This window comes from Rhizobium arsenicireducens (assembly GCF_964021225.1).
Map to the genome: position 1 here is coordinate 1,021,787 of NZ_CAXHYK020000001.1, position 54,538 is coordinate 1,076,324.

Genomic DNA, 54,538 nt, shown 5'->3' on the forward strand with positions numbered 1-54,538 from the left:
TTGCGGAAGGAATCGAGCGAGATGACGGAACCGGGCTTCTTCTCCTCGTCGCCGGTCTTCGGCTCAGGCTGATCCACGCTTCGCTCGCCGTTCGATACCGGGTAGGCGGTGATCTCGGCGCTTTCCTCGTTCTCTTCGGTCAACGGCACGTCGAATTCGAGTTCGAAGTTGACGGATGGATCGTAGAAGCCGCGGATGGCGTTGAACGGGATGACCAGCTTTTCCGGCGTGTCGGAGAAGGACAGGCCGATCTCGAACTGGCTGTCGGTGACCTTGAGGTCCCAGAACTGGTGCTGGACCACGATGGTCATCTGCTCGGCATACTTGGCTTTCAGGTGTTGCGAGATGCGCACGCCCGGCGCGCCGGTCAGGAAGGTGATGAAGAAGTGGTGGTCACCTGGAAGACGGCCGGTGGCTGCGACTTCGGTCAAAACCTTGCGGATGACACCGCGCAGGGCGTCCTGAGCCAGAATGTCGTAGCGAATATGGTCGTTCTCCATATGATCCTGTCTTTCTTTTACTTGGCGTTTTCGCGCGGCTATATGCCACGACGCCGCATCCGGGGAAAGCCCCCGTCACCCGAGTCATGACAAAGCATATTACACGATTTGAAAAGAGGAAGGTAGGCAAAGGAGGGAAGGTGAAGGCTTCTGTTGCCAGGTGCCTTCGGACCCCGCCTCAAGGGGCTAACCTTGAGGGCTTAGTTCGGATTTCCCGCACCGCCATTAGGCAGCGAGAGCATAACCCTTAGCGTTGTTGTCGTTTGCAACTACACTTGTGACCCGATAACGGCGGTATCATGCCGAGCAAAAGTTCGATCTTTACACCCTTGTCGATCCTATTTCGCCCCCATCAAAAGCCGGTCTTCAGGAACCGACCGGTTTTTGGTGGAGGCGCCGGGTACCGCCCCCGGGTCCAATAGGCTTATTACATCGACCGTTTATCGCCATAGCCGGAGCAAGCCCCGGCAAGACAGATATAGGTGGTTAGGGCGCCGATGAAAAGGGCAAACCACAAGGAAGTTTTCGTCAGCAGCGATTGACGAAGCCGACATAGTCGCGGCCGTTCTTCTCGTAGTACTTCAGGATGAAGCCGCGGGTCGCGCCGCCGTCCATCGGGATCTCGCAGCGAACGCCCCATCTGGTGTCGAAACAGGCGTTGACAATGATGCACTGGCCAGCCTTCACCTGGCCCACAACCTGGCTTTCGAGGCTGCGTTCGCGGCGGATGTTCATCAAGCCAGTAATCCGCACCTGGACCGGATGCGGTCCACGCGGAGCCACCGTGTCTTCGGGGCGCACGCATCTGCCGGTGTCCTCGCGGAGGTAGCAGGGGTTGGCGCCGGTGTCCGGCGGCTGCATGGCATCGGTGCGTGGGCCGCGGGCGGGCCGCATGACGAGCAGCGAGCCGTCGGCGAGGCGGCCAGTCATGATGCCGCGCGCGGGAGAAAAGCTGGCGATCGGACGGCCGTCGATGCCGATTAGGGCAAAGCCATTGCGCTCGGGCGCCCAGCCGTTGACGAAGGCGAGCGGACCCATGCACAGGATAGAGCGGGCGGCGAAACGTCCGGCGAAGGTGTGGCTCTGCAGCTCGATCTGGCACTTGCCGACCGGCCCGCCGGCATCGACATTCCACGTGCCGACGAGGTGATGCGGCGCAGCAGACTGGGCGCGGACGGGAAGGGGGGTGTTCGTCATGGCGAGTGCCGTCAGCAGCGCCAGCATCAGTCGTTTGAATGCCATTTTCGCATGTGCCTCCGTTTGCCCGATCCACCGTCCGTGCCCAGCCCCTTTCATCGCCGGATTCCGGGCGAAATTCAATTGGCGGTGGCGTATCTCCCGGGTTTTCCACCCGCGGAGCCAAGCGACTTGACGGCTGCGACCGCTTCTCACATTCTGCTGATCAAGCGGGCGCGCATGAGACGCCCGCGCCAAGCGAGAGGAAGAAAGCCATGACCGACTATTTCGCAGACGTGAAGCATTACGACGCGGGGGCAGACGAGGCGGTGGTCAACAAGATCGTGCGTCACCTCGGAATTGCCCTGCGCAACCGCGATTCGTCGCTCGTGGCCGCGTCCGATCCGGATGAACTCGCCCGCGTCAAGGAAAAGTGGTGTGGCAAGAAGCTCGGTGTGACCGGTCCGGCGGTCGACAAGGCGGTCGATACGGTTTGCACCATCATGGCGAAGGACAACAGCAAGTCGCGCGTGACCTTCTACTACCTTGTTGCCAAGGAACTCGGCAAGCTCGAGGAACTCTGACGCGAGCTTGGATAAACCGCTCGACCGGCTTGGTTCGGAGGGCCGCGGGCGCTAAAGTTGCCGTCGAACAGGAATCGGCGGCAACACCATGAAGCAGTATCTCGACCTCTTGCGCCATGTGATGGAGACGGGCTCCGACCGGGGCGACCGCACCGGCACCGGCACGCGCTCGGTGTTCGGCTACCAGATGCGCTTCGATCTCTCGCAAGGTTTTCCGGTCACCACGACCAAGAAGCTCCACCTGCGCTCGATCATCCACGAGCTCTTGTGGTTCCTGAAGGGCGATACCAATATCGCCTATCTCACGGAAAACGGCGTGACGATCTGGGATGAATGGGCCGACGAGAACGGCGACCTCGGGCCGGTCTATGGCGCACAGTGGCGTTCCTGGCCGGACGGCAAGGGCGGCCATATCGACCAGATCGCCAATCTGGTCGAGAGCATCACCAGGAACCCGAACTCGCGCCGGCATATCGTCTCCGCCTGGAACCCGGCCGAAGTCGACGAAATGGCGCTGCCGCCGTGTCATTGCCTGTTCCAGTTCTATGTCGCCGACGGAAAACTGTCCTGCCAGCTCTACCAGCGCTCGGCCGACATCTTCCTCGGCGTGCCCTTCAACATCGCTTCCTATGCGCTGCTGACGATGATGGTGGCACAGGTGACGGGCCTGAAGCCGGGCGACTTCGTCCATACGCTGGGTGACGCCCATCTCTACGCCAACCATTTCGAGCAAGCGAAGCTACAGCTTTCGCGCACGCCGAAGACGCTGCCGACCATGCGGCTCAATCCGCAGGTCCGCGACCTGTTTGCCTTTCAATTCGAAGACTTTAGCCTTGAAGGCTATGAGGCTGATTCAAGCATCAAGGCGCCAATCGCCGTCTAACTGCGGGCGGCGGGCTTGGAAGGACAGTGCATGGGCAATCCCAAGATCATCATCGTCGTCGCCATGGCCGAGAATGGCGTGATCGGCCGCGACGGCGACATGCCGTGGAGGCTGTCGACCGACCTCAAGCGGTTCAAGGCGCTGACGCTCGGCAAGCCGCTGGTGATGGGGCGCAAGACATTTGAGTCGGTGGGCGGCAAGCCCTTGCCCGGACGTCCGCATGTGATCGTCAGCCGCGGTCCGGCGATCGAGATGCCGGGCGTGGAGACCCTCAGCAGCCTGGAAGAGGCACTTGCCAGGGCCAAGGAGATCGCCATCGCCTCGGGTGTCGACGTCGTGTGCGTGGCCGGCGGCGGTGAGGTCTATCGCCAGGCACTGCCGCTCGCGGACGAACTGCATGTCACGCATGTCGAAGCCGAAGTCGATGGTGATACTTTGTTTCCGGCGATCGACCCGGCGGTGTTCGAGATGATCGAGGAAATGGCGGTGCCGGCCGGCGAAAAGGATAATTATCCGACGCGCTACGCCGTTTATCGCCGACGATGGGCGGCATAACGCACTATTTCTCATCACTCGCGAAGAAGTTAAGTGCTTTCCGTTGAAAGCAAGGATGCCGATCCCTATAACGGGACTAACGTCCGCGCGGGGCCGATAGGCAGCCGCGTAGGGATCGGGAGCGACAACAAGCTAAGAGGTATGAATGCCCTGGAGCAATCAGAACGGCGGCGGCGGCCCATGGGGCGGCGGTGGCGGCGGTAACAATCAGGGCCCCTGGGGGCAGGGGCCGAACCGGCCGCGTGGCGGCGGCGGCAATACGCCTCCGGATCTTGAAGATCTGATCCGGCGTGGCCAAGACCGGCTGAAGAACATCGTGCCCGGTGGCTTCAACGGTGGCGTGATCGTCATCCTGGCGCTGGTGCTTGTCGCATTCTGGATGGTTCAAGCGATCTATACCGTTCAGCCGGACGAACGCGGCGTGGAACTGCGCTTCGGCAAGCCGAAGGAAGAAATCTCCATGCCTGGCCTGCACTTCCATGCCTGGCCGCTGGAGACCGTCGAGATCACCAAGGTGACCGAACAGCAGCAGAACATCGGCGCCAAGGCTTCGACCTCGTCGAGCGCTGGCCTGATGCTGTCCGGCGACCAGAATATCGTCAACGTCCAGTTCTCGGTCCTCTACACCGTTAGCGACCCGAAATCCTTCCTGTTCAATATCGAGGTTCCGCAGGTGACCTTGCAGCAGGTCGCCGAGAGCGCCATGCGCGAAGTCGTCGGCCGTCGTCCGGCCCAGGACATTTTCCGCGACGCTCGTCAGCAGATCGCTGCCGACGTCAAGGCGATCATGCAGGGAACGATGGACAGCTACGGTTCCGGCATTTCGATCAATGCGGTGGCGATCGAAGACGCGGCTCCGCCGCGCGAGGTCGCTGACGCCTTCGACGAAGTCCAGCGCGCCGAGCAGGACGAGGACCGCTTTGTCGAGGAAGCCAATAAATATTCCAACCAGCAACTTGGTCAGGCACGTGGTCAGGCCGCACAGATCCGAGAAGAGGCGGCCGCTTATAAGGACCGCGTCGTCAAGGAAGCCGAGGGTGAGGCGCAGCGCTTCGTCGATATTCACGAGGAATATAGCAAGGCACCGGATGTCACCCGCAAGCGCCTCTATCTCGAAACCATGGAGCAGGTTCTGAAAAGCTCGAACAAGGTTATCCTGGGCGATCAGCAACAGGGCGTTGTGCCTTATCTGCCGCTCAACGAACTCGGCCGCATGGGCCAGACCCAAACTCAGGGAGGCAATTGATCATGTCCAATCGTCTCGCTTATGTCCTGATCGGACTCGCCGCCCTGTTGCTGCTGGTCTATTCGTCGGTCTTTGTCGTCAATGAGCGCCAGCAGGCCGTCGTGGTGCGCTTCGGTCAGATCAAGGCCGTCCACTCCGAGCCGGGCCTTTACTTCAAGTTGCCGTTTGCTTTCGCCGACGCCGATCGGGTTCAATATGTTCCGGACCAGGCCCTGCGCTTCGACCTCGACAATATCCGTGTCCAGGTCTCGGGCGGCAAGTTCTACGAGGTTGATGCCTTCGTGGTCTACAAGATCACCAATCCCCGCCGCTTCCGCGAAACGGTTTCGGGCGACCGGGATTCGGCCGAAGCGCGTCTGCGCACCCGTCTCGACGCGTCTCTGCGTCGTGTCTACGGTCTGCGTGGTTTCGAGGCGGCGCTGTCGGATGCGCGTGCATCGATGATGCAGGAAGTTCGTGACGACCTCCGGGTCGACGCCGAATCGCTCGGCATCACCATTTCCGACGTGCGCATTCGCCGGACCGACCTCACCCAGGAAGTCTCGCAGCAGACCTTCGAGCGCATGAAGGCCGAACGTCTGGCCGAAGCCGAACTGATCCGCGCCCGCGGTAACGAAGAGGGCCAGCGCCGCCGCGCCATCGCCGACCGCCAGGTCGTCGAGCTGCAGGCGGGTGCGCAGCGCGATTCGGAAATCCTGCGTGGTCAGGGTGACGCCGAACGCAACCGGGTCTTCGCCGAAGCCTTTGGTCGCGACGAGGCTTTCTTCGAGTTCTATCGCTCGATGCAGGCTTATGGCGGGGCGCTGGGCGGCACCGGAACGACCATGGTGCTGTCGCCGGATACCGACTTCTTCCGCTTCTTCAACCAGGCGCAGGGCGGAATTCCCGCTTCACCGGCGGTTCCTGCTGCGCCGGCGGCTCCGGCCGCAGACGCCGCGCCGGCCGTCGGCAACTGACGTCGGCCATGGCGGATCTGCTCGCAGGTTTTGCCTTATTCCTGATTATCGAGGGGCTGGTCTATGCACTGGCCCCTCGATTTCTTGTCCAGATGGCGCGCCTGCTCCCGACAATTCCACCGGAGCACTTGCGGCTCGCTGGCCTGATCTCCGTGACCTGCGGCGTCGGGCTCGTCTGGCTGGTGCGTGGCTAGCCCCGGCAGGCGGCTGCTCCGCTGAAATTGATTTCCCCTTTCATCTTTCCGCCTTATGCTTCGGCCAAAAAAGACGCCTGTTCGCGAGAGGAAGACCGCATGACCCGGACCGCCGCCAAGTCCCGCACGCTCATCCCGGCCCTGTTGCTCGGTACGGCCCTGGCCTTCGGTTCGCTCGGTTCGACACCTCCCGCCCTTGCCCAGGGTCCGGAATCGGTTGCCGACCTGGCACAAGGTCTGCTGGGGGCGGTCGTCAACATCTCCACTTCGCAGAGCGTCAAGGAAGAGGGCGAAGGGCCAGTGCAGCAGGTGCCGGAGGGCTCGCCGTTCCAGGAACTGTTCGAAGACTTCTTCAAGAACCGCGGCAAAGAGGGCGGCAACAACAGGGTCAATTCGCTCGGTTCCGGCTTCGTCATCGATCCGAGCGGCTTCATCGTCACCAATAACCACGTGATCGAAGGCGCCGACGACATCGAGGCCGTCTTCCCGGACGGTTCGAAACTCAAGGCCAAGCTGATCGGTACCGACACGAAGACCGACCTTTCGGTTCTCAAGGTCGAGCCTCCGTCTCCGCTAACCGCCGTAAAGTTCGGCGATTCGCGCAAGATGCGGATCGGCGACTGGGTCATGGCGATCGGAAATCCGTTCGGGCTTGGTGGTTCGGTGACCGTCGGCATCATCTCGGCCAGCGGCCGCAACATCAACGCCGGCCCCTACGACAATTTCATCCAGACCGATGCCGCGATCAACAAGGGCAATTCGGGCGGCCCGCTGTTCAACATGAACGGCGAGGTGATCGGCATCAACACGGCGATCATCTCGCCCAGCGGCGGCTCGATCGGCATCGGCTTCGCGGTGCCGACCGAACTTGCCGAGAACGTCATCAAGCAGTTGATCGAGTTCGGCGAGACCCGGCGCGGCTGGCTCGGTGTGCGTATCCAGCCGGTTTCCGACGAAGTGGCGACAAGTCTCAAGATCGGCAAGGCGCGCGGCGCATTGGTAAGCGGACTCGTCAAGGGCGGTCCGGTCGAGAACGGCCCGATCAGGGTCGGCGACGTGATCATCGGCTTTGATGGCAAGAGCGTGGATGACACACGTGACCTGGTGCGGATCGTCGCCGAGAGCGCGGTCGGTGCCGAGGTTGAAGTGGTGGTCCTGCGCGACGGCCAGGAACAGAAGATGAGCGTTGAGCTCGGACGGCTGGAAGACGAGAAGGCGGCCGAGGTGGCTGTGGCGCCGGAGGACAGCGTCCTGCCGCCGGGGGAAGGCGAGGGAGAGGGCGAGGAAACGGTGCCGGGTGACGAGGGCGAGCAGCAATCGCCGGGCGTACAGGGTGAGCCTTTGCCAGCGATTCTCGGAGCGATCGGCATCGAACTCGGCCCGCTCGACGATGCGGCGCGCAAGACCTATTCGATCGCCGAGAGCGTCGAGGGCGTGGTGATCACCGCCGTCGAGCCGGGGTCTGCTGCGGCGGAAAAGGGGCTGGAGCCAGGTCAGGTCATTGTCGAGGTGGCACAGGAATTCGTCGAGACGCCGGAAGCGGCTGCGGAGACGCTCGGCGCCTTGAAGAGCGAGGGTCGGCGCAATGCCTATGTGATGATTTCCGACGCCAAGGGCAATCTGCGCCACGTCGCCATTCCGCTGGAATAGGGCTGCAACCTGCACATGATCTGTACTCCGTTCAGTCCGGCCGGCTGATCCGGTAAAGCACATGCCGCTTCAGATGCGGATGGCTGTCGGGTACGCGCGGATGGTCGAAGTCTCCGTCCGCGTCGCGGTGCATGCCAATCCGCTCCATGACCGCCGTCGAACGCCTGTTGGCTTCAACCGCGAAGGCAACGATTTCGGACAAGCCCTTGGCCTTGAATCCGAATTGGACGAGAGCGCCTGCCGCTTCGGTGATATAGCCATTGCCCCAGAAGCGGGTCGCCAGACGCCAGCCGATCTCCATCGTCTCCTCCGGCAGGACCGGGAACAGTCCCGCCTTCGACAGGCCACAGAAGCCGATCGGCTCGGCGTCCTGCTTCAATTCCAGGGCATAGAGGCCGAGCCCGGTCTCCTCGATCATGGCGCGGGCGCGCTGCATGAGGCCATCGGCTTCCTCGGCTGAGCGGCGAAACGGAAAGAACTCCATCACCTTCGCGTCGCGGTTGATCTCGCGAAAGAGGTCGCGATCGTCGTCCCGCCAGTTGCGCAGGATCAGACGTGGCGTTTCGAGGATCAGTCCCATGGCTGCTTACCGTTGCTGCTCAGGGCGTAACGAAATCGGTCTTGCGGTAGCCCTGGAGGTAGAGCAGGGCGGTCAGGTCGCCGTGGTCGATGCGGATCTTTGCCTGGGCGGCGACCGAGGGCTTGGCATGAAGGGCGACGCCGGAGCCGGCAAGCTCCAGCATGCCGAGATCATTCGCGCCGTCGCCGACGGCAATCGCCTCGTGAGTGCCGATGCCGAGGCGGGCGGAGATGTCGACCAGTGCATCGACCTTGGCCTGCTTGCCGAGGATCGGCTCGGCCACTTCGCCGGTCAGGATGCCGTCCTTTTCCAGAAGAATGTTGGCGCGATTTTCGTGGAACCCGAGGCGGGCGGAGATCGGTGCGGTAAAGACGGTGAAGCCGCCGGAGACGAGCGCGGTGTAATGTCCCTTGGCCTTCATCGTGGCGATCAGTTCGAGGCCGCCGGGGGTCAGCGTGATGCGCTTTTCGATCACCTCGTCGACAACCTTGATCGGCAGGCCCTTCAGCAGCGCGACCCGTTCGCGCAGCGCCGGCTCGAAAGCGATCTCGCCGTTCATGGCGCGGGCGGTGATCAGCGACACCTTTTCCTTGAGGCCGACTTCGGCCGCCAGTTCGTCGATGCATTCCTGGCCGATCATGGTCGAATCCATGTCGGCGATCAGGAATTTCTTGCGCCGCGTGTCGGCGTCCTGCACGGCGACGTCGATCTTCCGATCGCCGATCAGCGCGCGAAGCTGCGCTTCGGCGGCACTTTCGTCCGTCCCGTCCTTCAGCACGATGTCGCAGGCGATTCCGTCGGCAAGCCAGTAGAGACCGGAGGCCGCGAGGCTTTCGGCGGCGCGCTCGGCAAGCGCCGGCTCAAGGATCGGATTTGACGGATTGGCGAGAAGCGTGGCAACGAAGGCCATGATGGAAAACCCTGAAAACGATATCGACGCGATCCTGATAACCGGGCCGACCGCCAGCGGCAAGTCCGCCTTGGCGCTGGAACTGGCAAAGCGGCACGGCGGCCAGGTGATCAATGCCGACAGCATGCAGGTCTATGATACGCTGAGGGTGCTGACCGCGCGTCCGTCGGAAGAGGAGATGGAGGGCGTGCCGCATCATCTCTACGGCCATGTGCCGGCGGGTGCTGCCTATTCGACCGGCGACTGGCTGCGGGAAGTGGCGGCGCTGGTCGCGGATCTCAAGGCAAAGGGCGCGCTGCCGGTGATCGTCGGCGGCACCGGGCTCTATTTCAAGGCGCTGACCGGCGGCCTCGACGAAATGCCGGCCATTCCGGCCGAGATCCGCACGCACCTGCGTGAGCGACTGATCGCGGAGGGGCCGGAGGCGCTTTACCGGGAGCTCGAAAGCCGCGATCCGGCCATGGCCGCGCGGCTCGGCCGCCAGGATGGACAACGCATCGTGCGGGCGCTGGAAGTGCTGCAGGCGACCGGCCGGTCGATTGCCGCGTTCCAGGGGCAGGGCGGGCCGGTGATCGTCGATCCCGAGCGGGCGAAGAAGATCGTCAAGCTGCCAGACCGCAAGCTCTTGCATGAGCGGATCAACCGCCGCTTCGCGCGGATGTTCGACGACGGCGCGGTCGCGGAGGTCGAGGCGCTGCTCAAGCTTGGGCTTTCGCCGGAGATGCCGGCGATGAAGGCGATCGGCGTTTCGCAGATCGCCGCCCTGCTGCGGGGCGAGATGACGCCGGATCAGGTCGTCGAGACGGCCTCGGCCGCCACTCGGCAATATGCCAAGCGGCAGATGACGTGGTTCCGCAACCAGATGGACGAGAGCTGGGAGAGGATCGGCTGAGCTTGTCGCTCAATCCTTCCGGTAAAGGCTCGACAATGGCTTCTTCAGGATGCTTTCGCGCAACGACGAGCCGGGTTCGCGCCGGATCGACGGGGCGGGTTCGCTCCGGTCCAGCGGCGGTTGCGGCTGGGGCCGGGCGGCATAAGGCTCCCGGACCGTCTCCGACGGATCCTCGAAGCGGCGGGCGTAGCGGGCGGGCTCCTCCGACAGTGCGGTGCGCGGCAGCATGTCCGGGCGGTAGGGTTCGATGGGCGGGGTATCAAGCCGCGGCCTGTCGAACTGGGCAACGTCGGGCTGTGGGGTGTCGAGCCGCGCATAGGGGCGCTGCAATGCCGGTTCCGGCGGGCGCTGGGCTGGTGGGACCGATTGCGGCGGCGGCGTCATCAGGGCCTGACGGATCTCCTCGAAGCTCGCATCGCGGCCGAGATTGGGCAAGGGCTCGCTCTCGGGCGCTGCCGCTCTCGGTAGCTCGTCGGCAAATCCGCCCGGCGAGTATTCGTCCGTTTCGTCCTCAGTGCCGGACTGCCCTGCGTCGAAGCTCTGCTGGAAGGCGGAAATGTCGGGGCCGGAAATGGCACGCATGCGGCTGACGATGGTGCGAAGGTCGACCGTGTCGGGGCTGTCCTCGGAGACCTTGGCGGTGACGCCGTTCGCCTTCGGCAGGTGGCTTTCGTCGACGCGCGAAAAGCGCATGCGCATCGGCACGGCAATGGCCTCGCCGAAGGCGATCGCTTCGCCATTGCCGATCGAGGAGATGAAGCTGGTGGTGGAGATCGACGAATCGGGAATGGCCGAGCGGATGATCTCCTGGTCGCGGTCGTTGGCAAGGCGCATGGCAAAGAGCGTCGAGCACTGCGACAGGATCGTCTGGTCGAGTTCGCCGGGACGCTGGGTGATGATGCCGAGCGATACGCCGTATTTACGACCTTCCTTGGCGATGCGGGCGATGGCCTGGCGGGTCGGGAAGAAGCCGAGATTGGGATCGGCGGGTACGTAGCGGTGGGCTTCCTCGCAGACGACCAGCATGTGGATCGCGCCGTTCGACCAGAGCGCCAGCTCGAAGGCCATGCGGCAGAGAACGGAAGCGACGGAATTGACCACTTCCGACGGAATGCCGGCGAGCTGGAAGGTCGCGATCGGCCGATCGTCTCCCGGGATGCGGAAGATATGGGCGATCGTCTCCATGATCGTGTCGCTGATCGTGTTGTTGGAGAACATGAAATGATAACGCGGGTCGTTGATCGCCGCCATGACGCGCATCTTCAAGGAGCGCAGCATGGGCTTTTCGCCGCGTCCCTCGAGCCGGCCGATGCGCTCGTCGATCAGCGCCAGAAGATCGGCGATGCGGTAGGGCACCGGTGTATCGGCGGTCATCGAACTCTTGTCGCCGGAGCGGCGCATCAGCGCGCTCTCGTTGCCGCGGAAGGCCCGCTTGGCCTCCGGCATCAGGTCGCGCAGGATGTCGAGTTCTTCGGCGACCGGCGGGCGGCCGCGGAACAGGACTTCGGCGAATTCCTCGAGCCGCATCAGCCAGAAGGGCAGGTCCAGCGTATCGGTGTCGATGACGACGGCGTGTTCGGGGAAGGCGGCGGCGAATTCGTTGTGCGGGTCGAGGATCAGCACGCGCAGCTTGGGGTCGCTCTCGATCGCCTTGCGCAGCAGGAGCGAGACGGCGGTCGACTTGCCCACCCCGGTCGAGCCGACCACGGCGAAGTGCTTCGACAGCATGGAGGGGACGTGGATCGTCGCGTCGATCGACTCGTCTTGAGTGAGCTTGCCGATGACGGCGGTGTCGCCCTTGCGGGTGTCGTAGATGCGCAGCAGGTCGGCGGCGCGGATGCGATGGGCAATGGCGCCGAGATAAGGATAGCGCGAGATGCCGGTCGAGAAGAACTCGCCGCCGTCGTCGCCGACATGCACTTCGCCGAGCAGTTCGACCTCGATGAGGAAGGTGTTGTCCTCGCCTTCGCCCCAGTTCTTGGTTCCTGTCTGCATGGAATAGGCGAGCGCCACGACGCGGTTCTTGCCGACGGTAATCGAGATCAGCCGGCCAACCGACCAGAGTTCGGTCAGATCCGTGCCGCCGTCCTCGGCTATTGCCGCGATCGTTGCGCGCGAACCGTTGCAGGCGACGACGCGGCCGAGGAAACGGTTTCCCCGCGCCAGCTGGTCGCGGCGATCCTGCTCTCCGGCCTGGCCGGACGTGTGGAGATCATGATTGCGCAAAGGCTACTCCCTGGTCCGGGCGCAGTATAGTGTCGCAGGCTTTAACAGCGCGTATAGTTCTCACCTGAAATCTGCCAGCAGCGGACACCGGGACGGCGTTTCGCCGCAAGTTTTTGGCCGGCTGTGCGTTGACGCATGTTCCATTTGTGTCTATCAATCTGAACATGAACATTTCACAGATCCTTATTGTGGTGGGAAAGCGCATGGGCAGGGTGGTGTAACCACCCGGCGACAGCCACCCATGCGCTACAGACGGGCTCCTCAAGGGGGCCTTTTTTTATGGCCGAAACCGGGGTAGCAACTCCATCCAGGGCAATCCAGCAAGACAGAATGAGACGGGAAGAGGCATGACGGGCAAAGACAATCAGATGACGGGCGCCGAGATCGTCCTCAAGGCGCTGAAGGATAACGGCGTCGAGCATATTTTCGGCTATCCGGGCGGGGCCGTATTGCCGATCTATGACGAGATCTTCCAGCAGGAGGAGATCCAGCATATTCTCGTGCGCCACGAACAGGGTGCCGGCCACGCGGCCGAAGGCTATGCCCGCTCCACCGGCAAGGTCGGCGTCATGCTGGTGACCTCCGGGCCGGGCGCCACCAATGCGGTGACGCCGCTGCAGGACGCCCTGATGGACAGCGTTCCGCTGGTCTGCATCTCGGGCCAGGTTCCGACTTCGCTGATCGGTTCCGATGCCTTCCAGGAATGCGACACCGTCGGCATCACCCGGCCGTGCACCAAGCACAACTGGCTGGTCAAGGACGTCAACGATCTGGCCCGCATCATCCACGAGGCCTTCCGCATCGCCCAGTCCGGCCGTCCCGGACCGGTGCTGGTCGACGTGCCGAAGGACGTGCAGTTTGCCACCGGCACCTATACGCCGCCGGAAAACCATGCGATCCAGAAGAGCTACCAGCCGCAGGTCCAGGGCGATATCAACGCCATCCGCGCCGCCGTCGAACTGATGGCCAATGCGCGCCGGCCGATCATTTATTCGGGTGGCGGCGTCGTCAATTCCGGGCCGGAAGCCTCCAAGCTGTTGCGCGAACTCGTCGAACTCACCGACTTCCCGATCACCTCGACGCTGATGGGGCTCGGCTCCTATCCAGCCTCGGGCAAGAACTGGCTCGGCATGCTCGGCATGCACGGGTCCTACGAGGCCAACATGGCGATGCATGACTGCGACGTCATGGTCTGCATCGGCGCGCGCTTCGACGACCGCATCACCGGCCGCCTCAACGCGTTCTCGCCGAACTCGAAGAAGATCCACATCGATATCGATCCGTCGTCGATCCACAAGAACGTCCGGGTCGACGTTCCGATCACTGGCGATGTCGGCCGCGTGCTGGAAGACATGGTCCGCCTGTGGCGTGCCCTGCCAAAGAAGCCCGAGGCCGGCCAGACGGCAGAGTGGAAGGCGAGCGTCGAAAAGTGGCGGGCGCGCAATTCCTTTGCCTATACGCCGTCGAAGGACGTCATCATGCCGCAATATGCCATCGAGCGGCTGTCGGCGCTGACGCAGGGCCGCGACACATACATCACCACGGAAGTCGGCCAGCATCAGATGTGGGCGGCGCAGTATTTCGGCTTCGAACAGCCGAACCGCTGGATGACTTCGGGTGGTCTCGGCACTATGGGCTACGGCCTCCCGGCGGCGATCGGCGTGCAGATCGCCCATCCGGAAAGCCTCGTCATCGACATTGCCGGCGATGCTTCGATCCAGATGTGCATCCAGGAAATGTCTTGCGCCGTGCAGTACGAGGCGCCGGTCAAGATCTTCATCCTCAACAACCAGTACATGGGCATGGTGCGCCAGTGGCAGCAGCTCTTGCACGGCAACCGTCTGTCGCACTCCTATACCGAAGCGCTACCGGACTTCGTCAAGCTCGCCGATGCTTACGGCGCGGTCGGCCTGCGCTGCGAGAAGCCGGACGATCTCGATGACGCGATCCTCGAGATGATCAATGTCAAGAAGCCGGTGATCTTCGACTGCCGCGTCGCCAACCTTGCCAACTGCTTCCCGATGATCCCGTCGGGCAAGGCCCACAACGAAATGCTGCTCCCGGACGAGGCGACCGACGAGGCGGTGGCGAACGCCATCGACGCCAAGGGCCGCCAGCTGGTTTGACGATTGAAATAGGAACAGAGACATGAACGCACATCAGCAGCCCACCGGTTCGGCCTATTTCATCGCCAAGGAAACCGCCGCCGTCGAAAACCATACGCTCTCGATCCTGGTCGACAACGAACCGGGCGTTCTCGCCCGGGTGATCGGCCTGTTCTCCGGTCGCGGCTACAACATCGAAAGCCTCACGGTCTCGGAAACTGAACACGAGGCGCATCTGTCGCGCATCACCGTGGTGACGCGCGGCACGCCGAGCGTGCTCGAGCAGATCAAGGCGCAGCTCGAGCGGATCATCCCGGTTCACCGGGTGGTGGATCTGACGGTGCGCGCCCGCGATCTCGGCCAGGAGCGGCCGGTCGAGCGCGAAGTGGCGCTGGTCAAGGTGGCCGGCACCGGCGAGACCCGCGCCGAGACGCTGCGCCTGGCCGACGCCTTCCAGGCCAAGGTCATCGACGCGACCGTCGAGCACTTCATCTTCGAGATCACCGGCAAGTCGTCGAAGATCGACCAGTTCGTGGCGATCATGAAGCCGCTGGGTCTCAACGAAATCTGCCGCACCGGGATTGCCGCGATGAACCGTGGCCCGCAGGGCATGTGATCGTCCGCACGGTCGAACAAGACGGCAACGGGCGCTTATGAGGCGCCCGTTTGCGTTCGTCGGTCAGCGATGCATGGATGCCGGCGGGACGGCTGTGCGCTAGAACATCGACATCTGGGCCGGTGCCGGCTTGGCTTTTGCCTCGCCGGTTTCAGCCTCGGCATTTTCGGTTTCGATCTCTGCAACCTTGCGGGGTTTCGCATTAGCGGTGCCGACGGGCCTGGCGGGCTTTGTCTTCGCCGGCGGCGGCGTTTCCGAACCGGCTGCGCCAAGCTCCTCGACGAAACCGACAAGCACCTTGTCCAGCGTATCGCGCATCAGGGCATAGTGGACGAACTGGCCACGCTTTTCGCGGCTGATCAGGCCGGCGGTTTCGAGGATGGAGAGGTGCTGGGAGACGGATGGTTTTGCCATCTCGAAGCGCGAGGAAATCTCGCCGGCGGTGAGGCCGGAGGCGGCGAGATGCTGGAGGATCGCGCGGCGCGGCGCGGCGGCCAGCGCCTGGAAAACCTGCTGTATGCGACGTTCGTCGAGGCTGGCGGCTGCGCCCTTCTTCGTCTGCTTTTTCAAGCCTGCGCTCCTGTCGGGTTCCTCTTTGGTGGGGTTTCTATAATTAGGAAACTACCGAAATGTCCAGCCTGTAGCCGGCCTCTTGGTATTTAGGTTCTCAGCTCATTGGCTTCATGGCGAGTGGACGATCTTTAAGGGCATAAGTTTACAGCATGTCGAGCGCCATCTTGCGCGCCGGAGGTGGGAAGGCGGCGTCGAGGACGGCCCAATCCTCGTCGGAGATATCGAGGTCTACTGCGTCGCGGTTTTCGCGCACGCGCCGGAGGTTTGCACTCTTCGGAATGGCGATCACGCCCTCGCGTTCCAGCAGGAAGGCGAGGGCCACCTGGGCGGGGGTGGCCTGATAGGCCTTGGCGATGTGGATGAGTTGGGGATGGTGGACGAGCCGGCCCTGCTCGATCGGCGAATAGGCCATGACCGGGACGCCGCGCGCCTGGCACCAGGGAAGGAGATCGTGTTCGATGCCGCGCCGCGACAGATTGTAGAGCACCTGGTTGGCAGCGCAATTCACGCCATCGGGCAGGGAGAACAGTTCCTCCATGTCGGCGGTGTCGAAATTGGAGACGCCCCAGGCGCCGATCTTGCCGGCGGCTTTCAGCTCTTCGAAGGCGGCGATCGTTTCGGCCAGCGGGTGTTCGCCGCGCCAGTGCAGCAGGTAGAGGTCGATGCGGTCGGTGCCGAGTCGATGAAGGCTGGCCTCGCAGGCGGCGATCGTGCCTTGCCGGCTGGCGTTCCATGGATAGACCTTGCTCACCAGGAAGACCTCGTCGCGGCGGTCTTCCAGCGCCTTGCCGACGATGAGTTCCGCTCCGCCTTCGCCATACATCTCCGCGGTGTCGATGAGCGTCATGCCGAGGTCTATGCCGAGCCGCAGGCTGTCGATCTCGTCGCGGGCGCGAGCCTTCGTCTCGCCCATCTGCCAAGTGCCGAGGCCAAGCGCCGGGATCTGGATACCAGAGGGCAGGGTCACGGTCGGGATCGGGTCGTGCATCGGGTTTCTCAACTCCTTCTATTTCGCCAGCTTAGCCAAGCGTCGCACGGTTTCAATCCTTGGCCGATTGCATCGGTGACAAATCGACGGTGGCGGGACGCCGCGTCCGAGACTATCGTGCCGCGGGTTCTACGGGAGACTTTTCTTGGATACCGCGACATTGACCGCGCTCATGACCTTCGCCTTCGCCACCTCGATCACACCGGGGCCGAACAATATGATGCTGTTTGCCTCAGGCGTGAACTTCGGTTTTCGCCGGACGATCCCGCATATGCTGGGCATCGGAGCGGGTTTCCTGTCGCTGCTGATTGGCGTGGGCCTCGGCCTGGGTGCGCTGCTGGCGACCGTGCCCATTCTCTATACGGGGCTCAAGATCGCCGGCGGGCTCTATCTTCTCTACATCGCCTGGAAGATCGGTTCGTCGCGGACGCTGGGCGAGGGGACTTCGAGCGGCCAGCCAATGACGTTCCTCGGGGCTGCGGCCTTCCAGTGGGTCAACCCGAAAGCCTGGGTGATGGCGGTGACCGCAATGGCGGTCTATGTCGATGAGCGGAGCTACCTCTGGAGCGTCTTCATCGTCGGTGTGGTCTTTGCCGCGGTCAACCTGCCGAGTGTTTCCACCTGGGCCGGCTTCGGTTCGGTCCTGCGCGAATGGCTCTCCGTGCCGGTGCGGCTCAAGTGGTTCAACATCACCATGGCCGTGCTCCTCGTCGCCAGCCTCTGGCCGATGCTGCGCTGAGGCCCAAAGCCCCGCGACGTCGAAGAGATAACGGCACGCCGAGATCTTGGCTGGCTTGCTGATCTCCATCACATTTCATTCAGGTCACGAGAAATCGCCCGGTTCGGTTTGTTTCGTGGTCCATCTTTGGCTAGGTTCCGGCGTGATGATCTCCATCAGAGAGCGCAACGGCAAGAGAGGCCAATGACGATGACATCAGAAGCAGAACGCACTCCATCGCAAGACTGGCACGCCATCGAGGCCAGGGAGGTTTTGGATGCGCTCCAGTCATCGGCCGGCGGCCTCAGCGCCGAAGAAGCCACAGCACGCCTTTTACGATACGGCCATAACAGGTTGCCGGAACCGCCGCGACCCAGTGCGCTGCGTCGCTTCCTGCTGCAATTCCACAACCTGCTGATCTATGTGCTTATTGGCGCCGCCGTCATCACGCTCGCGCTCGGCCATTTTATCGATACAGCCGTCATTCTCGCCGTCGTCATCGTCAACGCTGTTATCGGCTACATGCAGGAGGGCAAGGCGGAGCAGGCAATGGCGGCCATCCGCAGCATGCTCGCACCGCATGCCTCGGTGCTGCGCGACGGCGCGCGGCGCGAGGTCGTCGGCGAGGAGATCGTGCCGGGCGACGTTGTCCTGATCGAAGCGGGAGACAAGGTGCCCGCTGATCTTCGACTGCTGTCGGCCCATGCGCTTTCGATACAGGAGGCCATACTGACCGGAGAATCGGTTCCGGTGGAAAAACGCAGCCACCCTGTGGCGGTCGATGCCTCGCTCGGCGACCGGTTGTCGCTGGCCTATTCAGGAACGCTGGTGACCGGTGGTCAGGGTAGAGGCGTCGTCATCGCGACGGGCCAGGGAACCGAGATCGGGCGGATCAGCGGCATGTTGTCCGATGTCGAGGAACTGACGACGCCATTGGTGAGCCAGATGGACGCCTTCGCGAGATGGCTGACGGTTCTGATCCTCATCATTGCGGCCCTATTGCTCGTGTTTGGCTATTTTGTCGAGCATCTCGAGTTTGGCGATACATTCATGGCCGTCGTCGGGCTTGCGGTTGCCGCGATCCCGGAAGGTCTGCCTGCGGTTCTGACCATTACCCTTGCGATCGGCGTGCAGGCCATGGCGCGGCGCAATGCCATTGTCCGGCGCCTTCCGGCGATCGAGACAATCGGTGCCGTGTCGGTCATCTGCACCGACAAGACCGGTACCTTGACCCGCAACGAAATGATGGTCGCATCGGCGGTGGCTGCTGCCGGCGAGTACACCGTCGAGGGAACGGGCTATGAGCCCAGTGGCGCCATCACAAGGGATGGCAAGGACGCGGCCGGGGAGCAGGACCTGCTGTCCGAACTGGCGCTGTCGTGTGCCTTGTGCAATGACGCGCATATCCGCAAACATGATGGCCTATGGGCGGTGGAAGGCGACCCCATGGAGGGCGCACTTCTGGCCTTCGCGGGCAAATTGGGCAAGAGCCAGGAAAACGGCCTGTCCGGCTGGACGCGGATCGATACGATCCCCTTCGATTCCCGCAGTCGGTTCATGGCAGTGCTTTGCCGCGAGGACACCGGCAGGGTCATCGCTTTCGTCAAAGGTGCGCCGGAGCGCATGCTGGAGATGGCGGCGAACCAACGACGGGCCGACGGCGGCGAGGAGCCGGTGGATCTTCCGTTCTGGCGGCAAAAGGTGGACCAGGTGGCTGCAAGAGGCCAGAGGGTGCTTGCGCTTGGAACGGTGGAGCTTGATGCCGATGATACCGTCCTCGGCTACGAAAGCGTCGACGGCAGGCTGACGCTTCTTGGCATGGTCGGCATGATCGATCCGCCGCGGGCGGAAGTGATCGAGGCAATCGAAGAATGCCGGCTGGCCGGTATCCAGGTCAAGATGATCACCGGCGATCACGCCGCGACTGCTTCCGCGATCGGGCGGCAGATCGGTCTCGACAATCCGGACGAGGTGCTGACGGGCGCCGACCTCGAGCAGATGGACGACCGCGACCTCGAGGGCGCGGTCAGGTCGTGCAACATCTTCGCCCGCACCAGTCCGGAGCACAAGTTGCGGCTGGTCATGGCGCTGCAGGCGCAGGACAAGATCGTCGCCATGACGGGCGACGGGGTCAATGATGCACCGGCGCTCAAACGTGCGGATGCTGGCATAGCCATGGGCCTGAAGGGAAGCGAGGCTGCCAAGGAAGCGGCGGAACTCGTTCTGGCCGATGACAATTTCGCCTCGATCGTCGCCGCCGTGCGCGAGGGGCGGACCGTCTATGACAATATCAAGAAGGTTATCAGTTGGACCCTTCCGACCAATGGCGGTGAGGCCGCCACGATCATAGTGGCGCTCGTGTTTGGTTTCACCTTGCCGGTAACTCCGGTGCAGATCCTGTGGATCAACCTGATCACGGCAGTCACGCTGGGTATTGCCCTGGCGTTCGAGCCGACGGAGGAGGACACCATGCGGCGACCGCCGCGGCCGCGGGGCGATGCCATTCTATCCGGCGACCTGGTCTGGCGCGTTATCCTGGTCTCCATCCTGTTTCTTGCGGGTGTATTCGGCATTTTCACCTACGCACAGGACCGTGGGTATTCGCTCGAGCTGTCCAGGACGATGGCCGTCAATACGTTTGTGGTGATGGAAATCTTCAATCTGTTCTTCATCCGCAACCTCTATGGCACATCGCTGACCTGGAAGGCCGTGCGTGGAACAAAGGTGGTGTGGCTGACCGTGGGGCTTGTGACGATCGGCCAGTTTGCCATCACCTACCTGCCGCCATTGCAGCGGGTTTTCGCGACCGAGGCGGTTCCGTTCTTCGATGGCCTGGTGATCATCGGTATTGGCGTCGCCCTGTTCGCCATTATTGAAACGGAGAAGCAGTTGCGCCTGATCGTCAAGAACCGGTTGGTACCCGAGAGGTAGGGAACCGTACTCCCCGTGCAATTCGTTGCTGCGGGGTTTTATCGGTTGCTTCTGTTCGCCGAATCCTGACAAGACCAGAGGATGCAGTTCGCACCCCAGCAGGACGAAGCCCTGAAAGCCGTTGCAAAGTGGCTGAAGGAGGGCAAGCAGCCGGTCTTTCGCCTGTTCGGCTATGCCGGCACGGGCAAGACGACGCTTGCCCGGCATTTTGCCGAACATGTCGATGGAGACGTGCTGTTTGCCGCCTTCACCGGCAAGGCTGCACAGGTGCTGCGCTCGCGCGGCGCGAGCAATGCCCGGACCATTCACTCTCTGATCTACCGTCCGCGCGGCGAGGAAGCCGTGGAGGACGAGGAAACCGGCAAGACATCGATCGCGCCGATGTTCTCCATCAACCGGCAGAGCCCGCTCGCCAAGGCCGCGCTGATTGTCATCGACGAATGTTCGATGGTCGATGAACAGTTGGGTAGGGATCTGATGAGCTTCGGCACGCCGATCCTGGTGCTTGGCGATCCCGGCCAGTTGCCGCCGGTCTCCGGGGGCGGCTTTTTCACCGATCAGGAGCCTGACTATCTGCTCACCGACATTCATCGCCAGGCCCGCGACAATCCGATCATCCAGCTTGCCATGCACGTACGCGAGGGCAAGGAAATCATGTATGGGGACTACGGAACCGCCAAGGTGATCTCGAAGAACGAGGTGACGCAGGAGCTGGTTCTCGGCGCCGATCAGGTGCTCGTGGGCACCAACAAGACGCGGCGACGCTACAACAAGCGGCTGCGCGAGCTGAAGGGATTCACCGTCGATTACCCGCAGGCCGGCGACAAGCTGGTGTGCCTGAGGAACGACCAGGTAAAGGGGCTGCTCAACGGCTCGCTGTGGCAGGTGATGACTTCGTCGCGCGAGACTGTAAAACCCGGCATCAACCTGCTGATCAAGCCGGAAGACGACGACATGGATCGCGGGGCGGCCAAGATCAAGTTGCTCAAGGCGGCCTTCGAAGAAGTCGACGCTGAGATCCCGTGGGCGACCCGCAAGCGTTACGACGAATTCGACTATGGCTATGCGCTGACCGTGCACAAGGCTCAGGGTTCGCAGTGGAACGACGTCGTGATGTTCGACGAGAGCTGGGCGTTTCGCGATACGCGCGAGCGGTGGCTCTATACGGCGGTGACCCGCGCGGCAGAGACGCTCACCATCGTCAGGTGAGCGTCTGCCGTGGCCTTTACTGTTTCACCATGGCAAGGGTCATGACGACGTCGCGCTCGCCCTTGCCAGAGGCTGTGGCAATGTCGACCAGCGACTTGCCGGTCTCAGCCGCGGTGAAGCCCTTTTCCTTAAGCGTGGCGATCAAGGATTCTTCCGACTGGCCCAGGAGCGGGGCTATCTGGGCCGGCGTGCCCTTGGTCACGAGCTGGATCATCGCGACCTGCGGATTGGTGCCGGTTGCCGTGCCGGTGATGGCCGGCCAGGCGAAGACGAGGCCGGCGACAAGCGAGACACCGAGCGCGATCGCCATCGGCAGCCGCTTGAAATAGGAGAGGAACGGGCGCCAGTTTTTCCAGATGTGAAGGACGAATGGCAGGATGAGCACCATGCTCAGCCATTCGTGCATGCTGTGAAAGGCGGCGGAGCCGAAGTGGAAGAAGAGCGCGACGCCGGAGACGAGCGAGACCATGAAGAGGCCGGTCGTCAAAGGGGTAGCGTAACGGGCGAGGTAGGCAGGCATGGGAGTGACCCTTGATTTGTTTAGTACACGTCCCAATTAGTCCGCCGACGCTTGCGTGTCCCGTTAAATCCTTGTCATGTTTGACGAATTTCAATTTTCACGAGGCGACGACGCCGAACAGGACCGCCTTGGCGACAGCCTGAAAGCGGTTATTGGCCTCAAGCTTGCTTATGATCGTCGCCTCAAGCGCCGAGATTTGCGAGCTGGTCAGCTTCAGGGTACGTGCGACACGCAGCGGCGCATAGCCTTCGGCCATCAATTCGAGGCAGCGGTGCTCGAGGTCGGTCAATGAGAACGTGTCGCGCGCGACCGTGGGCGCGGACTGTCCATCGATAACGTCGTGCGACAGGAGGGAGGCCAGTTGCTGCAGTTGGCGGTGGATCGCCGAGAGACCTGCCGTTAGCTCGCGCTTGCGGGCAAGAAGCGCTTCTTCGAAAATTTCGTTGGCCTCGGCTTTGGATTGGGCGGATCTCAGCGAATCCATCAGGTCCTGGATGCCCGCGACTGGCATTCCGACCTCGCGGCAGGCGTTGATCAGTGCCATGCGGGCAATGTCCCTGCGGCCGTAGACGCGCATCAGGCCGATGCGTCTGGCGGAGATCAGGCCCTTTTCCTCGTAAAAATGAAGGGTGCGGTGGGTGACGCCGAAGATCTCGGCCATGTCGGCGATGGGGACCGGTTCTTCAGGGATGTCGCGGGGCAGGGGGATGTCGGGTAGGTATATGGCATCGGCTGGTGTGCCGTCGGCCCGGTGACTGTCGACCTGCAGATATTCCGATCCGTCCGCCATGACCTCCCCCGTCCAGCGTTGCATCAAGTCTGCGATATTCGAGGATCCCCATATGTGCGGAGACCGGTTTGGCGCATCCTCCCAGACGCCATGCCGCTCAACCTGTTTCAGGTTGGGCTGCAACAGATTTGTGAAATTCAGAGTAGTCGGCTTGATCCGGTTTGGCAAACGCGATTGTCGAGCCGAGGGAGCCTGAGGAATGCCCGGCGGAAAGCGCGGCGCATCGATCGCAAGAGGCCGTCAAGGCCACAGAGGGATGGTTCGCAAGACAAGTCGGAGAGGGAGCGCGGTCCATCCATCAGTTTCCTCAATGAAAGCATGTGTGATTCTCGTTGGCCTTCCTCTTCGCGATCGCCTAAATGGTGATCGGACGAATGCCACCCCTCATGGATACTGCCGTATGCCCGCCAAGCTCTCCGTCAACCTCAACGCCATTGCCATGCTGCGCAACCGCCGGGATTTGCCCTGGCCGGACGTCGCCCATCTCGGTCGCATCGCGCTCGAAGCCGGCGCGAGTGGTCTGACGGTGCATCCGCGTCCCGATCAGCGGCATATCCGGTTTTCCGACCTTCCCGTCCTGCGGGCGCTGATCGACGACGCGTTTCCGCAAGCCGAATTCAATATCGAGGGCTATCCGACCGAGGAATTCCTGGCGCTGTGCGAGGCGACCGAGCCGGAGCAGGTGACGCTGGTGCCCGACGATCCGAGCCAGGCGACCTCGGACCATGGCTGGGACTTCGCCAGGAACCGGTCGTTCCTGACCGAAGTCGTCTCGCGGCTGAAGGGCAGGGGCATGCGCGTTTCGCTGTTTGCCGACGGCGACGGCAATGCCGAGGCGGTGAAACAGGCGCGCGAGACGGGCGCCGACCGGATCGAGCTTTACACCGGCCCCTATGGCGGCAGTTACGACAATCCGGACAAGGCAGCCGAAGAGATCGACCGTCTCGGCCGCACGGCCGATGCGGCGCTGGCCGTTGGTCTTGCCGTCAATGCCGGCCATGACCTGACGGTCGCCAATCTTCCGGCCCTCATCAAGCGCATTCCGAAGCTGGCCGAGGTGTCGATTGGCCACGGCCTGACGGCCGATGCGCTGGAGTTCGGCATGGCGGAAACGGTACGCCGTTTTCGCCATGCCTGCGGCCAGACGATCTGACGGCGGAAGGCGGTTCCGCGCGCAGGACGGTCCCGCCCGGGGGGCTCGTCAGCCGATGGCGGCCTTGTTGGCTTCGAGGAAGTCCTTCAGCGACACGCGCTTGACGCCCGACAGGGTCTCGGCGTCGGCCGTCGCCATGGCGATCTTGCCTTCGCGCGTATTGGCGTCGAAGGACACGAAGGTCGGGATGAAGGGCGCTGGCACGCCGGCGGCGGTCATGCCTTGCGCAAGCTCAGCATCGGTCAGGTTGACGACGGTGAGCGGCTTGCCCGTCACGTCGCGCACCAGCGCGGCGATTTCTTCCGTCGTATAGGTCTTCTCTCCGGTCAGCGTGTAGATCGCGTTGCCTTCTGCCGGTTTGGCGAGGCCTGCGGCAATGGCGCGGGCAATGTCTTCGCGGGCGATGTGGGCGATTCGGCCATTGCCGGCCGAGGTGTACCAATGGCCGCTGGCGAGCGCCTGCGGCAGGCTCATGAACAGGTTCTCCATGTACCAGCCGTTGCGGAAGATGGTGTAGGCGAGGCCGGAAGCCTTGATCGCCTGTTCCGTTCCGAGATGATCGCCCTTGAAGGTGATCTCCGAATCGTCCGGCTGCGGCATCGAGGTGTAGAAGATGCGCCCGACCCCTGCGGTCTTGGCGGCCTCGACGGCGGCGCTGTGCTGCACGAGGCGCTTGCCCGGCGTGCCGAGTTCGTCGGTGGAGACGATCAGAAGGCGGTCGATACCGGAAAACGCGACTTCGAGCGAGGCCTTGTCGTCGAAATCGACGCGGCGCGTTTCCAAGCCGAGGGCCGCCAGGTCGGCGAGCTTGGCGGTGTCGCGGCTGCCGGCGACGATGTCTGACGGGCTAAGCTTCTGGCTTTCGATCAGGTGCTTGATGATTAGATGGCCGAGATGGCCGGCGGCGCCGGTGACGAGGATCTTGCTCATGGTCTTTCCTTTGGCAATGGCGGCAGGTGCTGCCGAACGAATAGCTGCTCTCAAAATGAGAGTTACGCTAAAATGGAGATTGACGAGCGCTTGTAAAGAAGGCAGTTTTTGGTGCCCACCTTACCGATAGGGAACCGCCATGACCGTCGCCATCACCCGTTTCGAAGAAAAGATCGCCGGATACGGGGGTGACGGACCCAAGCTGGAGAACTGCCCGGTGCGCACGGTGATCGATCACATCGGCGGCAAATGGTCGACGCTGATCCTGCTGGCGCTTTCGGAAAAGCCCTATCGTTTCGGTGAACTCCGGCGGCTGGTGCCGGACATTTCGCAGCGCATGCTGACCCAGACTTTGCGCGATCTGGAGCGCGACGGCTATGCGCTGCGCACGGTGTTTCCGACCAAGCCGCCGAGCGTCGAGTATCGGCTGACGGATCTCGGGCATTCGCTGTTCAGGGCACTGTGCGTGCTGCTCGAATGGGCGGAGGTCAACTATTTGGCCGTCAAGGACGCGCGCCGCAGCTACGACGAACGCAATCCCTGAGGTTCTCTGCCGTCAGAGGTCGAGCGTCCAGGTCTGGCCGTTGAGTTCCGGTCCGAACATTCTGTGCCTTTCCTCGGCGACGAGCCGGAAGCCCGCGGCGACGTAGATATGGCGCGCCGTGTGCAGGATGTCGTTGGTCCAGAGCGTGAGCTGGCGGTAACCGGCATTGCGGGCGAAGTGCACGCATTGCTCGACCAGCAGCTTGCCGAGCCCAAGGCCGCGGGCCGCCGCATCGACATAGAGCATTCTGAGCTTGGCGATGTCGTCGCCGCCGTCCATCACAATGACCGAGCCGATGCGGATGCCGGCGCGCTCGGCGATCCAGCAATGATCGCGTCTTGCGTCGCAGCGCTCGAGGAAATCGGCGGCGACCTGGCTGACCAGCGCCTCGAAGCGCCCGTTCCAGCCAAATGTGCCGACATAGAACTCGGTCTGCGACTGGATCATCCAGCCGAGGTCGCCCGGACGGTGCGGACGCAGGACCGGGGTGGCGTGGGCGCTAGCGCCGGGCTCGATCAGGCGGGTGATGGTGGCCATTGCCTCGACGAGGGCAGCCAGTTCGGCCGGGCCGAGCGGCGCCACCATCTGGCGCAACTGGCTGCGGGAGAGCTCGGCCAGAGTCCCAAATTCGGTCCTCCCCTTGTCGGTGAGGCACAGACGCTGGCTTCGTCGGTCGGCCGGGTCCGGTGCGACCATGACGATGTCCCGCTCGCGGAACTTCTTCAATATGCGGCTGAGATAGGCCGGGTCGAGGCGCAGGTCGCGCACGAGTTCCACGGCGAGAACCTGTCCCCGCGTACCGATCTCATAGACGATGCGGGCTTCCGCCAGCGTGTAGTCGGCCTTGAGATAGGCGCGGTCGAGGATGCCGATCCGGTCGGTGTAGAACCGGTTGAAGGCGCGCATCGCCTCGATGGTAGCGGCGTCTGGGGCTTCCAGCATGAATCGGACCTCCTCGTGAGGTCCGATTCACTAGCATTGCAGTTGGTCATTGACAATCATATGATTGACGCAGTCAACTAAATGGCAACCCGCAGCGCGGGTTCGGCGCTGAGCGCGAAATCGGCGGCGGCGCGCGCATGGATGGTGGTCGAATCGAAGCCCGGCAGGGGCAGCGCATCGGCATCGAGCAGCAGGCAGATTTCCGTGCAACCAAGGATGACGCAATCGGCGCCGGCCAGCCTGGCCTTCTCGACAATGGCGATATAGGCCTCGCGCGAGGTTTCCTTCACCGTGCCGGCACAGAGTTCCTCGAAGATCACATCATGAACGATCGTGCGGTCCTCGGCATCCGGCACGCGCGGATCAAGGCCAAGCGCGCGCATGCGGTCGGTGTAGAAGCCATGTTCCATCGTATAGCGGGTGGCGAGCACCAGGGGACGGCGGAAGCCGGCGGCCTTGATGGCCGCGGCCGTATCATCAACTATGTTGAGCAGGGGGATGTCGAGGCGGGTGGCGATGCCGTCGGCAACGAGATGCATGGTGTTAGTGCAGATCAGGATGCAATCGGCGCCTGCAGCCTGAAGCCCGAGCGCGCAATCGGCAAGGCGCTTCTCGGCGAGATCCCAGCGGCCGGCCTTCTGGTAGCCGACGATCTCGGCGAAGTTGACCGAGTGCATCAGGACTTCCGCCGAGGCGATGCCGCCGAGTTCGGCGCGGACCATCTCGTTGATGAGGCGATAGTAGACCGCCGTGCTCTCGAAACTCATGCCGCCGATCAGTCCGATTGTCTTCATAGTCTTGTTCCCCTGGTTGGTGTCGGGGATTATGGCCAAGCCTTTGGGCAAACGGTTTGCATTATTTGCGAAAAGTGCAGAGGGTGACGCGTACCAATTGCGCGATCCGTCGGGATCCTGCACATTGAATGCATCAACATTCTATAAGGTGGGTCTCAAGTGCTCGACGATCGCGATCGGAAGATTCTGGATGCATTGCAGCGGGACGCCTCGGTTCCCATCGCCGAACTTGCCGAGCGGGTGGCGCTGTCGCCATCCGCCTGTTCGCGGCGCATCCAGCGGCTGGAGGAGTCGGGCTATATCGAGCGGCGCATCGCGGTGCTGGACCGCGAGCGGGTCGGCGTGCCGACCACCGTCTTCGCACTGGTCAAGACGGCGCATCACTCGGATGAGTGGATCGAGAGCTTTCGCCGGGCGATCAGCGATCTCGCCGAGATCGTCGAGGCGCATCGGCTGACCGGCTCCTACGACTATCTCCTGAAGATCGTGCTGCCCCGGGTCGAGCACTATGACGTGGTGTACCGGCGGCTGGTGAAGCGGATCGAGCTGTTCGATGTGTCCGCTTTCATCTCGATGGAAACGCTGAAGGCGGGGTCGGCCGTGCCGGTCGACCACGCAGTCTAGCTCACTCCGGTTTCGGCAGGGCGGTATCGGCCAGGCATGTCTTCAGCGGCAGCAGTTTCACGCCGTAGATCGCCGTAATCCGGCCGGCGGACAAATCCTGGCTGTCCCTGTTCCGTTCGGTCTCGGCCTGGATGCAGCCGCAGGTGTAGCCGTAATTGCCGTTGGAGGCGACATAGTCGCCAGTGGAGATGTCGGGGAAGTTCTCCATGCCGAGCGGCTCCTCGTCGGAGCCCTGGGTGAGGAGGACCCACATGCCCTCGCTGTCGTCGAGCCAGTAATTGCCGGGCGTCGGGTTCTGGATCCAGCCGCAGCGATTTTCCTTGGCGAATGCCAGTTGCGGAAGGGCGAGGAAGGCGAGGGTGAAAAGAAGGGCGATTCGGCGCGGCTGCATCGGGGTGGTTCCTCTATTGGGGCTGCCTTTAAGGCATACCGCCGTCAGCGACCTTCGCCAAAGGCCAAAAATGGGATAAGGTGCTGAACCCAATGATACGGCCCCGGAGCTTGCGCTTCGGGGCCTGTTAATGTTCCGGACATGCCGGCATATGTGTCGCTGGCTTGGTTACGCGAAACGAGATTACTTGTCGGAGGGCGTGCCGACGGTGACGCCGCGACCGGAGTCGAAGCCGTAGATGACATTGAGGTTACCGCTGTCGACCGGCGCGCGGTTAGTCTTCGCGCCCATCACCGGAGTGATAGAGCCGACGACCGTACGGTCGATGTTGCCGGAAGAATGGACCGGAGCGGCGCTGCCGTTGGTGGGTTCCAGAGCGAAGGCGGTGGATGCGCCGGCCAGCGAAGCGACGACGGCGGTGACTGCGATGATAGTCTTCATGGGATGTCTCCTTGATTTCATTTCCTGATGGCATAGCTACTCATCAGGTCTTCGTTAGGTTGTGGAACTGAGGGCGGGGGTCCTCAGTCGGGAGCAGGGGTCAGTCGTTGTTGGCGACGGTGCGCGACACCAGCGAGACGGTGCGGTCGGCGTTGACCTGGTAGACTTCACGGACTTCCTCGCCAAACGGGCCGTAGAAGACATGGAAGAAGTTGGAGCCGGCGGGGGCCTTTTCGAGCCGGGCTTCGTGGCCACCATAGGTGATGGAGCCGGGGATCGGCTGGAGGGCGAAGGCTGCCGGTGCGGCGACGAGGGTAGCGAGCGCTGCTGCAATTGCGATTTTCATGATCAAATTCCTCTTTGCACTCTGTGTTGTTTGGGTCGAACTGTGTGGTTCGATGAACATGATTTGCGCCTCCTCCTCGCCAATTGCAATAGATGATTGCGCACAATCGAACCATATAGTTCGATGACTTGCAATGCGTACGAGGTTGCTTATAGGTCGTAATATTGATGTAAAAACAGAATATTAGCAGGACCTCCAAGGTCGGGTTCTTGACGCAGAAATTGTTATGAAACACTACGTTCAAATAAATGTGATGACCGTCAAAACCGCGGCTGCCGGCGGCTTGCGGCGGACGCAGAGCCTCTTGACGGAGCCAAATTTTGCCCTTAAACAGAACCGTACCGTACGGTACTTGAGAGATGTCAATCGTGCAGACCGAAACCGCCAACGCCGAATTCACGCAGCGCCAGAGCGCCGTTCTCGCCGAAGCCCTGAGGCTTCTGGTGGAGGGTGGCGATAAAGCATTGACGACGGCCGGGCTGGCGCGCGCGGCCAACTGCTCCAAGGAAAGCCTGTACAAGTGGTTCGGCGATCGCGACGGGCTCTTGTCGGCGATGATCTCCTTTCAGGCGAGCAAGGTGCGCACTTTCGAGCGGCCGGGCGAGCGGCTGACGGCGGCAAGCCTGACCGAACATCTGGAGATCTTTGCCCACGACCTGCTCGACGTTTTGGCCGGCGACGTGTCGCTGGCGCTCAACCGGCTGGCGATCGGCCAGACAAACCGCGACGGCTCGAAGCTCGGCACGCTCTTGCTCGAGCGCGGCCGCCGGCAGATCGACCGGCGGGCGCGGGCGCTGCTCGACGCCGGACAGCGCGACGGCCTGTTGCGCTTCGCCGACGGCGAGGAGGCCTATCGTACGCTATACGGCCTGATCGTCTCCGACATGCATGTGCGCATGCTGCTGGGCGACATGCCGCAGACAAAGAGTTTCGCTGCCCGGGCGGAGAAGGCAGTCAACGCCTTCCTCGCGCTCTACGGCACGGAAAAGGTTCTGGCCGGCCGCGACGGGGCGACCCGTTCCGGCCAGCCGGTCAATGACAGCCACAACAACCGACAAGCATAGGGAAGGAACTTAACATGCGCGTCTATTATGATCGTGATGCCGATCTCAATCTCATCAAGGCCAAGAATGTCGTCATCGTCGGCTACGGCTCCCAGGGTCGCGCCCATGCGCTGAACCTCAAGGATTCGGGCGCCGCCAACGTTGCCATCGCGCTCAAGGCCGGTTCGCCGACCATCAAGAAGGCCGAAGCCGACGGCTTCAAGGTCATGACCGTGGCCGACGCCGCCAAGTGGGGCGACCTGATCATGATGGCGACCCCGGACGAACTGCAGGCCGATATCTACAAGGCCGACATCGCCGGCAATATCCGCGACGGCGCTGCCATCGCCTTTGCCCACGGCCTCAACGTTCACTTCGGCCTGATCGAGCCGAAGGCTTCGCTCGACGTCGTCATGATCGCGCCGAAGGGCCCGGGCCACACGGTTCGCGGCGAATACCAGAAGGGCGGCGGCGTTCCCTGCCTCGTTGCCGTTCACCAGAACGCTTCGGGCAATGCGCTCGAACTGGCGCTTTCCTACGCCTGCGGCGTCGGCGGCGGCCGTTCGGGCATCATCGAGACCAACTTCAAGGAAGAATGCGAAACCGACCTGTTCGGCGAACAGGTCGTTCTCTGCGGCGGTCTGGTCGAGCTGATCCGCGCCGGCTTCGAAACCCTGGTCGAAGGCGGCTATGCGCCGGAAATGGCCTATTTCGAGTGCCTGCACGAAGTGAAGCTGATCGTCGACCTGATCTATGAAGGCGGCATCGCCAACATGAACTACTCGATCTCGAACACCGCCGAATGGGGTGAATACGTTTCCGGCCCGCGCATCATCACCGCCGAGACCAAGGCCGAGATGAAGCGGGTTCTCACCGACATCCAGACCGGCAAGTTCACCAGTGACTGGATGCAGGAATACCGCGCTGGCGGCGCCCGCTTCAAGGGCATCCGTCGCCTGAACGACAGCCACCAGATCGAGGAAGTCGGCACCAAGCTGCGCGCCATGATGCCGTGGATCGCCAAGAACCAGCTGGTCGACAAGTCGGTCAACTAAGGCAGTAGCCACTAGGCAGTAGGATTTGAGGGCCGGGGAGGGCAACTTTCCCGGCCTTTGCTATGCACGTTTGGTGCAAAAAATGACGTTCGGCACATGCTCGAGGCGGCTGGGCAATTGGGGAAATCGCGTCGCGGGACGGAAAACCCTTTCGTTGGCCGGTGCGATAGGTCAGTATTATTGACATAACTTCTCTCGTGGGTCATTTTGACCCTCAACGATAAAATGCCGAGGAAACCCCCGTGCTGAATTGGGAACATGTCTTTGCGACGCGCATGGCGCACATGCGCGCCTCCGAAATCCGCGAACTGCTGAAGCTTTTGGAGCGGCCCGACATTATTTCGTTTGCCGGCGGCATTCCCGATCCGGCGCTATTTCCCGATGAGGCATTCAAGGCGGCCTATGCCGATATTTTCAGCGGCGACCAGGCAGCGGCCGCGCTGCAATATTCGGTCAGCGAAGGCTACAGGCCGCTGCGCGAATGGCTCAAGGTCGAGATGGAGAAGGTCGGCATTCCCTGCTCGGTCGACAATATCTTCATCACCTCCGGCTCGCAGCAGGCGCTCGACTATCTCGGCAAGCTGTTCCTGTCGCCGAAGGACACGGCCCTCGTCACCTGGCCGACCTATCTAGGCGCCTTGCAGGCCTTCAACGCGTACGAGCCGAACTATGACCAGCTGACGCTGACGGGCAACCGCACGCCCGAGAGCTACAGGGCCGCTGCCGAGAACCTCGGCGGGGCGGTCAAGTTCGCCTATCTCTCGGCCGATTTTTCCAATCCGACCGGCGAAACGGTCGACAGGGCGGCGCGCGAGCGGCTGCTGGAAGCTCGCCGAAGACCTCGAAATCGCCGTTATCGAGGACGCGGCCTACCAGACGCTGCGTTATGACGGCGAGGCGGTCCCGCCGATCCTTTCGCTCGAAATCGCCGAAAAAGGCTCGATCGAGGACACGCGCACCGTCTATTGCGGCAGCTTCTCCAAGACGCTGGCGCCGGGCCTGCGGGTCAGCTTCGTCGTCGCCAACCAGACCGTCATCCGCAAGCTGGTGCTGATGAAGCAGGCGGCCGACCTGCATTCCTCGTCGATCAACCAGATCGCCATCGCCCATGTCGCCGAGCGGCATTTCGATGCGCAGGTCGCCAAGATCCGGACGGCCTATCGTGCGCGCCGCGATGCCATGCTCAAGGCGCTGGCAACCTACATGCCGGCCGGCACGACCTGGACCAAGCCGGAAGGCGGCATGTTCATCTGGGTGACGCTGCCGGAGGGCATGGACGGGGCCGAACTGCTGGCACGCTCGGTCGAGACCGAAAAGGTCGCCTTCGTTCCGGGCCAGGCCTTCTTCGCCGACCGGTCGGGCGCCAATACGCTGCGGCTATCCTTTTCCTGCGCCAACGAAGAGATGATCGACGAGGGCATCCGACGGCTTGGTCGGCTCATCAGCGGAGCGAGCGCCGTGGCCGCCTGAGGACCGTGGAGGTCGTCATGCAGCGGCGGTGGCATGGACGCCGCCCCCGTGCCTGATCGTCTGGCACGTCCGCGCCCCATCTTCCAGGCCGACTTTCAGCCGGTCCGCACCGCTGCGGTGCCGCCGCTGCTTAACCTTGTTCGAAGAAACCGGCCGGGCGAGCACAGCCCGGCGTTGAAGAGGCACGGGGTTGCGTGACATGCTAACGGCGAGGATGGGAGACCGGGGGGATTTCATGCGGTTCCTGGCATTCGACGGCTTGAGAGGCTTGTTTTCGCTGCTCGTGGTTCTGGCGCACGTGCCGGCGGCGACGGTGCTGCGCCAGTCCGGCCTGAGCGCGACGGGCGACACGCTCGTCGATCTGTTCTTCGTCTTCAGCGGCTTCGTCATCGTCGCCGGTTACGAGAAGCGGCTGCTTGACGGATACGGCACGGGCCGCTTCCTGGTCGAGCGGCTCGGGCGTATCTATCCCATCCACTTCGTCATGCTGATGGTCTTCATCGTCACCGAGATCGCGTTCGCAACCGTGCTCGGTTCGCTGGGGCAGCAGGGTAGGGTGCCCTTCGAGGGGGACAAGGCGGTGGAGGCGATCTTCACCCATCTGACATTGACCCACGCCTGGAACGTCCACGAGATGCCGACGTGGAACTTCCCGACCTGGAGCCTGTCGACGGAGTGGGCGGCCTATATTGTCTTCGCGATCGCGCTACTTGTCTTGCGCCGGCACTTTCTCGTCTTCGCAGTGGCCGGGATTGCCTTTTCCGTCTTCGTATTGGTCACGGTCGCGCCGGAGGGAATGAAGTCCTATCACGACTACGGCGTGTTTCGGTCTATCCTCGGCTTTTCGGCCGGTGCGATCGCCTATCGCGCCTTTGAAGTCTTGAACGGGCGCGAAGCCTTTTCCAGCCTTCCCAAGCCGGTATTCACGGTTCTCGAAATAACCGGGCTCGCTGGTCTGTTCGGACTGCAGGTCATACTCGGCGCCACGGATTTCGCCGTCGCGCTGCCGCTCGTCTTCACGCTGCTGATGGTCGTCTTCGCCTATGGCAAGGGCCATGTCTCAGATCTGATGTGCAGCCGGCTGCTCGTCTATTTCGGTACGATTTCCCTGTCGATCTACGTGGTGCATGTCTGGATCATCATGCGCGCCGGAAATGTGGTGGCGCTGACCGAGCGGTTGACGGGGCTCGACCTTGTCACTTACGTCGCGGAAGGCGATGCGCGCCACCTGGAACTCACGCTCTCGCCGCTTGCGGCCAACCTCTTTGCCCTGGCCATCCTCGCAACCGTGGTGCTTGTCAGCCATTTCACCTATCGCTACGTCGAGCTTCCGGGCCAGGCGTTGTTCCGCCGTTGGGCGAAACGTCGGCCGGCCGTCGGCGGCGAACTGGGGCGGGTTACTGCAGCGACCCTCTAGGCCCGGCCGCCGTTCAGTCCCGGGCGAGCACGATGACCATGTCGTCCGGACAATACTGGATCGGAACCGAGCGGGACGGGTTGACCGTTACGCCGCCAAGATTGCGGGTGTCGGCGTCGTCTTCGCGCTGGCGGCGGTGGCCAATGGCGATCTCGCCGCGGCGCAGCGCCGCGAGCGCGATTGTGAAGAAGTTCACCGGACGATCGATCGCCACATAATCGCTCATCGGGCGCATGTAGATTTCTGAACCGTCCTCGTCGAGCAGTTCGGCAAAGATCGCCGCCATGAACTCGTTCTCCGAGGCCTGGGCAAGCATCAGGCTAACCAGCTTGTTGCTGACGACGAAGTCGTCGGCGCGGGTGACTTCGGCCAGTTCGCGGTTGCGCACGTCGGTCATCTCGCTCACCACATTGATGTGGCAACCGGCCCGCTCCGCAATCCTGCGGATATGGAGAAGGGTGATCAGCGTGCGCGTATCGGCCGACTGCATGCTCATGTCGTCGCTGTAGCCCAGCACCAGGACGTGGTCGTAGCTCGGGATGTCCAGGCGATCGAGGGCGGTGCGGCTGCTGGTGTCGATCTGGTGGTACTCGATCGCCATATTGCCGTTCGGCAGCCGCAGACCGGCCATGTCCGCCTTGAATTGCGGCGTGTCCGCGGCGATCGTCAGATGCGAGCCGGGGGTGACATAGCGGCAGAGTTCGGAGGCGATGAGCGGGCCGCGGCGGTTCCAGCCGAGCACCAAGGTCCGTTCCGGCCCGACAGGACGCTTCACCGCAGGCAGGATCGCCTCCTTGGCGAGGGTAACCTCGTTGCCCCAGGTCTTAATCGAGGCATCGTCCTCCGCGATGATCACCACCCGTTCACCCGGCTCAATCAGCCGGTTCGGGGCGGGGTTCAGGTGGATATTGCCGGCGCGGTCGCACAGGCCGATCAGCGTGCAGTTCTCATAGGCCATGACGGCTGCGGCAAAGGGCTTGCCGTCCAGAGCGGGCTGTTCCAGCGTGTAGATCTCGCAGCCGTCGAAATCGAGCAGTTCCGAATAGACGGCTGAGAGGCCGGACTGGCGGCTGGTATGGACGACGATGCGCGAGATCAGGTCGTCGGCGAGCACCATCTGCAATTCCTTGCCGCCGACGATGCGGGCGACCTCGGCATTGTGCGCGTCGCGAATCTCGGCGGCGATCATATAGGGCTCGGGGCGGCGCTTCGGATCGTTGACCAGCGCCAGCACCGACTTGATGACCTGCGAATCCGGATCCTCGTCCTCCGGCGAGAGTACGATGATCGAGCGCGAGTTTTGCGGATTGACGATATCCAGGTCGTAGAGATCGGTCGGGTCGCCGCTGCGGCAGATGATCTTGGTGTTCTTCAGATCGGCCACCTTGGTGGCGATCTCATCCTCCATCTCGACCTTGTCCTTGTTCGCCATGATGACGATGCGCGGCCGGCGGCGACTCTGGTTGGCGATCACCAGTTCGGAAATCACGTCGAAGATCGAGGCCGACCAGTTGAGGATGATGGTGTGATCCTGTTCCAGCACGCGCGAGCGGCCCTTGCGCAGCTCGTCGAGCTTGTTCTCCAGGCCGGAGCTGATGACGCCGATCAAGGCGGAGAAGACAAAGATGCCGGCGAGCGTCACGGCGAGCGCGACGAGGCGGAAGCCCCATCCCTGGTCACCGCCCATGGTGCCGGCGTCGAAGGTGCGCATCAGCGATGCCCAGGTGCCCTCGATGAAGGAGACCGGTTCGCCGCCTTCCGGCGCGATGCCGGTAATGGCGAGAAAGGCGCCGGCCAGCGAGATGACCACCAGAGAAATCAGGGCGAGCCAGCCGATCAGCGCCACAGCGCCTCCGGCCATGCTCTTGTCGAACTCATAGCGCAAGCGCGCCCGCCAATTTCCGCCGGTGTTCATCCTGGTACTCTCGGTTCATCATCAAAGAAGGTGTGAAATCCGCCATTGCAGGAATCGCCTGCGACTTCAATCGCTCTGCGCGGAACAAGGCGAAGCCCCACCGATAAAAGTCAGGCAATTGTCCTTCATTGGGCAAGATGCGCGGGTGGATGGCGAAACGCGAGGGCTTCGCCCCCAGAGCGGGGCCGCCGCTGTCACATGACTGTCAAGCGTGTGTGGTTATGCATCGGGCCTCATTTGAAGAACGAGGATGCTTTCCATGAAGAACCTGCTTTCCGCCTTTTCCGCGCTCGTTGCCGTCGGCATTCTGGCGACCTCTGCCAATGCCGCCAATCTGGTGCTCTATACCAGCCAGCCGAACGAGGACGCACAGGCGACCGTCGACGGCTTCATGGCCGAAAACCCTGACATCAAGGTCGACTGGGTCCGCGACGGCACACCGAAGATCATGGCCAAGCTGATGGCGGAAATCGAAGCCGGTGCGCCGGCCGCCGACGTCCTGCTGATCGCCGACACAGTCACCCTGCAGCGCATGAAGGAAGCCGGCCAGCTGATGGCCTACAAGTCGCCGGAAGCTGCCAATTACGACGCCAGCCTCTATGACGCCGACGGCGCCTTTTATGCGACGAAGCTGATCACCACCGGCATCATGTACAATACCGCCGCCACGATGAAGCCGACCAGCTGGGCCGATCTCGCCAAGCCGGAAGCCAAGGGCCTCGTCGCCATGCCGAGCCCGCTGACCTCGGGCGCCGCCCTGATCCATGCGCAGACGATTGCCGAAGTCTCCGGGCTCGGCTGGGATTACTACAAGGCGCTGCAGGCCAATGGCGCGGTTGCCGCCGGCGGCAACGGTGCCGTGCTGAAGTCGGTCGCCTCGGGCGAGAAGGCCTATGGCGTCGTCGTCGACTACATGCCGATCCGCGAAAAGGCCAAGGGCGCTCCGGTCGAATTCGTGTTCCCGGAAGAGGGTGTCTCCGCCGTCACCGAGCCGGTCGCCATCCTCTCCACGACCAAGAACGCCGAAGCCGCGAAGAAGTTCGTCGACTACGTTCTGTCGGAAAAGGGTCAGGAAGGCTTCCTCAAGCTTGGCTATATCCCGGCCCGCAACGGAATGTCTGTTCCGGAAGGTTTCCCGGCCCGCGAGAGCATCAAGGTGCTGCCGATCGATGCAGCTTCTGCCCTCAAGGCCACGGAAGCCGATCTGAAGACCTTCTCGGGCATCTTCGGCACCAATTGATCGCACGGATCAATGGCGTATTCCCTTGCCAAAGCGAACAGCCAGCCCCGCTGGCTGTTTCCTTTTGTCGTCTCCTTCGTTGCTCTTTTGTGTATCCTGCCGCTGGCGCGGCTCGTCGCCGCCGGCATTTCCACACTGTTGTCTGGTCGCGCCCTCGACCTCCTCAAGGAGCCGGCCGTGTGGTCGGCGGCGGTCAATACGCTCAGTACGTCCTTTTTCGGCATGGTCGCTGCCGTCCTGATCGGCGGGCTATTCGCCCTGTCTCTGACGCTGGCCGACGTGCGCGGAAAATGGCTGCTTAGCTTTCTGTTCATGCTGCCGACGATGATCCCGCCGCAGGTGCAGGCGCTGGCCTGGGTCGGTATGTCCGGTCCGTCGAGCCCGTTGTTGAAGGCACTGGGCATCGCTCCGCCGATGGGAAGCCCGCAGCCGCTCTATTCGGTCGGCGGCATTGCGCTGCTCTATGGCGTCCAGCATGCGCCGCTCGTCTATCTATCATTGCGGGCCGGCCTTCTGGCGCTGCCGCGCGACGGCATCGAGGCCGCCAAGCTCGCCGGGGCCTCGCCCTTCCGTGTCCTGAAGGACATCATCCTGCCGCTGTCGCTGCCCGGCATTGTCGCCGGCGCGGCGATCGCCTTCGTCTCGGGCGTCGGCAATTTCGGCATTCCGGCGATCCTTGGCCTGCCGGCGCAGATCTATACGTTGCCGACGCTGATCTATTCGCGGCTGGCAAGTTTCGGCGGCAATACCTTCGGTGACATTGCCGTCCTGTCGGCGATGATCGGCCTGATGGCGGTGGCGGGTCTGCACATTCAGGAACGGGCGCTCAGGGGCCGGGACTACCGTGTCATCGGGCTCTCCGGCGCATCGGCGACCTTCCGTCTCGGCCGTTGGCGCTCAGCCCTCGAGGCATTCCTCTGGCTCTTGCTGCTCATCATGCTGATTGCGCCGTTTGCGGCGCTCGTCTCCGCCTCTCTGGTGCCGGCCTATGGTGTCGTGCTGTCGCTCAAGACAGCCTCGCTGTCGGCCTATGAGGAAATTCTCTTCCGCCAGACCGTGACCCGCACGGCCTTTGCCAATTCGATCTTCCTCGCGGGCACGACATCTTTCGTCCTGCTGGTCATTGGCGTGCTCGCCGGCTACACGTTGACGCGCGGCGCAAGCCGCTGGACGGGACTGCTCTCGGCGATGATCGAAATCCCCTATGCGCTGCCGGGCATTGTCATTTCCGTCGCCTTCGTGCTCGTCTTCGCCGCCCCCTTGCCCTTCCTCGGTGTGACGATCTACGGAACGATCTGGATCATTCTCGCGGCTTATCTCGCGAGCTTCCTCGCTGTCGGGCTGAAGCCGGTGGTGAGCGCACTTCGCCAGCTCGATCCCGCACTCGAGGAGGCGGCGCGGCTGTCCGGTGCGGGCTTCTACCGGCGGCTGTTCGACGTGATCGTGCCGCTGATCGCACCGGCTGCCGGTGCTGCGGTGATCCTGGTGTTCCTCATCGCCTGCAACGAATTGACCGTTTCGGCCCTTCTCTGGTCTGCCGGCACCCAGACACTGGGTGTTGCGATCTACAATCTCGACGACAGCGGTTCCTATGACCTTGCATCCGCGCTTTCCGTGCTGGTGGTGCTGATGGTCGTGGTGCTGATGCTGCTGCTCGAACTGATGGCGGCGCGGCTGCCGAAAGGGGTCGTCCCGTGGCGAAACTGATCCTGCACAAGCTCTCGAAGGACTATGGTACGGGCAAGCCGGCGGTGAACGATGTCTCGCTCGACATCAGGGAGGGCGGCTTTCTGGCGCTGCTCGGGCCGTCGGGCTGCGGCAAGACGACCGTGCTCCGGATGATCGCCGGGTTCGAGACGCCGAGTGACGGTTCGATCCTGTTGGGCGAACGGGTTCTGGCCGATGCGAGTGGTGTCGTTCCACCGGAAAGGCGCAACATGGCCATGGTCTTCCAATCCTATGCCTTGTGGCCGCACATGACGGTGGCTGACAATGTCGGCTATCCGCTGAAGGTGCGAGGGATCTCCGGCGAGCGCTACCGGGAGAAGGTGACGGATGCGCTGAAGGCCGTGCGGCTCGAAGCCTATGCCGAGCGCCGGCCGGCGGATCTGTCCGGTGGCCAGCGGCAGCGCGTGGCGCTGGCGCGCTGTCTGGTGACGGCTCCGGACGTGGTTCTGCTCGACGAGCCACTCGCCAATCTCGACCGGCATTTGCGCCAGGAGATGGAGGAGACTTTCCGCGAATTCCATGCCCGATCCGGCGCGACGATGATCTATGTCACCCATGACCAAGCGGAGGCCATGGCGCTGGCCACCGATGTTGCGGTGATGTCGGAGGGCAGGCTGTTGCAGGTGGCGCCGCCGGCCGAGATCTATGCGCGGCCGGAGGGCCGGCTGGTCGGCGGGCTGATCGGGCAGGGGGCAATCCTCACCCTTCCAGACCGCGGCGCCGACCGGCGTGATCTTGGGTGGGACGCGATTCTAGCGCTGCTGGTCGATCGCGTGCCAGGCGGACTGCAGATGGATGTCCTGGTGCGGCCGCAGGATGTCGTGCTTGGCGGCGACGGCATTCCGGCGGATGTCATCGGCGTGCTGTTCGAAGGCGAGCGCTACGCGCTCAGGCTGAAGCTCGGCGACGGCCAGTTGCTGAGGGCGTACAGCCGGACCGTCTGCGCCGAAGGCGACCGGGTGGCTGTGACGATCAGCGCCGGCTGGCGGCTCTGAGATTGCGACTACGGGGCGCCGGAGCAGACCCAGCGTGTTACGGCGCAGCCGGCGCTGTGCCGGTTGCACACGCCGATCGCCTCGAGTTCGGCGCGTCGGCGATCGTTGCCCCAGCCGGAACCCCATCCGGTTGGGCCGATGGCAAGGGCGCCGCAGGCATTCTTGAACCAGATCGCCACGTGGCAATCGCGGGCGCGACTCGAGCACTCGCGCATGGCCCGGCGTTCGGCATCGGCGCGCGTCGAGAAGGAATGCGACCAGCCATCGGCGCGGGTCGTGGGTGAATAGGCGATGGCGCCGAAGCTGTCGGCGAGGGCCGGAGCCGAGACGGCGAAGGCGATGGCGAGCACGGCCAGGAACGAATGGATGCGGCGCATGAAGATCTCCCAGGTCATGCTGATTAAGCGACCATAGGACAACAAGGGGATCTTATGGAATGGCGAATTCTGGGCCGTGCATGGAACGCCGTTGCCGCGTGGCCCTATCTTGCAGGGCGATGCCCCGCTAGGTTGGGGCGCAATTTCACGGGGACGACAAGAATGGCGCTCAGGCTAGGCAGCTTCAATATCGAGAACCTGATGACGCGGTTCGACTTCACCGGCTTTCGCAACCAGCTGCGCAAGGACCGGGTGCTCCATCTCTTCGATGTCCGCAATCAGCAAGACTACGAGCGGCTGGAGGCGGCCCGCGTCGTTGCCTCGACCGACGACACCCGCCAGCTCTCGGCGCTGGCGATCGCCGATACCGCTGCCGACATTCTCTGCCTGCAGGAGGTCGACAGCATGGAGGCGCTGAAGGCGTTCGAGTACGGCTATCTGTTCCGCATGGTCGGCTCCGGCTATCGCCACAAATATCTGGTCGAGGGCAATGACAGCCGCGGCATCGACGTCGGCGTGATGATGCGTGACGAGACGCATGACGGGGAGAAGATCGAGATCGTCGATATCCGCAGCCACGCGGCGCTGACCTATGACGACCTCGAGCTCTTCACCCCGCAGCTTGCCGCCACCGCCAAGCCCGACGACAGGATCTTCAAGCGCGACTGCCTGGAACTCGAACTGAAGATCGGCGGTCGGCCGTTGGCGCTCTACGTCGTGCATCTGAAGTCGATGAGCAACGGCCGCGACGGGGTCGACGGGCGAAGCTACAGCATGCCGGTGCGCGAGGCGGAGACGAAAGCCATCCGCCACATCATCGAGGCACGATTCGGCAAGGGGGAGACGGCGGACAAGAACTTCGTGATCTGCGGCGACATGAACGACTATCAGGAGCGTATCGACGTGATCGGCGAGCGCCGCCAAGGCTATCGTTTTGCGCACAGCGGCAAGCTGCAAAGCGCGCTTGACGTCTTTTCCGCGGACGGTTTCGCCGAAAACGTCATGCTGCGGCGCGAACCGCTCGACCGCTGGACGCTTTACCATGCGCGTGGACCGGAGGAACAGCACCTCTGCCAGCTCGACTATCTCTGGCTGTCGCCGGCGCTCGCCCGCCGGAATGCCGGCAAGACGCCGGACATCATCCGTAGCGGCCAGCCGTTTCGTACCCCCTTTCCTCCCGGGCAGGACGTCGAGCGCTATCCGCGCATCGGCTGGGACCGGCCGAAGGCCTCCGATCACTGCCCGATCGTGATGGAGCTCGATCTCTGATGTTTGGAAAGCCCGTCGAAGATTCGGCCGGTTTGCCTGCTGGACGACAGATCTTCCCCTTGCGTGATGTGCGGCTGCGCGTGCTCTATGGCGCTCATCCGTTCCATCTTGAGAACCAAAAGGCCGCCGCGGCCAACTGGGTTGCGGAGATCGCCGCCAATCCGGCGCTCTTCGACGGCCCAATGGTGTTCCAGCACCGGCTGACCTTGCGCGAAGGGGTGGTAACGGGCGAGGGCTATGTCGTTCCCTATTCGACCTTCCTCTGGTGGCGCAGGCAGCCGCTCGGGGAAGGGGGCTATCATGTCTTCGGCCTGCCGGTCATCGTCTCGGCTGATGGCGCCATCATTGCGGTCAGGATGGCCGAGCACACGGTCAATCGCGGCCAGGTCTATTGCGCGGCCGGCTCACTCGATCCGAGCGACATCGTCGACGGCCATTGCGATATCGCCGGCAACATGGCGCGCGAGGTGCGCGAGGAAACCGGTCTTGATCTTGCCGAGGCTGAGACCGACGGGCGATTTTTTGCCACCTATGGTCGGCGGCGGCTGACCGTTGTGCGGCTCTACCATTTCGATCTCGCCGCCGCCGAGATCCTGGAACGTATCGCAGCGCATATGGCGGTCGACGAAGAGAAGGAGATTGCCGGCGCGGTCGCCATCCGCAGTGCCGATCCTGGCGCGCATCCCTACAGTGCGGCCATGCTGCCGGTTCTCGACTGGTTCTTCCAGCGAAGGCGCTGATATCGCTTGCTTGCGCGAGGGCGCAAGGTCGGGCAGTCTCGTGGCCAGATCGATCGATGTTGGCGGAGGATCCTTTGGCACGACACTATTCCATCTATGACGTGTTCACCGATCGGAAGCTCGCCGGAAATCCTCTGGCGGTGATCTACGATGGAGAGGATCTGACAGAGGCGGCGATGCAAGCGATCGCGGCGGAGATGAATTTTTCGGAGACGGTCTTCGTGCAAAAGGCCAGCAATGCCGCGCATTCCGCCCGGATTCGCATTTTCACGCCGGTGCGTGAGCTGCCCTTCGCCGGACATCCGACAGTGGGCACCGCGGTTGCGCTCGCCGAGCGGGCCTACGGCACCGACAGCGGCGGTCTCGACCTCGTCTCGGTGCTGGAGGAGAATGTCGGGCCGGTGCGCTGTGCCGTCAGCCTGCGCGACGGAGAGGCGAGCTTTGCCGAATTCGACCTGCCGAATTCCTCGGCACGCTACGAACTTGCAGCGGACCGCCAGGGGATCGCCGACGCTCTCTCCTTGAAGGTGACCGACATAGGCTTCGAAAACCATGTCCCGTCGGTGTGGAGCGCTGGCGTGCCGTTCATGATGGTGCCGGTGCACAATCTGCGCACCATCGAGGCGCTCGATTTCGACCCGCAGCTTTGGGAACGCATCGCGCCGCTGTGCGAGGGATCGCTGACCTCGGCCTATGTCTATTGTCGCGGCGGCGTGCACCATGCCGCGAAATTCCATGCGCGCATGTTCTCCACCGACATGGGCATCGTGGAGGATCCGGCGACCGGATCGGCGGTCGCGGCATTATCCGGCGCGATCCACCATTTCGATGGACTTCCCGATGGCCATCATCCGCTGATGGTCGAGCAGGGCGTGGAGATGGGGCGGCCCTCCTACATCCATCTGCACATCGACACCAAGGATGGCGCGATCAGCCGGGCGCGGATCGGCGGGCAGGCCGTGCGCATCGCAACCGGAGTTCTGGAGCTTTGAAAACAGTTGGTCATTGCTGGCCCTTGAATCTTTTTTGATGGTCGGGCGAAGTTTTTTCGTCTCGGTGCTGGACAATATCGGTGATGCTGTTTATACGCGCTCTCACACCGCCGGAAGGCGTTGGTCGGGTGATTAGCTCAGTTGGTAGAGCAGCTGACTCTTAATCAGCGGGTCGTAGGTTCGAGCCCTACATCACCCACCATTTTCAATCAGATCTGCCTATTTTTTAAAGTTGTGTCGCAGGCCGTTCAGGGCTGGCTTCGTGCTGCTTGCTTGTGCCGCAGACGGCGAGAGCGGCGTCTCTCTTCCGGATCTGGGGCAGGTGGCAATCAGGCTATTATTGGTTCTATCAGCGTTTTCCGGGCGGCAGTGATTGCTTCGTTACGTGTGCTGCGGATATGTGGTGACGCCCAATTTCGGGTATGGAGCATTGCAGTTATATGAAACGTCTATTTCCTGTCGCTGGTCTGCTGGCCACTGTCCTTTTTTCGACCGCGGCCCAGGCTGAAGATCTGGTCTTCACGCTGACCAACGGCACGAACTCGGTCCTCACGCGCTTCTACACATCGCCGGTGGGCGTCGGAAGCTGGGAGGACGACGTCTTCGGAAGCCAGGTCCTCGAGCCGGGCGAGAGCATTCGCCTGACCATCGCGGACGGCCGTACCCAGTGCGAGTACGACATGCGATTCGAATTCGAGGAAGGCTCGGATCTCGACACGACGGAAGACAGCCAGGACCTTTGCGCGTTGGGCTCATACACGATTCACGAGTAAGCTTCTTCGCATGCGCAGAGGCCGCCAGCCATCGGGTTGGCGGCCTTTCATGTGCTTCTGCTGTTCCTGGAAACTCAAATCGCCGGGTGCTGGAAAGTCCTTCGCCGGCTATTGAGAAAGCGAGCTGTCTCGCCGGGCGGATGCTTTAATCCGAATATTCAAATGCTCTTTTGTTCTCATGTTTTCAGGGCGATGTTCCCTTGGTGTTCACGATTTTTGGCACCTGTTGCGCGTCTCTGCCTGTGGAAAGCTGTGGATAACTTTGTTAGCCGGGTTATGCCGTGGATGCATGTCGCGACTGCGGCAGGACGAAGGGGATGGGCGCAGCGGGCAAACGACCGACCGCTCCGCTGATGCCGTAGACATCCGAGATGACCCGGTCGTCGATCGTCACAGGCGGCGCGCCTTCCGACACGATGCGGCCCTGGTGCATGATGACGAGGTGATCGGCGAATTCCGCCGCCAGGTTGAGGTCGTGCAGGATGGCGAGGACCGCCCCGCCCCGCCGGGCGAAGTCGCGGGCCGTCTCCAGCACGCTGATCTGGTGGCCGATGTCGAGGCTGGATGTTGGCTCGTCAAGGAAGAGTGCGCGCGCGCGTCCGCCTTCGACGGGATGGGGAACCTGGGCGAGGGCGCGAGCGAACTGCACGCGCTGCTGCTCGCCGCCGGAGAGTGCGCGGTAGGGCCGTGCCTCGAAGCCATCCATTCCGACGCGGGCAAGTGCCGAGCGGGCCGCGCGTGTCGGGTTTAGGCTGCCATGGGCGATTGCGCCCATGCGCACGACTTCGAGCGCGGTGAATGGAAAGGCAAGGGTGGTCGATTGCGGCAGAACGGCGCGATCTGCTGCAAGCTCGACAGCGGAAAGGCGTGAGAGCGGCCGGTCGTGGCAGAGGACTGCGCCGCGGTCGGGAGAGATTTCTCCGGACAGGACCTTGAGCAAGGTGGATTTTCCAGCGCCGTTCGGGCCGATCACGACCGTGAAAACGCCGGGGCGAAGCATGAGATCGACCTCGCTGATCAGAGCACGGCCGTCCCGGATGATGCTGACATCCTGTGCGGCGATCATCAAGGCCCCTCCATCGCGGCACGGCCATTGCGGCCGAGCAGCAGCATGAGGAAGACCGGCGCGCCGAGAATGGCGGTGATAATGCCGATCGGCAGTTCCGCCGGTGCGGCCACTGTCCGGGCGATGCTGTCGGCGAGCAGCAGCAGACCGGCGCCGCCGAGTGCCGAGGCGGGCAGCAGGAAGCGGTGGGAGGGCCCGATGGCAAGCCGCAGCAAGTGGGGCACGACGATGCCGACGAAGGAGATCGACCCGGCGACCGCGACTGTCGCGCCGCAGGCGGCCGCAACTGCGAGAATGGACAGGCGTTTCAGGCGCTGCACCGGCACCCCCATGTGGAAGGCCGCGGCATCGCCGAGCACCAGGGCATCGAGACCACGGGCGACGAAGGGCAAGACCAGCATGACCAGCAGGATGAACGGCAGGATGGCCAGCACCTTGGCATAGGTTGCCCCGCCGAGCGAGCCGAGCGACCAGAAGGTGATGTCACGCAGGGCACGGTCGTCGGCGACGAAGATCAGGAGGCCGGTCGCCGCGGCGCTCATGGCGCCGATGGCGATGCCCGACAGGATGAGTGCGGTCGTCGATGTCTGTCCGTTGCGCGTGGCGATGGCATAGAGCAGCAAGGTGTTGGCGAGACCGCCGGCAAAGGCCATGAGCGGAAGGAACTGGTTGCCGAAAAGCGCCTGAAGCGGGGCGAGCACCGTGCCGCCGAGGACGATCGCGCAGACGGCGGCGAAGGCCGCCCCCGAGGTCACGCCGACAATGCCCGGATCGGCCAGCGGATTGCGGAACAGGCCCTGCATCATGGCGCCCGACAGGCCGAGACCGGCGCCGACCAGAAGCCCCATGGCGGTGCGCGGCAGGCGGACCGCTTCCAGGATGATGCGGTCATGGGGGGCGAGGCTGTCGGCTTCGCCGCCGATGTAGGCGAGCAGATCGCTCAGGCCGACACCGGTTGGCCCGCTCACCAGCGATACCAGGGCCGCGGCGACCAGCAGTGCAATGAGGAGAAGGATGACGACGATAGCGAGCCCGGCGCGGTCGCCGGGCGCGGAATGCCGCCCGATCAACGAAGCGATTGCGCTCATGGCTTGAAGACGTCCGGATAGAGCTTGGCCGCGAGATCGAAGGCGGCCTCAGGCGTGCGCGGCCCGAGGCCGAGCAGGTAGAGGCTGTCCATGGCGATGAACGCGCCTGCCTTTGCCGCCGGGCTCGCCTGGAGTGAGGGCAGGGCGAAGGCCTCACCGGCCGACAGGTGGAGTTGTGGGTTGTCCATGACCAGCACCACGTCGGGGGCGGCGGCGATCACCGCCTCGTCGCTCAGAGGCTTGTAGCCCGAAACCGCGCCTGCGGCGTTGATTCCGCCGGCGAGCCGAATGATTGCGTCGGCCGAAGTCTCCGTGCCGGCGGCCATGACGCGGCCGTTGGAGAGCGACAGGGCGAAGAGCACGCGCTTCTTCGGGCCGTCGATCGCTGCAAGTTTCTGGCTGAGCGCTGCCAGTCCGGTATCGACGTCGATCGCCAGCTTCTCCGCAGCGGCGGACTTGCCGACCGCTGCGCCGACCGCGCGGATCTTGCCCGCAATCGCCTCGGCCTCGGGCGGGGTTGGAATCGACACCATGGTCAGGCCGCTCGCCTTGAGGATGGTGATCGCGTCGGCCGGACCGGCGCCAGCCTCGGCGATGATCAGGTCCGGCTTCTGCGACAGCACGCCCTCGGCGGAGAGCTGGCGGATATAACCTACATCGGGCTTGTCTGCTGCCTCGGCCGGATAGGTGCTGGTGCTGTCGACGGCCACAATGCGCTCCTGCTCGCCGAGCGCAAAGATGATTTCCGTTACCGTGCCGCCGATCGAGACGATGCGCTTCGCGTCCCGCGGGATTGTTTGGCCAAGGGCCGCGCCGCTGGTCAGGGCAAGCAGGAGAAGAGGGGTGGCGAGCGTCCGTGCGGTAATGCCGAGCGATCCAAGTTGATACATGCTGAGAAATCCTATTGCCAATACGGGAGTGCTACCGGCCGGCTCGGGGCCGGTAGACAATCGGGAAATGCGACGCGCCGTGGCCGGCGACATTTAACTTGACACAAATACACAAGTTTTAATACCAAGGCAACACGGCGTGGCTGCCGGAAAGGCGGCTGCGGTGTGAAGGGAATGCCGCCGCTTGTCCCGACCAGAGACGCCTTCAGATCAACGAGAGGATTTCGACGATGTTTATTGCAATGAACCGTTTCCGTGTGGTGCCGGGCCATGAGGAGGCTTTTGAGGCGATGTGGGCGAACCGCAAGGGTCGCCTTGCCGAAGTGCCCGGCTATGTCGAATTCCACATGCTGAAAGGCCCCAAGGCCGAGGACCATACGCTCTATGCCTCGCATGCCGTCTGGCAAAACGAGGAGTACTTCAAGGACTGGACCAAGTCCGACCAGTTCCGTGCTGCCCATGCCCGCGCCGGCGAGTCGAAGGTTCAGTACCTGTCCGGCCCGCATTTCGAGGGATTCGAGGTCATCATCCACGAGGACCGCGACGGTAAGCGGATCGACGAGGCAGCTTGAGGAGATCGGCGATGGACAAGGCGGTGACCAGCAAAGAACGCGCGGAGCGGGCACTGGCCGCGCTCGCCGAAAAACCTGACGGCGTCGTCGAGGCGATCGCCGCGCAGGCGGACGTTAGTCCGGCGGAAATCCTGGCCCTCCTTCCGGCCGGAGCTTCGATCCTGGTCCCTTCAGAGCATTTCCTGGCGATCTGGCAGGACATGGCCTCCTGGGGCGATGTCCTGATGATCGTCCATACGGATGATATCGTTCTGGAAGTGGAGGGGGCGTTGCCCCAGGGGAGCGAGGGCCACGGCTGGTTCAACATTCACGGCGACAGCCCGATCGGCGGGCATATCCGCAAGGATCGGTGCGTCTCGATCGCTTTCGTCGATCGCGGCTTCCATGGTCGACGGTCATGTTCGGTCTGGTTCATGAACGCGGACGGCCGGGCCATGTTCAAGGTCTTCGTCCGTCGCGATGCGGAAAAGGCATTGCTGTCCGACCAGTTGCAGCGTTTCGAAGCGCTGCGTGAGAAGATGGCTTGCGCCTGAGCCGCGATGCTGCCGATCTGGTCGCCGGGTGTCCTTCGGAACGCCCGGCGTCGTTCGCCAAGGCGTCCGCGGCGCGTTCTTTCTTTTGGCCAAAACAATCACTATGGTCCGCGCAGGATTTCGACTAGCGCAAGGACCGATCTTGTTTCGCACCCGCCGCTTTTTTTCGTGTGCCATCGCCATGGTGCTGGCCTTCCAGCCCCTTGTTGTCGCCGTTGGCGCCACACCTTTGTCCGCTCAGGAAACCCCGCCGGCGCGCAGCGATGTCGTCGAGCGCGCGCGCTCGCTGATCGCGGAGGCGGAGAAGGAACTCGAATCGCTGCTGGCGCTGGTCGAGGCGCGCAAGAGCGACGACGCGGCCCTGGTCGACATCAAGGTCAAGGCGGACGAGCTCATTCGGCACATGCTGAAGATATCGGTCGAGCTGAGGCCGCGTTTCAACGACGTCAAGGCCCGGCTGGCGCAACTTGGCGATCCGCCGGCAGAGGGCATGCCGGAAGAGACGTTCGAGGTCACCGAGGAGCGCAACCGGCTGAATGCGATCCGTCTCGAAATCAATACACTGACCGGGCACGCGGAAGATCTGTCGATTAGGGCTTCCGACTTTTCCGACACCATTACGGATCTCAGGCGCGCGTTGTTTACCGAGCGCCTATTCGAGCACACCGAGATTTCCGGTGACGTGATAGACGACGCCATCAATGTTTTCTCGTCTGAATTCAATGATTTCAAGCGTACTGTCAGCAGTTGGTATTCGTTTATCTGGAAATACAAGCGCGTGCCGCTCGGCACGGCGGTGATGCTCTCGCTCATTCTGGCGCTGGTGTTGATCGCTGCGGAATACCGGTTGTTCGGCAAGTTGATCCGACGGGATCCCGCCCAGAGCAAGCCCGCTTACATGAGCCGGTTCTCCGTGGCCTTCTGGTCGACAATCCTGCCGGCGCTGGCACTTGGTGCCTTCCTGGTGACGAGCTTCTTCTTCCTCGACACATTCAATGTCCTGAGGCCGGACATCGCACCGATCGCGGCGGCATTGTTCGCTTTTGCGGGACTTGTCTTCTTCGTCGCGATGCTGGCGCGCGCGGTGCTTGCGCCAAAAGCGCCGAGCTGGCGTCTGGTGAGGCTGTCAAACAAGGGCGCACGCGATCTGAACTTTGCCGTGCTGTCGATGGCGGTGGTCAATGGCTTTGACTACGTGCTCGGCGCGGTCAGCGAGACGCTGAGTTCGCCGGTCGTGCTCACCGTGATGAAGAGCTTCGTCTCATCCGTGGTCGTGGGTCTGATCATCCTTGTCGTCTCCTTCCTGCGTCCGGTGGTTGGTGAGAGCGGCGATCCGTCGGAGCGTGGCCGGCCTTGGCCCAAGATGATCGCAGTGCTTTTCCGCGTGATCGGGATTGGGCTGATCATGCTCAGCGCCATCGGCTATGTCGGGCTATCGCGGTTTCTTGCGACCCAGATCGTCGTGACCGGCGCTGTCGTGGCGACGATGTACATCGGCATTCTCTCCGGCAAGGCGATCTCGGCACCGAACCAGTTTGGCGAGACGCGGGTGGGCAGGCATCTCCAGCAGCGTTTCGACCTGAAACCGGTGGCACTCGATCAGGCGGGCATTGCCGCTGGCCTTCTGATTTACCTGTTTGCACTGTCGGTCGGCCTTCCAATCATTCTGATCTCCTGGGGCTTCCAGCCGCGCGACCTGGAGATCTGGCTGGTCAACATCTTCACCGAGATCAATATCGGCACGATCCGCATCTCGATCTTCGGCATATTGGGCGGCGTCTTGCTGTTCAGCCTGGGCCTGATTGCCACGCACTGGCTGCAGAAATGGCTCGACGGAAACGTCATGGCACGCTCGCAGGTGGATGCCGGGGTGCGCAATTCGATCAAGACCGGGGTCGGATATCTCGGTACGGGGATTGCCGGCCTGATTGGCATTTCGGCTGCGGGGATCGACCTGTCGAGCCTGGCGCTGGTCGCCGGCGCGCTTTCGCTCGGGATAGGCTTCGGCCTGCAGAACATCGTGTCCAATTTCGTGTCCGGCCTCATTCTGCTCGCCGAACGCCCCTTCAAGGTGGGCGACTGGGTGTCAACCGGCACCACGGAGGGATTCGTGCGCCGCATTTCGGTGCGCGCGACAGAGATCGAGACCTTTCAGCGCCAGTCCATCATTGTGCCGAATTCGGAACTCATCAACGCGCCGGTCGGAAACTGGACCCACCGAAACAAGCTCGGCCGTATCGAAATTTCCGTCAGCGTCGCCTATGACAGCGATGCACGCCGGGTGATGGAACTGTTGATGGAGATTGCGCTCGCCCATCCGGGCCTGTTGCGCAATCCGGAGCCGGTGGTGCTCTTCAATGGTTTCGGCGCATCTTCGCTCGATTTCGAACTGCGAGGCTTCATCGGTGACGTGCTTGCCGGCCTGCCGGTCAGAAACGAGCTGAGGGTGACGATCCTGGAGCGCTTCCGCTCGGAGGGCATCCAGATGCCCTATCCGCACCGTGAGGTTTACCTGCATCTGGATGAGGAGGATCGCCGCATTCTGGACGGCAGGGGGAAGGAACGCCCTGCAAGGCCGGGCGGTTTGCGTGTTCCGCCGGATGATGACAAGATCACGCCATGAACGGCACGTTCAGCCGGCGTTCAGGGCTGGGGGCATAGAGGAACGGCATGTCTGGCGCGGTCGAAACGGACCGACGGTCGGACGAAACGAGAGGACGGCGCCGGGGGCGCTGCATGAAGGAATGAAGAAGTTTCTGGCAGGCGCAGTGGTTTTCTTTGGTGCGGCGAGCGGTGCCTGGGCGGCATCGGTCAACAACGCCGGCTCAGAAGCCGTCGTGCTGGTGATTGTCGAAGACGGCGACCGCACCGAAGTTACAGTCGATGCAGGGGCTTCGGAAACGATCTGCCCGTCGGGCTGTTTCGTGACGCTGCCGAACGGCGACCGCATCGGTCTAGCCGGTGGCGAAACCCTTGAGATCAAGGACGGCTCGGCCACGATCAAGTAGCCGGCAAATACAATTTCCCTGCCAATTCAGCAGACTTCGCGCGCACGGTCAGACCCGGGCGCCTGAGGTCTGTACTGTCGCGTCGGATGTGCCGTTCCGGCCGACACGCGCTTTCGCCCGCCCCCAGGACACAGCGACGCTGGTGAAGTCTGCCGGAAAACAGGCAAAGATCAAAAAAGGGCAGAACTGGTCGCCCCTCCTTCAGTGCAAATTAATATCCCCATGCTTCGATCATGCCGGTTCGATTAACGGTTCTGCAAATCGTATTGACTAATTTTCTAGCAGTTTTCTCAGGTTAAAGGCGTGTCATGGCTTTTCTAGGCATTTCCGGAATGCAGTATTCTGGAGAAACTTTTCCCGATGTCCGAATCATCGTCGCCGAGGATTCGAATGTCTTCACGTCCATGATCAGCACGCGCATGAACGAGTTGTTCGGCATCGACGTTGAGATCTGCCGTACCTTCGAGGATCTCCAGGCCGCGAATGAGCTGTCTGACGACCCCGTGACGCTGGCAATCTCCAATATCAACCTGCCTGGCGCGGAAAACGGCGAGGCGCTCGAATACCTGATCGACCTGAATATTCCCGTTGTGGTGTTCACCGGCACGTTTCAGGAGCAGACGCGCGAAAAGCTGCTCTCCAAGGACATTGTCGACTACATCTTGAAGGACAATATTTTCGCCGTCGAAATGCTGGCCGAGTCGGTCTACCGCTTCCTGACCAATCATCGCCACCATGTGTTGATCGTCGATGACAGCCCGACGGCCCGCGCGCTGCTCTCCAGCCGCCTCAAGCGCTACAACTTCCGTGTGAGCGTGGCCGAAAGCGGCGCCAAGGCGCTCGAGATACTCAAATCCAACCCCGACATCGGCCTTGTCGTGACGGACTACAACATGCCCGATATCGACGGCTTCGAACTGACGCGGCGCATCCGCGGGGCGCGCGGCAGCCACGAGCTTCGGATCATCGGTGTGTCGTCCTCGACCAATCGTCTGCTGTCGGCCCGCTTCCTCAAGGTCGGCGGCAATGACTTCATGCTGCGTCCGTTCATTGACGAGGAGTTCTATTGCCGTGTGAACCAGAACCTCGACACTCTGGTGCAGATCAGGGCGGCAACGGCGCGCAAGTAACCTGCCGGACCGCCAGCCCAACGACAATGCCGGCCCCCGCAGCTTCGGGTCGGAGACATGCTTGCACGCCGCGTACTTGTGAAAAAGATTGATTTTCGAAAGTGAAAACAATGTCACTGCTGAGCGAGCCGTCCTCCGGGTATCATGCCGTTTCGCGCAAGCGGGCGCATGTTCTGGTCATCGAAGACTCCCGCACGTTTTCGTCCTTGTTGTGCCATCGCTTCGAGAAGGAACATGGGTTTAAGGTCACGCATTGCGCATCGACCAGAGCGTTCCACGAGGCGGCGAGCGAGACCGATCAAGCCTTCGATGCTGCGGTGGTAGACCTCAACCTTCCGGATTCACCGGATGGTCAGATCCTGGACGAAGTGGTCGGCATGGGGATCCCGGCCGTGGTCTTCACCGCGGATTTCAACCGCAACATGCGGGAGCGGCTGGTGGAGCGCGGCGTTGCCGACTATGTCATCAAGAACAATGAGCGCGCCGTCGACATGGTGGTTTCCGCCGTCGAACGCATCCTCGCCAATCGCTATGTCCGGGTTCTGGTGGTCGATGATCTGGCCTCGGCGCGCAAGATGCTGACCGATCTGCTCAAGGTCCAGCAGTTCCAAGTTTTCGAGGCGACGTCCGGCAGCGAAGCCCTAGAGATGCTGGTTCGCCATCCAGGCATCGACATGGTCGTCACAGACTACAACATGCCGGACATGGACGGCTACGAGCTGACGCGCCGGATTCGCCGTGAGTATGGGTCGGACCGGCTGCGGATCATCGGCATCTCGTCCTCGGCCGATCGACTGTTGTCGGCAAGCTTCCTCAAGGCCGGCGCCAACGATTTCGTCTATCGCCCCTTCGTGGTGGAGGAACTGCAATGCCGCATCGGTCACAATATCGAGACGTTATCGCAGATGCGGCAGCTTCGGCTGGCCGCCTTCAGCGACTATCTGACGGGGCTGCGCAACCGGCGCCATTTCTTCGATGAAGGACCGGCAAGGGTTGCAACCTGCCTCGAGCGGGGGGAGGCCTGCAGCATGGCGATGTTGGACATCGACCATTTCAAGCAGCTCAACGACACCTACGGGCACGAGATCGGCGATCGTGTGCTTAAAGCAGTCGCCACCCGCCTGTCGGACCTGATGGACGACAGCGACCATCTTCTGGCACGCCTCGGCGGCGAGGAGTTCGGCATTCTGCTGACGGGTATGGATTGCGAAGCGGCGAGCGAATTCTGCGAGACCGTGCGCTCCTGCGTGGCGGACCTGCGCGTGGCGCTCGACGATAGCGACATAGCTGTCACCGCCTCGATTGGTGTTGCCGAGGTTGCCGGTCTGGAGAACTTCAGCAATTACCTCAACGCAGCCGACCAGTTCCTCTATCTCGCCAAGCAGTACGGTCGCAATCGCGTCTATTCCGACAATACGCTCCTCAAGATGGCGGCCAGCGTCAACTGAAATTCGCTCGGTGCACGACGCTTGCGCGCCATGCTCGCATGGTGGCGGGGTCGTGCTGGTAAAAGTGGATCCGCTGCCTATATTGGCTTGACGATCCTCAATTCACACGGAGTCTCCGGCCATGGCCTCGATCATTTCCGTGCGTTCCCTGTCCAAGACTTATGACAACGGATTCAAGGCGCTCGACAACGTCTCTCTCGACATAGAGGAGGGAGAGATTCTTGCCTTGCTCGGGCCGAACGGCGCGGGCAAGACGACGCTGATCTCGATTATTTGCGGCATTACCAATCCAAGCGAAGGCTCGGTCACGGTGGACGGTCACGACGTGGTCAAGGACTTCCGCAAGACACGCGGGATGATCGGCCTTGTGCCGCAGGAACTGACGACGGACATGTTCGAGACCGTCGTCAACACCGTGAGCTTCTCGCGCGGGTTGAACGGCAAGAAACCGGCGCCGGAGCATATCGACAACCTGCTGCGCGAACTGACGCTGTTCGAGAAGCGCAACAACGCGTTGCGCGAGCTGTCGGGCGGCATGAAGCGGCGCGTGCTGATCGCCAAGGCGCTGTCGCACGAGCCGCGCATCCTTTTCCTCGATGAGCCGACGGCGGGCGTCGACGTGAGCCTGCGCAAGGACATGTGGCAATTGGTCAAGCGCTTGAGGGAGGGGGGCGTAACCATCATCCTGACCACCCACTACATCGAGGAAGCGCAGGAGATTGCCGATCGCATCGGCATCATCGACCGCGGCCGGCTGATGCTGGTCGAGGACAAGGACACGCTGATGCGCAAGCTCGGCGGCAAGCAGCTGAGCATCGAGCT

53 protein-coding genes, 1 tRNA gene, 1 other RNA gene and 1 pseudogene (2 of these 56 cut by a window edge) are annotated in these 54,538 nt (G+C 62.7%); 35 read left to right on the forward strand and 21 right to left on the reverse strand.

Going from position 1 to position 54,538, the window contains the following annotated elements; all coding sequences use genetic code 11:
- The 3 genes from ACWPVA_RS04770 to ACWPVA_RS04780 all read right to left on the reverse strand — a co-directional run.
- Nucleotides 1-500, reverse strand: the 5' portion of a protein-coding gene (locus ACWPVA_RS04770; protein ID WP_454286586.1) for an SspB family protein. It extends 10 nt beyond the left edge of the window; only the first 500 of its 510 coding nucleotides appear in the window; the start codon lies at nucleotides 498-500; its stop codon lies beyond the left edge, outside the window.
- A 139-nt stretch (nucleotides 501-639) separates the two neighbouring features.
- Nucleotides 640-1,008: a transfer-messenger RNA gene (gene ssrA, locus ACWPVA_RS04775) on the reverse strand.
- 20 nt (nucleotides 1,009-1,028) lie between these two features.
- On the reverse strand, nucleotides 1,029-1,742 hold the full coding sequence (locus tag ACWPVA_RS04780; protein ID WP_454286587.1) for an AprI/Inh family metalloprotease inhibitor: 714 nt from the start codon (nucleotides 1,740-1,742) through the stop codon (nucleotides 1,029-1,031).
- Between the two features lie 209 nt (nucleotides 1,743-1,951).
- Here ACWPVA_RS04780 and ACWPVA_RS04785 point away from each other — a divergent pair, with 209 nt between their 5' ends.
- The 7 genes from ACWPVA_RS04785 to ACWPVA_RS04815 all read left to right on the forward strand — a co-directional run bounded on the left by ACWPVA_RS04785 (nucleotide 1,952) and on the right by ACWPVA_RS04815 (nucleotide 7,744).
- Nucleotides 1,952-2,260 (forward strand): DUF2853 family protein, encoded by a 309-nt coding sequence (locus ACWPVA_RS04785; RefSeq protein WP_454286588.1) that lies wholly within the window; start codon nucleotides 1,952-1,954, stop codon nucleotides 2,258-2,260.
- Nucleotides 2,261-2,348: 88 nt separating this feature from the next.
- On the forward strand, nucleotides 2,349-3,143 hold the full coding sequence (locus ACWPVA_RS04790; protein ID WP_454286589.1) for a thymidylate synthase: 795 nt from the start codon (nucleotides 2,349-2,351) through the stop codon (nucleotides 3,141-3,143).
- A 30-nt stretch (nucleotides 3,144-3,173) separates the two neighbouring features.
- The gene (locus tag ACWPVA_RS04795) at nucleotides 3,174-3,698 is read left to right on the forward strand and encodes a dihydrofolate reductase (RefSeq protein ID WP_454286590.1); all 525 of its coding nucleotides are present in this window, start codon (nucleotides 3,174-3,176) and stop codon (nucleotides 3,696-3,698) included.
- Nucleotides 3,699-3,843: 145 nt separating this feature from the next.
- Nucleotides 3,844-4,944 (forward strand): FtsH protease activity modulator HflK, encoded by a 1,101-nt coding sequence (gene hflK / locus ACWPVA_RS04800; RefSeq protein ID WP_454286591.1) that lies wholly within the window; start codon nucleotides 3,844-3,846, stop codon nucleotides 4,942-4,944.
- 2 nt (nucleotides 4,945-4,946) lie between these two features.
- Nucleotides 4,947-5,900, forward strand: coding sequence for a protease modulator HflC (gene hflC, locus ACWPVA_RS04805; protein WP_454286592.1), 954 nt, complete (start codon nucleotides 4,947-4,949; stop codon nucleotides 5,898-5,900).
- 8 nt (nucleotides 5,901-5,908) lie between these two features.
- On the forward strand, nucleotides 5,909-6,094 hold the full coding sequence (locus tag ACWPVA_RS04810; RefSeq protein WP_454286593.1) for a DUF2065 domain-containing protein: 186 nt from the start codon (nucleotides 5,909-5,911) through the stop codon (nucleotides 6,092-6,094).
- A 99-nt stretch (nucleotides 6,095-6,193) separates the two neighbouring features.
- Complete coding sequence (locus ACWPVA_RS04815; RefSeq protein ID WP_454286594.1) at nucleotides 6,194-7,744, forward strand: Do family serine endopeptidase; 1,551 nt, start codon at nucleotides 6,194-6,196, stop codon at nucleotides 7,742-7,744.
- Between the two features lie 31 nt (nucleotides 7,745-7,775).
- Here the strand turns inward: ACWPVA_RS04815 and ACWPVA_RS04820 are convergent, their stop codons facing one another.
- Both ACWPVA_RS04820 and serB read right to left on the reverse strand, forming a co-directional pair.
- A complete protein-coding gene (locus ACWPVA_RS04820; protein ID WP_454286595.1) occupies nucleotides 7,776-8,324 on the reverse strand; it encodes a GNAT family N-acetyltransferase in 549 nt (182 codons plus the stop codon).
- A gap of 19 nt (nucleotides 8,325-8,343) precedes the next feature.
- Nucleotides 8,344-9,234, reverse strand: a complete 891-nt coding sequence (serB, locus tag ACWPVA_RS04825; protein WP_454286596.1) for a phosphoserine phosphatase SerB — start codon at nucleotides 9,232-9,234, stop codon at nucleotides 8,344-8,346.
- 1 nt (nucleotide 9,235) lies between these two features.
- Here serB and miaA point away from each other — a divergent pair, with 1 nt between their 5' ends.
- On the forward strand, nucleotides 9,236-10,126 hold the full coding sequence (gene miaA, locus ACWPVA_RS04830; RefSeq protein ID WP_454286597.1) for a tRNA (adenosine(37)-N6)-dimethylallyltransferase MiaA: 891 nt from the start codon (nucleotides 9,236-9,238) through the stop codon (nucleotides 10,124-10,126).
- Nucleotides 10,127-10,135: 9 nt separating this feature from the next.
- Here the strand turns inward: miaA and ACWPVA_RS04835 are convergent, their stop codons facing one another.
- Nucleotides 10,136-12,352, reverse strand: a complete 2,217-nt coding sequence (locus ACWPVA_RS04835) for a helicase HerA domain-containing protein (protein ID WP_454286598.1) — start codon at nucleotides 12,350-12,352, stop codon at nucleotides 10,136-10,138.
- 347 nt (nucleotides 12,353-12,699) lie between these two features.
- Between ACWPVA_RS04835 and ACWPVA_RS04840 the strand changes: the two genes are divergently transcribed.
- Both ACWPVA_RS04840 and ilvN read left to right on the forward strand, forming a co-directional pair.
- A complete protein-coding gene (locus tag ACWPVA_RS04840; protein ID WP_454286599.1) occupies nucleotides 12,700-14,478 on the forward strand; it encodes an acetolactate synthase 3 large subunit in 1,779 nt (592 codons plus the stop codon).
- Between the two features lie 22 nt (nucleotides 14,479-14,500).
- Nucleotides 14,501-15,073 (forward strand): acetolactate synthase small subunit, encoded by a 573-nt coding sequence (gene ilvN, locus ACWPVA_RS04845; protein WP_454286600.1) that lies wholly within the window; start codon nucleotides 14,501-14,503, stop codon nucleotides 15,071-15,073.
- Between the two features lie 99 nt (nucleotides 15,074-15,172).
- On the opposite strand, the gene ACWPVA_RS04850 is transcribed toward ilvN, so the two are convergent.
- Both ACWPVA_RS04850 and ACWPVA_RS04855 read right to left on the reverse strand, forming a co-directional pair.
- On the reverse strand, nucleotides 15,173-15,643 hold the full coding sequence (locus ACWPVA_RS04850; RefSeq protein ID WP_454286601.1) for a metalloregulator ArsR/SmtB family transcription factor: 471 nt from the start codon (nucleotides 15,641-15,643) through the stop codon (nucleotides 15,173-15,175).
- A gap of 145 nt (nucleotides 15,644-15,788) precedes the next feature.
- Nucleotides 15,789-16,634, reverse strand: coding sequence for an aldo/keto reductase (locus ACWPVA_RS04855; protein WP_454286602.1), 846 nt, complete (start codon nucleotides 16,632-16,634; stop codon nucleotides 15,789-15,791).
- Between the two features lie 172 nt (nucleotides 16,635-16,806).
- Here ACWPVA_RS04855 and ACWPVA_RS04860 point away from each other — a divergent pair, with 172 nt between their 5' ends.
- The 3 genes from ACWPVA_RS04860 to ACWPVA_RS04870 all read left to right on the forward strand — a co-directional run bounded on the left by ACWPVA_RS04860 (nucleotide 16,807) and on the right by ACWPVA_RS04870 (nucleotide 21,492).
- A complete protein-coding gene (locus ACWPVA_RS04860) occupies nucleotides 16,807-17,373 on the forward strand; it encodes a LysE family translocator (RefSeq protein ID WP_454289529.1) in 567 nt (188 codons plus the stop codon).
- Nucleotides 17,374-17,556: 183 nt separating this feature from the next.
- Nucleotides 17,557-20,283 carry a cation-transporting P-type ATPase gene (locus ACWPVA_RS04865; RefSeq protein WP_454286603.1) on the forward strand — a complete coding sequence of 909 codons (2,727 nt, stop codon included), beginning with the start codon at nucleotides 17,557-17,559 and terminating at the stop codon, nucleotides 20,281-20,283.
- A gap of 81 nt (nucleotides 20,284-20,364) precedes the next feature.
- Nucleotides 20,365-21,492, forward strand: a complete 1,128-nt coding sequence (locus tag ACWPVA_RS04870; protein ID WP_454286604.1) for an ATP-dependent DNA helicase — start codon at nucleotides 20,365-20,367, stop codon at nucleotides 21,490-21,492.
- A 16-nt stretch (nucleotides 21,493-21,508) separates the two neighbouring features.
- Here the strand turns inward: ACWPVA_RS04870 and ACWPVA_RS04875 are convergent, their stop codons facing one another.
- Both ACWPVA_RS04875 and ACWPVA_RS04880 read right to left on the reverse strand, forming a co-directional pair.
- Nucleotides 21,509-22,012 (reverse strand): DUF4405 domain-containing protein, encoded by a 504-nt coding sequence (locus ACWPVA_RS04875; RefSeq protein ID WP_454286605.1) that lies wholly within the window; start codon nucleotides 22,010-22,012, stop codon nucleotides 21,509-21,511.
- A 97-nt stretch (nucleotides 22,013-22,109) separates the two neighbouring features.
- Nucleotides 22,110-22,802, reverse strand: a complete 693-nt coding sequence (locus ACWPVA_RS04880) for a MerR family transcriptional regulator (RefSeq protein WP_454286606.1) — start codon at nucleotides 22,800-22,802, stop codon at nucleotides 22,110-22,112.
- 400 nt (nucleotides 22,803-23,202) lie between these two features.
- Here ACWPVA_RS04880 and ACWPVA_RS04885 point away from each other — a divergent pair, with 400 nt between their 5' ends.
- Nucleotides 23,203-23,955 (forward strand): pyridoxine 5'-phosphate synthase, encoded by a 753-nt coding sequence (locus tag ACWPVA_RS04885; RefSeq protein ID WP_454286607.1) that lies wholly within the window; start codon nucleotides 23,203-23,205, stop codon nucleotides 23,953-23,955.
- Nucleotides 23,956-24,003: 48 nt separating this feature from the next.
- On the opposite strand, the gene ACWPVA_RS04890 is transcribed toward ACWPVA_RS04885, so the two are convergent.
- Nucleotides 24,004-24,885: an SDR family oxidoreductase gene (locus ACWPVA_RS04890; protein ID WP_454286608.1), complete on the reverse strand. Its 882-nt coding sequence runs from the start codon at nucleotides 24,883-24,885 to the stop codon at nucleotides 24,004-24,006.
- A gap of 139 nt (nucleotides 24,886-25,024) precedes the next feature.
- On the opposite strand from ACWPVA_RS04890, the gene ACWPVA_RS04895 reads away from it, so the two are divergent.
- Nucleotides 25,025-25,429 (forward strand): winged helix-turn-helix transcriptional regulator, encoded by a 405-nt coding sequence (locus ACWPVA_RS04895; protein ID WP_454286609.1) that lies wholly within the window; start codon nucleotides 25,025-25,027, stop codon nucleotides 25,427-25,429.
- Nucleotides 25,430-25,441: 12 nt separating this feature from the next.
- On the opposite strand, the gene ACWPVA_RS04900 is transcribed toward ACWPVA_RS04895, so the two are convergent.
- Nucleotides 25,442-26,371 carry a bifunctional helix-turn-helix transcriptional regulator/GNAT family N-acetyltransferase gene (locus tag ACWPVA_RS04900; protein WP_454286610.1) on the reverse strand — a complete coding sequence of 310 codons (930 nt, stop codon included), beginning with the start codon at nucleotides 26,369-26,371 and terminating at the stop codon, nucleotides 25,442-25,444.
- Nucleotides 26,372-26,448: 77 nt separating this feature from the next.
- Complete coding sequence (locus tag ACWPVA_RS04905) at nucleotides 26,449-27,165, reverse strand: aspartate/glutamate racemase family protein (protein WP_454286611.1); 717 nt, start codon at nucleotides 27,163-27,165, stop codon at nucleotides 26,449-26,451.
- A gap of 159 nt (nucleotides 27,166-27,324) precedes the next feature.
- On the opposite strand from ACWPVA_RS04905, the gene ACWPVA_RS04910 reads away from it, so the two are divergent.
- Nucleotides 27,325-27,789, forward strand: a complete 465-nt coding sequence (locus tag ACWPVA_RS04910; protein ID WP_454286612.1) for an Lrp/AsnC family transcriptional regulator — start codon at nucleotides 27,325-27,327, stop codon at nucleotides 27,787-27,789.
- A gap of 1 nt (nucleotide 27,790) precedes the next feature.
- On the opposite strand, the gene ACWPVA_RS04915 is transcribed toward ACWPVA_RS04910, so the two are convergent.
- The 3 genes from ACWPVA_RS04915 to ACWPVA_RS04925 form a co-directional block, all read right to left on the reverse strand.
- The gene (locus tag ACWPVA_RS04915; protein WP_454286613.1) at nucleotides 27,791-28,180 is read right to left on the reverse strand and encodes a DUF4087 domain-containing protein; all 390 of its coding nucleotides are present in this window, start codon (nucleotides 28,178-28,180) and stop codon (nucleotides 27,791-27,793) included.
- 183 nt (nucleotides 28,181-28,363) lie between these two features.
- Entirely contained in the window at nucleotides 28,364-28,621 is a 258-nt protein-coding gene (locus ACWPVA_RS04920; RefSeq protein ID WP_454286614.1) for a hypothetical protein, read from the reverse strand.
- 100 nt (nucleotides 28,622-28,721) lie between these two features.
- Entirely contained in the window at nucleotides 28,722-28,967 is a 246-nt protein-coding gene (locus tag ACWPVA_RS04925) for a hypothetical protein (protein ID WP_454286615.1), read from the reverse strand.
- Nucleotides 28,968-29,335: 368 nt separating this feature from the next.
- Between ACWPVA_RS04925 and ACWPVA_RS04930 the strand changes: the two genes are divergently transcribed.
- From ACWPVA_RS04930 to ACWPVA_RS04945, 4 genes and pseudogenes are all read left to right on the forward strand, one after another.
- Nucleotides 29,336-30,031, forward strand: coding sequence for a TetR/AcrR family transcriptional regulator (locus ACWPVA_RS04930; protein ID WP_454286616.1), 696 nt, complete (start codon nucleotides 29,336-29,338; stop codon nucleotides 30,029-30,031).
- Between the two features lie 14 nt (nucleotides 30,032-30,045).
- Nucleotides 30,046-31,065: a ketol-acid reductoisomerase gene (ilvC, locus tag ACWPVA_RS04935; protein ID WP_454286617.1), complete on the forward strand. Its 1,020-nt coding sequence runs from the start codon at nucleotides 30,046-30,048 to the stop codon at nucleotides 31,063-31,065.
- Between the two features lie 242 nt (nucleotides 31,066-31,307).
- Nucleotides 31,308-32,535, forward strand: a pseudogene (locus ACWPVA_RS04940) (aminotransferase-like domain-containing protein).
- Between the two features lie 235 nt (nucleotides 32,536-32,770).
- A complete protein-coding gene (locus ACWPVA_RS04945) occupies nucleotides 32,771-33,952 on the forward strand; it encodes an acyltransferase family protein (RefSeq protein ID WP_454286618.1) in 1,182 nt (393 codons plus the stop codon).
- Between the two features lie 13 nt (nucleotides 33,953-33,965).
- Here ACWPVA_RS04945 and ACWPVA_RS04950 read toward each other — a convergent pair whose 3' ends face one another.
- Nucleotides 33,966-35,867: a CASTOR/POLLUX-related putative ion channel gene (locus ACWPVA_RS04950; RefSeq protein WP_454286619.1), complete on the reverse strand. Its 1,902-nt coding sequence runs from the start codon at nucleotides 35,865-35,867 to the stop codon at nucleotides 33,966-33,968.
- 259 nt (nucleotides 35,868-36,126) lie between these two features.
- Between ACWPVA_RS04950 and ACWPVA_RS04955 the strand changes: the two genes are divergently transcribed.
- Genes ACWPVA_RS04955 through ACWPVA_RS04965 form a run of 3 tightly spaced genes read left to right on the forward strand, consistent with a single transcriptional unit; the run spans nucleotide 36,127 to nucleotide 39,830 of the window.
- Nucleotides 36,127-37,107: an ABC transporter substrate-binding protein gene (locus ACWPVA_RS04955; RefSeq protein ID WP_454286620.1), complete on the forward strand. Its 981-nt coding sequence runs from the start codon at nucleotides 36,127-36,129 to the stop codon at nucleotides 37,105-37,107.
- Between the two features lie 12 nt (nucleotides 37,108-37,119).
- Nucleotides 37,120-38,814, forward strand: coding sequence for an ABC transporter permease (locus ACWPVA_RS04960; RefSeq protein WP_454286621.1), 1,695 nt, complete (start codon nucleotides 37,120-37,122; stop codon nucleotides 38,812-38,814).
- On the forward strand, nucleotides 38,802-39,830 hold the full coding sequence (locus ACWPVA_RS04965) for an ABC transporter ATP-binding protein (protein ID WP_454286622.1): 1,029 nt from the start codon (nucleotides 38,802-38,804) through the stop codon (nucleotides 39,828-39,830). Before ACWPVA_RS04960 ends, ACWPVA_RS04965 begins: the two co-directional genes overlap by 13 nt.
- Nucleotides 39,831-39,838: 8 nt before the next feature.
- Here the strand turns inward: ACWPVA_RS04965 and ACWPVA_RS04970 are convergent, their stop codons facing one another.
- Nucleotides 39,839-40,207, reverse strand: coding sequence for a DUF4189 domain-containing protein (locus ACWPVA_RS04970; protein ID WP_454286623.1), 369 nt, complete (start codon nucleotides 40,205-40,207; stop codon nucleotides 39,839-39,841).
- Between the two features lie 162 nt (nucleotides 40,208-40,369).
- On the opposite strand from ACWPVA_RS04970, the gene ACWPVA_RS04975 reads away from it, so the two are divergent.
- The 5 genes from ACWPVA_RS04975 (at nucleotide 40,370) to ACWPVA_RS04995 (ending at nucleotide 43,981) form a co-directional block, all read left to right on the forward strand.
- Nucleotides 40,370-41,476, forward strand: coding sequence for an endonuclease/exonuclease/phosphatase family protein (locus ACWPVA_RS04975; RefSeq protein WP_454286624.1), 1,107 nt, complete (start codon nucleotides 40,370-40,372; stop codon nucleotides 41,474-41,476).
- Complete coding sequence (locus ACWPVA_RS04980) at nucleotides 41,476-42,216, forward strand: NUDIX hydrolase (protein ID WP_454286625.1); 741 nt, start codon at nucleotides 41,476-41,478, stop codon at nucleotides 42,214-42,216. Before ACWPVA_RS04975 ends, ACWPVA_RS04980 begins: the two co-directional genes overlap by 1 nt.
- Nucleotides 42,217-42,290: 74 nt before the next feature.
- Nucleotides 42,291-43,208, forward strand: a complete 918-nt coding sequence (locus ACWPVA_RS04985; RefSeq protein WP_454286626.1) for a PhzF family phenazine biosynthesis protein — start codon at nucleotides 42,291-42,293, stop codon at nucleotides 43,206-43,208.
- A 126-nt stretch (nucleotides 43,209-43,334) separates the two neighbouring features.
- Nucleotides 43,335-43,410 (forward strand) — tRNA-Lys (locus ACWPVA_RS04990).
- A gap of 238 nt (nucleotides 43,411-43,648) precedes the next feature.
- Nucleotides 43,649-43,981: a hypothetical protein gene (locus ACWPVA_RS04995; RefSeq protein WP_454286627.1), complete on the forward strand. Its 333-nt coding sequence runs from the start codon at nucleotides 43,649-43,651 to the stop codon at nucleotides 43,979-43,981.
- Between the two features lie 274 nt (nucleotides 43,982-44,255).
- Here the strand turns inward: ACWPVA_RS04995 and ACWPVA_RS05000 are convergent, their stop codons facing one another.
- The 3 genes from ACWPVA_RS05000 to ACWPVA_RS05010 are packed head-to-tail and all read right to left on the reverse strand — an operon-like array spanning nucleotide 44,256 to nucleotide 47,025.
- Nucleotides 44,256-45,047 (reverse strand): heme ABC transporter ATP-binding protein, encoded by a 792-nt coding sequence (locus ACWPVA_RS05000; RefSeq protein ID WP_454286628.1) that lies wholly within the window; start codon nucleotides 45,045-45,047, stop codon nucleotides 44,256-44,258.
- Nucleotides 45,047-46,135: a FecCD family ABC transporter permease gene (locus ACWPVA_RS05005; protein ID WP_454286629.1), complete on the reverse strand. Its 1,089-nt coding sequence runs from the start codon at nucleotides 46,133-46,135 to the stop codon at nucleotides 45,047-45,049. Before ACWPVA_RS05005 ends, ACWPVA_RS05000 begins: the two co-directional genes overlap by 1 nt.
- Nucleotides 46,132-47,025: a heme/hemin ABC transporter substrate-binding protein gene (locus ACWPVA_RS05010; RefSeq protein ID WP_454286630.1), complete on the reverse strand. Its 894-nt coding sequence runs from the start codon at nucleotides 47,023-47,025 to the stop codon at nucleotides 46,132-46,134. The genes ACWPVA_RS05005 and ACWPVA_RS05010 overlap by 4 nt, the downstream gene beginning before the upstream one ends.
- 230 nt (nucleotides 47,026-47,255) lie before the next feature.
- Here ACWPVA_RS05010 and ACWPVA_RS05015 point away from each other — a divergent pair, with 230 nt between their 5' ends.
- The 7 genes from ACWPVA_RS05015 to ACWPVA_RS05045 form a co-directional block, all read left to right on the forward strand.
- Complete coding sequence (locus ACWPVA_RS05015) at nucleotides 47,256-47,597, forward strand: antibiotic biosynthesis monooxygenase family protein (RefSeq protein ID WP_454286631.1); 342 nt, start codon at nucleotides 47,256-47,258, stop codon at nucleotides 47,595-47,597.
- Between the two features lie 11 nt (nucleotides 47,598-47,608).
- Nucleotides 47,609-48,130, forward strand: coding sequence for a heme utilization cystosolic carrier protein HutX (hutX, locus tag ACWPVA_RS05020; protein ID WP_454286632.1), 522 nt, complete (start codon nucleotides 47,609-47,611; stop codon nucleotides 48,128-48,130).
- 142 nt (nucleotides 48,131-48,272) lie between these two features.
- Nucleotides 48,273-50,753: a mechanosensitive ion channel domain-containing protein gene (locus ACWPVA_RS05025; protein WP_454286633.1), complete on the forward strand. Its 2,481-nt coding sequence runs from the start codon at nucleotides 48,273-48,275 to the stop codon at nucleotides 50,751-50,753.
- A 121-nt stretch (nucleotides 50,754-50,874) separates the two neighbouring features.
- Complete coding sequence (locus ACWPVA_RS05030; RefSeq protein ID WP_454286634.1) at nucleotides 50,875-51,138, forward strand: hypothetical protein; 264 nt, start codon at nucleotides 50,875-50,877, stop codon at nucleotides 51,136-51,138.
- A 308-nt stretch (nucleotides 51,139-51,446) separates the two neighbouring features.
- Nucleotides 51,447-52,268, forward strand: coding sequence for a response regulator (locus ACWPVA_RS05035; RefSeq protein WP_454286635.1), 822 nt, complete (start codon nucleotides 51,447-51,449; stop codon nucleotides 52,266-52,268).
- Between the two features lie 110 nt (nucleotides 52,269-52,378).
- Nucleotides 52,379-53,716, forward strand: a complete 1,338-nt coding sequence (locus ACWPVA_RS05040) for a diguanylate cyclase domain-containing protein (protein WP_454286636.1) — start codon at nucleotides 52,379-52,381, stop codon at nucleotides 53,714-53,716.
- A 121-nt stretch (nucleotides 53,717-53,837) separates the two neighbouring features.
- Nucleotides 53,838-54,538, forward strand: partial view of an ABC transporter ATP-binding protein gene (locus ACWPVA_RS05045; RefSeq protein WP_454286637.1) — the 5' portion only. It continues 226 nt past the right edge of the window; the window shows 701 of its 927 coding nt (coding positions 1-701); the start codon lies at nucleotides 53,838-53,840; its stop codon lies off the right edge, out of view.

What these genes read in the sequence shown, in the direction of transcription:
- ACWPVA_RS04780 (WP_454286587.1), bottom strand. Translation starts at nt 1,742, where the DNA reads ATGGCATTCAAACGACTGATGCTGGCGCTGCTGACGGCACTCGCCATG.
- ACWPVA_RS04785 (WP_454286588.1), top strand. Translation starts at nt 1,952, where the DNA reads ATGACCGACTATTTCGCAGACGTGAAGCATTACGACGCGGGGGCAGAC.
- ACWPVA_RS04790 (WP_454286589.1), top strand. Translation starts at nt 2,349, where the DNA reads ATGAAGCAGTATCTCGACCTCTTGCGCCATGTGATGGAGACGGGCTCC.
- ACWPVA_RS04795 (WP_454286590.1), top strand. Translation starts at nt 3,174, where the DNA reads ATGGGCAATCCCAAGATCATCATCGTCGTCGCCATGGCCGAGAATGGC.
- hflK (WP_454286591.1), top strand. Translation starts at nt 3,844, where the DNA reads ATGCCCTGGAGCAATCAGAACGGCGGCGGCGGCCCATGGGGCGGCGGT.
- hflC (WP_454286592.1), top strand. Translation starts at nt 4,947, where the DNA reads ATGTCCAATCGTCTCGCTTATGTCCTGATCGGACTCGCCGCCCTGTTG.
- ACWPVA_RS04810 (WP_454286593.1), top strand. Translation starts at nt 5,909, where the DNA reads ATGGCGGATCTGCTCGCAGGTTTTGCCTTATTCCTGATTATCGAGGGG.
- ACWPVA_RS04815 (WP_454286594.1), top strand. Translation starts at nt 6,194, where the DNA reads ATGACCCGGACCGCCGCCAAGTCCCGCACGCTCATCCCGGCCCTGTTG.
- ACWPVA_RS04820 (WP_454286595.1), bottom strand. Translation starts at nt 8,324, where the DNA reads ATGGGACTGATCCTCGAAACGCCACGTCTGATCCTGCGCAACTGGCGG.
- serB (WP_454286596.1), bottom strand. Translation starts at nt 9,234, where the DNA reads ATGGCCTTCGTTGCCACGCTTCTCGCCAATCCGTCAAATCCGATCCTT.
- miaA (WP_454286597.1), top strand. Translation starts at nt 9,236, where the DNA reads ATGGAAAACCCTGAAAACGATATCGACGCGATCCTGATAACCGGGCCG.
- ACWPVA_RS04840 (WP_454286599.1), top strand. Translation starts at nt 12,700, where the DNA reads ATGACGGGCAAAGACAATCAGATGACGGGCGCCGAGATCGTCCTCAAG.
- ilvN (WP_454286600.1), top strand. Translation starts at nt 14,501, where the DNA reads ATGAACGCACATCAGCAGCCCACCGGTTCGGCCTATTTCATCGCCAAG.
- ACWPVA_RS04855 (WP_454286602.1), bottom strand. Translation starts at nt 16,634, where the DNA reads ATGCACGACCCGATCCCGACCGTGACCCTGCCCTCTGGTATCCAGATC.
- ACWPVA_RS04860 (WP_454289529.1), top strand. Translation starts at nt 16,807, where the DNA reads ATGACCTTCGCCTTCGCCACCTCGATCACACCGGGGCCGAACAATATG.
- ACWPVA_RS04865 (WP_454286603.1), top strand. Translation starts at nt 17,557, where the DNA reads ATGACGATGACATCAGAAGCAGAACGCACTCCATCGCAAGACTGGCAC.
- ACWPVA_RS04870 (WP_454286604.1), top strand. Translation starts at nt 20,365, where the DNA reads ATGCAGTTCGCACCCCAGCAGGACGAAGCCCTGAAAGCCGTTGCAAAG.
- ACWPVA_RS04875 (WP_454286605.1), bottom strand. Translation starts at nt 22,012, where the DNA reads ATGCCTGCCTACCTCGCCCGTTACGCTACCCCTTTGACGACCGGCCTC.
- ACWPVA_RS04880 (WP_454286606.1), bottom strand. Translation starts at nt 22,802, where the DNA reads ATGGCGGACGGATCGGAATATCTGCAGGTCGACAGTCACCGGGCCGAC.
- ACWPVA_RS04885 (WP_454286607.1), top strand. Translation starts at nt 23,203, where the DNA reads ATGCCCGCCAAGCTCTCCGTCAACCTCAACGCCATTGCCATGCTGCGC.
- ACWPVA_RS04890 (WP_454286608.1), bottom strand. Translation starts at nt 24,885, where the DNA reads ATGAGCAAGATCCTCGTCACCGGCGCCGCCGGCCATCTCGGCCATCTA.
- ACWPVA_RS04895 (WP_454286609.1), top strand. Translation starts at nt 25,025, where the DNA reads ATGACCGTCGCCATCACCCGTTTCGAAGAAAAGATCGCCGGATACGGG.
- ACWPVA_RS04900 (WP_454286610.1), bottom strand. Translation starts at nt 26,371, where the DNA reads ATGCTGGAAGCCCCAGACGCCGCTACCATCGAGGCGATGCGCGCCTTC.
- ACWPVA_RS04905 (WP_454286611.1), bottom strand. Translation starts at nt 27,165, where the DNA reads ATGAAGACAATCGGACTGATCGGCGGCATGAGTTTCGAGAGCACGGCG.
- ACWPVA_RS04915 (WP_454286613.1), bottom strand. Translation starts at nt 28,180, where the DNA reads ATGCAGCCGCGCCGAATCGCCCTTCTTTTCACCCTCGCCTTCCTCGCC.
- ACWPVA_RS04920 (WP_454286614.1), bottom strand. Translation starts at nt 28,621, where the DNA reads ATGAAGACTATCATCGCAGTCACCGCCGTCGTCGCTTCGCTGGCCGGC.
- ACWPVA_RS04925 (WP_454286615.1), bottom strand. Translation starts at nt 28,967, where the DNA reads ATGAAAATCGCAATTGCAGCAGCGCTCGCTACCCTCGTCGCCGCACCG.
- ilvC (WP_454286617.1), top strand. Translation starts at nt 30,046, where the DNA reads ATGCGCGTCTATTATGATCGTGATGCCGATCTCAATCTCATCAAGGCC.
- ACWPVA_RS04945 (WP_454286618.1), top strand. Translation starts at nt 32,771, where the DNA reads ATGCGGTTCCTGGCATTCGACGGCTTGAGAGGCTTGTTTTCGCTGCTC.
- ACWPVA_RS04950 (WP_454286619.1), bottom strand. Translation starts at nt 35,867, where the DNA reads ATGAACACCGGCGGAAATTGGCGGGCGCGCTTGCGCTATGAGTTCGAC.
- ACWPVA_RS04955 (WP_454286620.1), top strand. Translation starts at nt 36,127, where the DNA reads ATGAAGAACCTGCTTTCCGCCTTTTCCGCGCTCGTTGCCGTCGGCATT.
- ACWPVA_RS04960 (WP_454286621.1), top strand. Translation starts at nt 37,120, where the DNA reads ATGGCGTATTCCCTTGCCAAAGCGAACAGCCAGCCCCGCTGGCTGTTT.
- ACWPVA_RS04970 (WP_454286623.1), bottom strand. Translation starts at nt 40,207, where the DNA reads ATGCGCCGCATCCATTCGTTCCTGGCCGTGCTCGCCATCGCCTTCGCC.
- ACWPVA_RS04975 (WP_454286624.1), top strand. Translation starts at nt 40,370, where the DNA reads ATGGCGCTCAGGCTAGGCAGCTTCAATATCGAGAACCTGATGACGCGG.
- ACWPVA_RS04980 (WP_454286625.1), top strand. Translation starts at nt 41,476, where the DNA reads ATGTTTGGAAAGCCCGTCGAAGATTCGGCCGGTTTGCCTGCTGGACGA.
- ACWPVA_RS04995 (WP_454286627.1), top strand. Translation starts at nt 43,649, where the DNA reads ATGAAACGTCTATTTCCTGTCGCTGGTCTGCTGGCCACTGTCCTTTTT.
- ACWPVA_RS05000 (WP_454286628.1), bottom strand. Translation starts at nt 45,047, where the DNA reads ATGATCGCCGCACAGGATGTCAGCATCATCCGGGACGGCCGTGCTCTG.
- ACWPVA_RS05005 (WP_454286629.1), bottom strand. Translation starts at nt 46,135, where the DNA reads ATGAGCGCAATCGCTTCGTTGATCGGGCGGCATTCCGCGCCCGGCGAC.
- ACWPVA_RS05010 (WP_454286630.1), bottom strand. Translation starts at nt 47,025, where the DNA reads ATGTATCAACTTGGATCGCTCGGCATTACCGCACGGACGCTCGCCACC.
- ACWPVA_RS05015 (WP_454286631.1), top strand. Translation starts at nt 47,256, where the DNA reads ATGTTTATTGCAATGAACCGTTTCCGTGTGGTGCCGGGCCATGAGGAG.
- hutX (WP_454286632.1), top strand. Translation starts at nt 47,609, where the DNA reads ATGGACAAGGCGGTGACCAGCAAAGAACGCGCGGAGCGGGCACTGGCC.
- ACWPVA_RS05030 (WP_454286634.1), top strand. Translation starts at nt 50,875, where the DNA reads ATGAAGAAGTTTCTGGCAGGCGCAGTGGTTTTCTTTGGTGCGGCGAGC.
- ACWPVA_RS05035 (WP_454286635.1), top strand. Translation starts at nt 51,447, where the DNA reads ATGGCTTTTCTAGGCATTTCCGGAATGCAGTATTCTGGAGAAACTTTT.
- ACWPVA_RS05040 (WP_454286636.1), top strand. Translation starts at nt 52,379, where the DNA reads ATGTCACTGCTGAGCGAGCCGTCCTCCGGGTATCATGCCGTTTCGCGC.